This is a genomic window from Paenibacillus sp. Pae15 (assembly GCF_024519685.1).
GTDB lineage: Bacteria > Bacillota > Bacilli > Paenibacillales > NBRC-103111 > Paenibacillus_G > Paenibacillus_G naphthalenovorans.
In genome coordinates this window covers 57,672-115,342 of the sequence record NZ_JALJRM010000015.1, presented here as the reverse complement: position 1 = coordinate 115,342, position 57,671 = coordinate 57,672, and the positions used below count along the sequence as shown (strand labels likewise).

56 protein-coding genes (2 of these 56 cut by a window edge) are annotated in these 57,671 nt (G+C 49.4%); 10 read left to right on the top strand and 46 right to left on the bottom strand.

Going from position 1 to position 57,671, the window contains the following annotated elements:
* From NR121_RS14330 to NR121_RS14305, 6 genes are all read left to right on the top strand, one after another.
* Positions 1-1,722, top strand: the 3' portion of a protein-coding gene (locus NR121_RS14330) for a type I restriction endonuclease subunit R (protein WP_256831368.1). The gene continues 1,416 nt to the left of window position 1, outside the view; the window shows 1,722 of its 3,138 coding nt (coding positions 1,417-3,138); its start codon lies off the left edge, out of view; its stop codon occupies positions 1,720-1,722.
* A gap of 65 nt (positions 1,723-1,787) precedes the next feature.
* On the top strand, positions 1,788-2,795 hold the full coding sequence (locus tag NR121_RS14325) for a CBASS cGAMP-activated phospholipase (RefSeq protein ID WP_256831367.1): 1,008 nt from the start codon (positions 1,788-1,790) through the stop codon (positions 2,793-2,795).
* A complete protein-coding gene (locus tag NR121_RS14320) occupies positions 2,779-3,759 on the top strand; it encodes a CBASS cGAMP synthase (RefSeq protein ID WP_256831366.1) in 981 nt (326 codons plus the stop codon). The genes NR121_RS14325 and NR121_RS14320 overlap by 17 nt, the downstream gene beginning before the upstream one ends.
* Positions 3,743-5,527, top strand: a complete 1,785-nt coding sequence (locus tag NR121_RS14315) for a ThiF family adenylyltransferase (protein ID WP_230192084.1) — start codon at positions 3,743-3,745, stop codon at positions 5,525-5,527. The genes NR121_RS14320 and NR121_RS14315 overlap by 17 nt, the downstream gene beginning before the upstream one ends.
* Positions 5,528-6,001, top strand: a complete 474-nt coding sequence (locus NR121_RS14310; RefSeq protein ID WP_010274523.1) for a Mov34/MPN/PAD-1 family protein — start codon at positions 5,528-5,530, stop codon at positions 5,999-6,001.
* Positions 6,002-6,172: 171 nt separating this feature from the next.
* Positions 6,173-6,574, top strand: a complete 402-nt coding sequence (locus NR121_RS14305) for a nuclear transport factor 2 family protein (protein WP_010274525.1) — start codon at positions 6,173-6,175, stop codon at positions 6,572-6,574.
* A 281-nt stretch (positions 6,575-6,855) separates the two neighbouring features.
* Here NR121_RS14305 and NR121_RS14300 read toward each other — a convergent pair whose 3' ends face one another.
* From NR121_RS14300 to NR121_RS14265, 8 genes are all read right to left on the bottom strand, one after another.
* Positions 6,856-8,889, bottom strand: a complete 2,034-nt coding sequence (locus NR121_RS14300; protein WP_256831364.1) for a C40 family peptidase — start codon at positions 8,887-8,889, stop codon at positions 6,856-6,858.
* A gap of 25 nt (positions 8,890-8,914) precedes the next feature.
* Positions 8,915-9,322: a DUF6075 family protein gene (locus NR121_RS14295; protein ID WP_054819558.1), complete on the bottom strand. Its 408-nt coding sequence runs from the start codon at positions 9,320-9,322 to the stop codon at positions 8,915-8,917.
* Between the two features lie 123 nt (positions 9,323-9,445).
* The gene (locus NR121_RS14290; protein WP_054819557.1) at positions 9,446-9,865 is read right to left on the bottom strand and encodes an RNA polymerase sigma factor; all 420 of its coding nucleotides are present in this window, start codon (positions 9,863-9,865) and stop codon (positions 9,446-9,448) included.
* Positions 9,866-9,867: 2 nt separating this feature from the next.
* Positions 9,868-10,146 carry a hypothetical protein gene (locus NR121_RS14285; RefSeq protein ID WP_256831363.1) on the bottom strand — a complete coding sequence of 93 codons (279 nt, stop codon included), beginning with the start codon at positions 10,144-10,146 and terminating at the stop codon, positions 9,868-9,870.
* Between the two features lie 398 nt (positions 10,147-10,544).
* Positions 10,545-12,875 (bottom strand): VirB4-like conjugal transfer ATPase, CD1110 family, encoded by a 2,331-nt coding sequence (locus tag NR121_RS14280; RefSeq protein ID WP_256831361.1) that lies wholly within the window; start codon positions 12,873-12,875, stop codon positions 10,545-10,547.
* Positions 12,868-13,230: a PrgI family protein gene (locus NR121_RS14275; RefSeq protein ID WP_054819556.1), complete on the bottom strand. Its 363-nt coding sequence runs from the start codon at positions 13,228-13,230 to the stop codon at positions 12,868-12,870. The genes NR121_RS14280 and NR121_RS14275 overlap by 8 nt, the downstream gene beginning before the upstream one ends.
* A 29-nt stretch (positions 13,231-13,259) precedes the next feature.
* On the bottom strand, positions 13,260-13,601 hold the full coding sequence (locus NR121_RS14270; protein WP_054819555.1) for a hypothetical protein: 342 nt from the start codon (positions 13,599-13,601) through the stop codon (positions 13,260-13,262).
* Positions 13,602-13,625: 24 nt separating this feature from the next.
* Complete coding sequence (locus tag NR121_RS14265; protein WP_054819554.1) at positions 13,626-13,811, bottom strand: Spo0E family sporulation regulatory protein-aspartic acid phosphatase; 186 nt, start codon at positions 13,809-13,811, stop codon at positions 13,626-13,628.
* Positions 13,812-13,978: 167 nt separating this feature from the next.
* Between NR121_RS14265 and NR121_RS14260 the strand changes: the two genes are divergently transcribed.
* A complete protein-coding gene (locus tag NR121_RS14260; protein ID WP_244996823.1) occupies positions 13,979-14,314 on the top strand; it encodes a helix-turn-helix domain-containing protein in 336 nt (111 codons plus the stop codon).
* A 41-nt stretch (positions 14,315-14,355) separates the two neighbouring features.
* Here NR121_RS14260 and NR121_RS14255 read toward each other — a convergent pair whose 3' ends face one another.
* The 35 genes from NR121_RS14255 to NR121_RS14085 form a co-directional block, all read right to left on the bottom strand.
* Positions 14,356-15,195 carry a VirB6/TrbL-like conjugal transfer protein, CD1112 family gene (locus NR121_RS14255; protein ID WP_256831360.1) on the bottom strand — a complete coding sequence of 280 codons (840 nt, stop codon included), beginning with the start codon at positions 15,193-15,195 and terminating at the stop codon, positions 14,356-14,358.
* 66 nt (positions 15,196-15,261) lie between these two features.
* Positions 15,262-15,564 carry a glutamyl-tRNA amidotransferase gene (locus tag NR121_RS14250; protein WP_459980235.1) on the bottom strand — a complete coding sequence of 101 codons (303 nt, stop codon included), beginning with the start codon at positions 15,562-15,564 and terminating at the stop codon, positions 15,262-15,264.
* Entirely contained in the window at positions 15,561-17,330 is a 1,770-nt protein-coding gene (locus tag NR121_RS14245; RefSeq protein WP_216539109.1) for a VirD4-like conjugal transfer protein, CD1115 family, read from the bottom strand. The genes NR121_RS14250 and NR121_RS14245 overlap by 4 nt, the downstream gene beginning before the upstream one ends.
* Entirely contained in the window at positions 17,317-17,508 is a 192-nt protein-coding gene (locus NR121_RS14240; protein WP_216539110.1) for a hypothetical protein, read from the bottom strand. The genes NR121_RS14245 and NR121_RS14240 overlap by 14 nt, the downstream gene beginning before the upstream one ends.
* Before the next feature lie 21 nt (positions 17,509-17,529).
* The gene (locus tag NR121_RS14235; RefSeq protein ID WP_256831359.1) at positions 17,530-17,655 is read right to left on the bottom strand and encodes a hypothetical protein; all 126 of its coding nucleotides are present in this window, start codon (positions 17,653-17,655) and stop codon (positions 17,530-17,532) included.
* Positions 17,656-17,680: 25 nt separating this feature from the next.
* Entirely contained in the window at positions 17,681-18,439 is a 759-nt protein-coding gene (locus NR121_RS14230) for an ArdC-like ssDNA-binding domain-containing protein (RefSeq protein WP_256831358.1), read from the bottom strand.
* The gene (locus tag NR121_RS14225; RefSeq protein ID WP_054819553.1) at positions 18,436-19,311 is read right to left on the bottom strand and encodes a DUF3801 domain-containing protein; all 876 of its coding nucleotides are present in this window, start codon (positions 19,309-19,311) and stop codon (positions 18,436-18,438) included. Before NR121_RS14225 ends, NR121_RS14230 begins: the two co-directional genes overlap by 4 nt.
* On the bottom strand, positions 19,220-20,626 hold the full coding sequence (locus NR121_RS14220) for a relaxase/mobilization nuclease domain-containing protein (RefSeq protein WP_054819552.1): 1,407 nt from the start codon (positions 20,624-20,626) through the stop codon (positions 19,220-19,222). Before NR121_RS14220 ends, NR121_RS14225 begins: the two co-directional genes overlap by 92 nt.
* 15 nt (positions 20,627-20,641) lie before the next feature.
* Positions 20,642-20,998 (bottom strand): plasmid mobilization protein, encoded by a 357-nt coding sequence (locus NR121_RS14215; protein WP_036623498.1) that lies wholly within the window; start codon positions 20,996-20,998, stop codon positions 20,642-20,644.
* A 268-nt stretch (positions 20,999-21,266) separates the two neighbouring features.
* On the bottom strand, positions 21,267-21,584 hold the full coding sequence (locus NR121_RS14210) for a type II toxin-antitoxin system RelE/ParE family toxin (protein WP_007130979.1): 318 nt from the start codon (positions 21,582-21,584) through the stop codon (positions 21,267-21,269).
* Positions 21,562-21,852: a type II toxin-antitoxin system Phd/YefM family antitoxin gene (locus NR121_RS14205; RefSeq protein WP_007130980.1), complete on the bottom strand. Its 291-nt coding sequence runs from the start codon at positions 21,850-21,852 to the stop codon at positions 21,562-21,564. Before NR121_RS14205 ends, NR121_RS14210 begins: the two co-directional genes overlap by 23 nt.
* 164 nt (positions 21,853-22,016) lie before the next feature.
* Positions 22,017-22,967 carry a DUF3991 domain-containing protein gene (locus NR121_RS14200; RefSeq protein WP_256831357.1) on the bottom strand — a complete coding sequence of 317 codons (951 nt, stop codon included), beginning with the start codon at positions 22,965-22,967 and terminating at the stop codon, positions 22,017-22,019.
* Between the two features lie 49 nt (positions 22,968-23,016).
* The gene (locus NR121_RS14195; RefSeq protein WP_054819777.1) at positions 23,017-23,301 is read right to left on the bottom strand and encodes a hypothetical protein; all 285 of its coding nucleotides are present in this window, start codon (positions 23,299-23,301) and stop codon (positions 23,017-23,019) included.
* Between the two features lie 179 nt (positions 23,302-23,480).
* Positions 23,481-30,764 (bottom strand): DEAD/DEAH box helicase family protein, encoded by a 7,284-nt coding sequence (locus NR121_RS25480; protein WP_256831356.1) that lies wholly within the window; start codon positions 30,762-30,764, stop codon positions 23,481-23,483.
* A 16-nt stretch (positions 30,765-30,780) separates the two neighbouring features.
* Positions 30,781-31,047 carry a helix-turn-helix domain-containing protein gene (locus NR121_RS14185; protein ID WP_054819776.1) on the bottom strand — a complete coding sequence of 89 codons (267 nt, stop codon included), beginning with the start codon at positions 31,045-31,047 and terminating at the stop codon, positions 30,781-30,783.
* Positions 31,044-31,523, bottom strand: a complete 480-nt coding sequence (locus NR121_RS14180) for a hypothetical protein (RefSeq protein ID WP_054819775.1) — start codon at positions 31,521-31,523, stop codon at positions 31,044-31,046. The genes NR121_RS14185 and NR121_RS14180 overlap by 4 nt, the downstream gene beginning before the upstream one ends.
* A 20-nt stretch (positions 31,524-31,543) precedes the next feature.
* Entirely contained in the window at positions 31,544-32,017 is a 474-nt protein-coding gene (locus NR121_RS14175; RefSeq protein WP_054819774.1) for a hypothetical protein, read from the bottom strand.
* Positions 32,018-32,043: 26 nt separating this feature from the next.
* Positions 32,044-35,556: a DUF5704 domain-containing protein gene (locus NR121_RS14170; RefSeq protein ID WP_256831354.1), complete on the bottom strand. Its 3,513-nt coding sequence runs from the start codon at positions 35,554-35,556 to the stop codon at positions 32,044-32,046.
* Between the two features lie 3 nt (positions 35,557-35,559).
* Positions 35,560-36,666, bottom strand: a complete 1,107-nt coding sequence (locus tag NR121_RS14165) for a copper amine oxidase N-terminal domain-containing protein (protein ID WP_054819773.1) — start codon at positions 36,664-36,666, stop codon at positions 35,560-35,562.
* Positions 36,667-36,753: 87 nt separating this feature from the next.
* Positions 36,754-37,731: a hypothetical protein gene (locus NR121_RS14160; protein WP_256831353.1), complete on the bottom strand. Its 978-nt coding sequence runs from the start codon at positions 37,729-37,731 to the stop codon at positions 36,754-36,756.
* Positions 37,718-38,266: a hypothetical protein gene (locus NR121_RS14155; RefSeq protein ID WP_256831352.1), complete on the bottom strand. Its 549-nt coding sequence runs from the start codon at positions 38,264-38,266 to the stop codon at positions 37,718-37,720. The genes NR121_RS14160 and NR121_RS14155 overlap by 14 nt, the downstream gene beginning before the upstream one ends.
* A 10-nt stretch (positions 38,267-38,276) precedes the next feature.
* The gene (locus tag NR121_RS14150) at positions 38,277-38,666 is read right to left on the bottom strand and encodes a hypothetical protein (RefSeq protein ID WP_054819772.1); all 390 of its coding nucleotides are present in this window, start codon (positions 38,664-38,666) and stop codon (positions 38,277-38,279) included.
* 72 nt (positions 38,667-38,738) lie between these two features.
* Positions 38,739-39,218, bottom strand: a complete 480-nt coding sequence (locus tag NR121_RS14145; protein WP_054819771.1) for a hypothetical protein — start codon at positions 39,216-39,218, stop codon at positions 38,739-38,741.
* A 72-nt stretch (positions 39,219-39,290) separates the two neighbouring features.
* Entirely contained in the window at positions 39,291-41,354 is a 2,064-nt protein-coding gene (locus tag NR121_RS14140; RefSeq protein WP_054819770.1) for a hypothetical protein, read from the bottom strand.
* Positions 41,344-43,212 (bottom strand): CpaF/VirB11 family protein, encoded by a 1,869-nt coding sequence (locus tag NR121_RS14135; RefSeq protein ID WP_256831351.1) that lies wholly within the window; start codon positions 43,210-43,212, stop codon positions 41,344-41,346. Before NR121_RS14135 ends, NR121_RS14140 begins: the two co-directional genes overlap by 11 nt.
* The gene (locus tag NR121_RS14130) at positions 43,209-44,057 is read right to left on the bottom strand and encodes a CpaE/TadZ family protein (protein ID WP_095397607.1); all 849 of its coding nucleotides are present in this window, start codon (positions 44,055-44,057) and stop codon (positions 43,209-43,211) included. Before NR121_RS14130 ends, NR121_RS14135 begins: the two co-directional genes overlap by 4 nt.
* A 39-nt stretch (positions 44,058-44,096) precedes the next feature.
* Entirely contained in the window at positions 44,097-44,819 is a 723-nt protein-coding gene (locus NR121_RS14125) for a hypothetical protein (protein ID WP_054819767.1), read from the bottom strand.
* A 9-nt stretch (positions 44,820-44,828) separates the two neighbouring features.
* A complete protein-coding gene (locus NR121_RS14120; RefSeq protein WP_216539271.1) occupies positions 44,829-45,920 on the bottom strand; it encodes an SAF domain-containing protein in 1,092 nt (363 codons plus the stop codon).
* A gap of 30 nt (positions 45,921-45,950) precedes the next feature.
* Complete coding sequence (locus NR121_RS14115) at positions 45,951-46,121, bottom strand: hypothetical protein (RefSeq protein ID WP_213594294.1); 171 nt, start codon at positions 46,119-46,121, stop codon at positions 45,951-45,953.
* An 83-nt stretch (positions 46,122-46,204) separates the two neighbouring features.
* Positions 46,205-47,149: a ParB/RepB/Spo0J family partition protein gene (locus NR121_RS14110; protein ID WP_256831350.1), complete on the bottom strand. Its 945-nt coding sequence runs from the start codon at positions 47,147-47,149 to the stop codon at positions 46,205-46,207.
* The gene (locus tag NR121_RS14105) at positions 47,097-47,924 is read right to left on the bottom strand and encodes a ParA family protein (RefSeq protein ID WP_256831349.1); all 828 of its coding nucleotides are present in this window, start codon (positions 47,922-47,924) and stop codon (positions 47,097-47,099) included. Before NR121_RS14105 ends, NR121_RS14110 begins: the two co-directional genes overlap by 53 nt.
* A 272-nt stretch (positions 47,925-48,196) precedes the next feature.
* On the bottom strand, positions 48,197-49,750 hold the full coding sequence (gene rlmD / locus NR121_RS14100; protein ID WP_256831348.1) for a 23S rRNA (uracil(1939)-C(5))-methyltransferase RlmD: 1,554 nt from the start codon (positions 49,748-49,750) through the stop codon (positions 48,197-48,199).
* A gap of 247 nt (positions 49,751-49,997) precedes the next feature.
* Positions 49,998-50,357: a Lin0512 family protein gene (locus NR121_RS14095; protein ID WP_054818646.1), complete on the bottom strand. Its 360-nt coding sequence runs from the start codon at positions 50,355-50,357 to the stop codon at positions 49,998-50,000.
* 282 nt (positions 50,358-50,639) lie between these two features.
* Complete coding sequence (locus NR121_RS14090; protein WP_054818645.1) at positions 50,640-51,698, bottom strand: acyl-CoA dehydrogenase family protein; 1,059 nt, start codon at positions 51,696-51,698, stop codon at positions 50,640-50,642.
* Positions 51,699-51,725: 27 nt separating this feature from the next.
* Complete coding sequence (locus NR121_RS14085; RefSeq protein ID WP_074729434.1) at positions 51,726-52,265, bottom strand: DUF4242 domain-containing protein; 540 nt, start codon at positions 52,263-52,265, stop codon at positions 51,726-51,728.
* Between the two features lie 153 nt (positions 52,266-52,418).
* Here NR121_RS14085 and NR121_RS14080 point away from each other — a divergent pair, with 153 nt between their 5' ends.
* A complete protein-coding gene (locus tag NR121_RS14080) occupies positions 52,419-52,841 on the top strand; it encodes a winged helix-turn-helix transcriptional regulator (RefSeq protein ID WP_054818644.1) in 423 nt (140 codons plus the stop codon).
* A 4-nt stretch (positions 52,842-52,845) separates the two neighbouring features.
* On the opposite strand, the gene NR121_RS14075 is transcribed toward NR121_RS14080, so the two are convergent.
* From NR121_RS14075 to NR121_RS14065, 3 genes are read right to left on the bottom strand one after another with little or no spacing between them, the layout of a single operon-like run.
* On the bottom strand, positions 52,846-53,613 hold the full coding sequence (locus NR121_RS14075; protein ID WP_062410467.1) for an ABC transporter permease: 768 nt from the start codon (positions 53,611-53,613) through the stop codon (positions 52,846-52,848).
* Between the two features lies 1 nt (position 53,614).
* Positions 53,615-54,595 (bottom strand): ABC transporter substrate-binding protein, encoded by a 981-nt coding sequence (locus NR121_RS14070; protein WP_074729436.1) that lies wholly within the window; start codon positions 54,593-54,595, stop codon positions 53,615-53,617.
* A 16-nt stretch (positions 54,596-54,611) separates the two neighbouring features.
* Positions 54,612-55,391, bottom strand: coding sequence for an ABC transporter ATP-binding protein (locus NR121_RS14065; RefSeq protein ID WP_074729439.1), 780 nt, complete (start codon positions 55,389-55,391; stop codon positions 54,612-54,614).
* A 349-nt stretch (positions 55,392-55,740) separates the two neighbouring features.
* Here NR121_RS14065 and NR121_RS14060 point away from each other — a divergent pair, with 349 nt between their 5' ends.
* Both NR121_RS14060 and NR121_RS14055 read left to right on the top strand, forming a co-directional pair.
* Positions 55,741-57,201 carry a 4-hydroxyphenylacetate 3-hydroxylase family protein gene (locus NR121_RS14060; RefSeq protein ID WP_256831347.1) on the top strand — a complete coding sequence of 487 codons (1,461 nt, stop codon included), beginning with the start codon at positions 55,741-55,743 and terminating at the stop codon, positions 57,199-57,201.
* Positions 57,198-57,671 carry the 5' portion of a 4-hydroxyphenylacetate 3-hydroxylase N-terminal domain-containing protein gene (locus NR121_RS14055; RefSeq protein ID WP_256831346.1) on the top strand. Its footprint extends 978 nt past the window's final position, so 474 of the gene's 1,452 nt are visible here — the first part of the coding sequence; it begins with the start codon at positions 57,198-57,200; its stop codon lies beyond the right edge, outside the window. The genes NR121_RS14060 and NR121_RS14055 overlap by 4 nt, the downstream gene beginning before the upstream one ends.

Genomic DNA, 57,671 nt, shown 5'->3' with positions numbered 1-57,671 from the left:
GATATTTACGATATGACCCGAGCCGTAGAAGACGGAACCACGGTCAGAATTTATTATGAAAGCCGCATTGCCCGCCTGGAGTTGTCGGAGGCGGAGCGCCCGGTCATTGACAGCGAGTATGAGGATATTACGGAGTACCAGGAGTACACGCAGCGGGAGCGTCTGAAGTCGCGTTGGGCCAGGCTTGAAGCGTTGGCCGGTGCAGAGAAACGGGTCAGGAAAGTCGCGCAGGATGTCGTCGAACATTTCGAGCAGCGGCAGAAAGCCGGCTTCGGCAAAGCGATGATTGTTGTGATGTCGCGGCGGATCGCCATCGATATGTACAGAGCGATTGTTGCACTCCGGCCGGATTGGCACAGCGATGATGATAACGAAGGCAAAATCAAAATCGTCATGACCGGAAGTTCCAGCGATCCGGAGGAGTGGCAACCGTTTATCGGCAACAAGCGGCGACGCGAACATCTCGCGAAGCGGATGAAAGATGTGAACGATCCGCTTCAGATCGTCATTGTCCGTGATATGTGGCTGACCGGTTTTGACGTGCCGAGCATGAATACGATGTACATCGACAAGCCGATGAAAGGCCATAATCTGATGCAGGCGATCGCCCGCGTGAATCGGGTATTCCGCGACAAGCCGGGCGGTCTGATCGTCGATTATATCGGAATTGCGGACTTGCTGAAATCGGCGCTTCAACAATATACGGAAAATGACCGAAAAACTGCTGGTATCGATACAGACCAAGCCGTTGACTTTATGCTGGAAAGGCTGCAGCTCATCCGCGAATTGCTTCATGGGTATGACTACAGTAAATTCGCTTCGGAGAAAGCAGCCGAACGGATGAAGGCCATTGTTGAGACGGTCGATTACGTACTTGGATTAGGTGAAGAGAGCAAGCGGAACTTCCTGAATTGGACGACGGAATTGGCAAGAGCCTTCTCGCTCTGCGCGACGACTCCCGCCGCGGAGGAAGTCAATGTCGAAATCAGTTTCTTCAAAGCGGTTAAATCTGGTATAATTAAGCTGATAACAGACGAAAACAAGAGAAAAACGACGAAAGAACTCGATGCCGAGTTGAATCAGCTCATTTCGAAATCGGTCGTATCCGATGAAGTCGTCGATATTCTGGAAGCCGTAGGCTTGCAGAAACCGAACATCGCGATACTATCGGACGAGTTTCTGGAACATGTGCGCGGGTTGAAGCAGAAAAATCTGGCTGTGGAACTTCTCCGCAGGCTGCTTCAGGGGAAAGTGAAGGCCGTTTCCCGAACCAGTATTGTGCAATCGAAGAAATTTTCCGAGATGCTGGAGGAAGCCATTCGGAAATACAACAATCGTACCATCGAAACGACACAGGTTATCGAAGAACTGATCCAGATGGCCAAAGAAATGAACGCAGCCGTCAAGCGCGGCGAAGATCTCGGTCTGATCAAGGAAGAGCTGGCTTTCTATGATGCGCTCGCTTCGAATGAATCGGCCAAGGAACTGATGGGCGATCTCATGCTGAAGCAGATTGCACATGAGCTGACCCAAGCGATCAAGAGCAACATTAAGGTCGACTGGACGCTTCGTGAGAATGTACGTGCTCAGATGCGAATTACCGTCAAGCGGCTGTTGAAGAAATACGGTTACCCGCCGGATCTGGAAAAGATGGCCATTGATCTGGTGCTTCAGCAAGCTGAATTGATGGCACAGGCGGAGACGGAAGAGTTTAAATATTAACGGACATCAAAGGCGTAGGACATCAAGTTTGACTGTTTCTACGCCATTTTTTGAGAGGTGAGAATGTGCCGGGATGTTATCGGATATTAGCTATAGACGGCGGAGGTATTAAAGGTCTTTATTCTGCTGTAATTCTAGAAGAGATTGAAAAAGTATACGGACCTGTGTATCAGAATTTCAATCTCATATGCGGCACATCAACTGGGGGAATTATTGCACTTGCATTGGCATCTGGCATGCCAGCGTCAGACATTGTGAGATTCTATAAAGAAAAAGGACCTTCTATATTTCCATATCAAAATCCATTCTATCGAAAGATTCATTATTTTAAACAAATATTGATCAAATCAAAGTATTCGAGCAATCAACTAAAATTGGCGCTCGAAGAAGTATTCCAGGATAAAAAAATAGAAGATTGCAAGACAAGTGTATTAATTCCAACAGTTAATGTTACCACAGGGTCACCTTATGTATTTAAATCAGACCACCAACCAACTTTAACAAGGGATAGTAAACGTCTCTTATCCGAAGTCGCACTTGCAACTACTGCTGCTCCCACTTACTTTCCGATTGTAGAGCTGCAAACAAAAGAGGGTCCGCAACAATTTGTTGATGGTGGACTCTGGGCCAATAACCCATCTTTATTGGGGATGCAAGAATATTTTACATACTACCTTAACAAGGGGTTTGATTCCTACTGTCTATTATCAATTTCATCTTTAAATGAGCACGCGAGATTTCCAGAGCCGCATAAGGTGTGGAAATCGAAATCGTTCAGTAGTTGGGGGAATAAGTTAATTTCCACTATGATCGATACACAGAGTTTCGCTGTCGACAATCACATGAAATTTATAACAAAATACTTACCGGGTCACTATGTTCGAATAACTAGTACAGAATTATCGGATCAAGAAAAAAAGTATATTGAGTTAGACCGTGCTTGTCCTACCGCAATCAGCATTATGCTTGATAAAGGTGTTCAAGCGAGTAAAAAATGGCTGTTTGAAGATTCGGTCAGAAAAATCTTTGAATATCATATTCAGGAGGGCGAGAAGTATGTCAAATTGTCATGACTTGTTCATTAAATTTCATGATGATGAAATCTATCTTAAATCTGACAAAAAAGAAAGTTTACGAACATCCAGGAATGCGTTGCGGGATAAAATTAAGAAGTATTTTTCTGAAGAATTAGATGTGAAAAAGCCCAAGTTTTATGGCCAGGGCTCATACATGATGAATACTACGGTAACTCCTATTGATGGTGAATATGATATTGATGACGGTATATATTTGGAACACTTAAAGGACACGGATGAGGGCGATTGGCCTACCCCATCAACTGTTCATAGCTGGATTGTTAAGGCCACAAAAGGCCATACCAGTGAGGATCCTGTAGATAAAAATACGTGTGTCAGGGTTATATATAAAGCAAATTACCACGTCGATTTACCGATTTACATCAAAAAAGACGACCAAAGTCCAAAACTCGCGCACAAATCTAAAGGATGGATAACCAGTGACCCCAAGGCATTAACCGATTGGTTTAAGGGGGAAGTTCAAACAAAAGGGGACCAATTAAAGAGACTGGTTCGGTATCTAAAAGCATGGAAGGATTATAAGGAGAACGATACCAAGTTTCCAAGTGGAATGATTCTGACAATACTTGCAGCCAATCATTTTGTAAGCGATTATCCGGATGAAGATGATGCAGCATTGGTAGCAACAGCAAAGGAAATTCATAATACACTTTCTGAATCATTTTCATTGGTTAGACCAGTAGTACCTGGCGAGGAACTCTTTGATAACTGGTCAGAAACGAGAAGAACAAATTTCCTGAACAAGCTTGAAGATCTTGTTAAAAAAGGTGGGGAAGCTTTAGAAAATCAGGATAAAACCGAGGCTTCAAAGAAGTGGAGAAAAATTTTCGGTTCACGATTCCCTGAATATCAACCACCCAAAGATGAGAATAAAGGGAGTAATTCTGCCATTCAAACCAATTCGGCAGCAGTTTTAGGTAACCATGGAAGATCTGCGTAAACTTGAGGAATATTATGATGGAGTGTTACAGCTAGTAACACTCCATCTTATAAATTCATACGGCGCTGTAGAAGAAACCGACAAGGAATTTAATGATCGAAATTATCCTAAAGCATTTAGGATTAAATTGAATGAAGAAAGTATAGAAATAATAATCGCGATCCCATATAATTATCCAGACTCTTTTCCGAAAGTAGTTATTCCCGAACCGTATTTCTCAGAGCTTTACCCAATTCCGCATTTAGATGCGGAACAAGTCCTATGCACATTTGATTCCGATCAAGCTCATCCAAATGCGGTTGACCCAATAGGTGTGATAAAAGAAATTATTCAAAAGGCTCAACAACTCATCTATACCGGGAAGAACAAACTAAATATTACGGAATACATGGATGAATTCGAAAGTTATTGGGGACAGGAATCGACTAATCAATATTTGTCACTTATTAAATTGACTGATGACCCCAAAATCATTGAAGCCATAAGCTTCCACCATCCTTCTTGGGGTAATCAACTATTGTTCGCCGATTCAAGAGTCGATGGGCAAAGATGGATACTGCAAGTTGGCGGGAAAATATATGATAAGCGGAAAAAGGCTCTCTACCTTCCATTACAATCTATTGGAATTCCACCATTTCCAAGGAACAACCGCGAACTATTGCAGAGACTCAGAAGCTTTTCTCGTGATTCGCTAAAGACACTCTTGAAATTCTTGGATAGAGATAATAGGCCTAGTACAATTGTTTTTTCCATCCCTTATGGTAGCAGCAAAGTTATTGGAGTATGGGAACATGGGGAGAATATTTTAATTTCTACCTCAGCATTTAAAGGCAAGAAGAAAAAGAAGACAGGATTGAAGGGGTTCAGGCCTGGCAGAAAAAATGCACTACTTGAATTGACGAGGGATTTCGGAGATCTTAAGTTATTGAAGCATACCATTAAAAGAGTTGATAAAGATTATTTATTTATTCGTGGCGGAGACGGAAATGTCGAGAGTGGGTTAAGAGTCGGAATAGTCGGATGTGGGTCAGTTGGAAGTCATATTGCACGTTCTTTAGCGGATATTGGTGTTGAAGAGTTTCTTTTTGTTGATAAGGATATATTAACTTTTGACAATATAGCTCGACATGTTTGCGGAGCAAGTGATGTTGGAAAGAAAAAAGTTGACGCTCTGCAAAAGATGATTACGTCACATTTTCCAAATTGTGAAGTCGCTTGCTACCCGGAAGATATATTAAAATTGCTTGTCAGTTATGAATCCATACTGAACAATTGTGATTTTTCAGTTGTCGCGGTAGGACATCTCCCCACAGAGTTTCGCATTAATAAACTAATTCAAGAGCGAATAATTGAAAAGCCTATATTATTCGTTTGGGTTGAACCTTATCTGGCGGGGGCGCATGCAGTTTGGGTCGACCCAACTAAAAATGGCTGTTTTCAATGTTTGTTTGATGAACAACACCGTTTCATTCAAAGCGTACTCTTTAATCCAGGTGAATTTACAAAAAGAGAAGCTGGTTGCCAAAGCACATTCGTTCCGTATGGCGCACTAGAATTAAAAAGATTCATTAACGATTTAATGCTTTTTCTTCGAGATGCTTTGTCTGGTAAAGTGCAGGAGAATACTATATTTACCTGGCTAGGTAACTTAAAGGAACAAAGACTAAACAAGAGAAAAATATCTTCAATGTGGGTTGCTGCGGACAGCTATTCCGTTCGCATTCGTACAATCAGGGAACGAACAAATTGCAAAGGTTGCTCGAACTAAATGGAATATATATTTGGAGATAAATTGGTAAAGTTTACGGATGAGGTTGTTGACATACTCAATTCGTATAGACAAGTCAAGAAAAAGCAACACGAAGCAGGCGGTATCCTTCTGGGCCGAATATTTGACGATCAAATTATTATACAACAAATTACGACTCCGGGTCCTGGTGATAAATCAGGACGGTATTTTTTTGAACGGAATGTAAAAAGAGCCCAGTGGTTCGTAGATTTAGCGTGGAGATCTTCTAATGGAGAGGTAATATACTTAGGCGAATGGCATACCCACCCTGAGCCTGTACCTAGACCATCTTCAGTTGATCGAAAATTAATAACTAACATGCTACGTGATTCCAAGATGAGCATAGATTTCCTCTTTTTGGTTATAGTAGGGACAGAAGAAAAGTATGTTGCTGTGCAATTTGTTGGAAGTGATACTTCGCTAAAACAACTAGAACAACGCATCTCAGTCTAATGCTTTATTTTCATCGAGCACCTGACCCATCAAGCCCCGCAGCCAAAACCGAAATTTGGGTGCCGATTAAATAGTCAAAAATAGCCCGTTATCATTGATTTCACAATGAATATTCCAATAAGATGCGCGATAATGACCCTGATTATATGTCGGGGTCATTAGGAGGTAACGATGAATACTCATTCTGAAAACTTAAGAGTAGAATGCGCCGAAAATTGTGGGAATGCGCCGAAAAAAGAACTTCTTAGAGATCTCAGCATCGCTTTTGCCAAACTTGAAGTAGACTTTTGTATGGCATGGGTGACGGATGATATCGTTTGGGAAGTCATCGGAGATCACATCAAGCGAGGAAAAGCCGATTTTGAAAAAGCACTGAATCACATGAATAATCGAAAAGTTCAACAATTACACATCCACAACATCATCACCCACGGAAACGCGGGTTCAGTAAATGGAATTTTAGCATTCCATGATCAGCAAAGGTTTGCTTTTTGTGATGTATATAATTTCAGAGGTTTTGGGAGAAATGCAAAAATAAAGACGATTACATCGTATTTCATTCAAATTTCTTAAACCGAAATAATGCTATAGTCATGTTGTCTATTATATGATGACGATTGAAATCAGAATATGTAACAGAAGAGATCAAACTTATGATGTCACTACCTGCTCTGATTCTTAGCTTTTTCCGGAAGCGATTTACAGAACAAACATTTAGCAATTCATGATTTGAACTAACATTTAGAAAAAGACAAGCGTAGCGATTTAGCAAATAATCGTTTAGAATGGAGTCATAATCCGAAAGCATCGGTCAAAGTAACCTCGGGAGAGTTTTCCCCGGGGTTACTTTGTTTTTAGCTATAAACATTTTGTACGTTCATTTGAAACGGCCGCCCATACAGCACCTGCTGATCGGCGTCAAACAAATTCCGGTAAACCACTTGTCCGCGAGTGGATGAAGCATCGACGACCTTGCCGTTTCCGGCATAGATGCCAACATGGGTAATGTCCATAAACCGACCATTGCTGGCATAGCTCCAAAAGACCAAATCGCCCGGAGCCAAATCTTCAAAACGGATTGTCCACCCGTTATCGACACAATGTCTGGCTTGTTCAGCCGCCGTCCGCGGCAACTGAATGCTCAACTGCCGGTACACCCATTGAACAAGATAACTGCAATCTGTATAGCGGTCTTGCCCGGCCAAAACTTGACTGTATGGATCGCCCAAGCGAGTCAATGCCAAGCGGACAGCTTCACCGCCCCATTCCCCTTTCGGCAGATCGTGATAAACGATTTCAAGCTGCTCAGTCGTTAACCCAACATCCATATCTTTACCGAGAAGCGCGAACATGAGCGGGCGGAACTCCGCCGACAACATTTCATGCATGATCTCTCTTTGTTCGATTGTAAAGTCGTAGATGTCGGCCTGCTGCCCAGCAGTATGACTGGCAACTGTAATGTGCAATACCGATTCATACCAGGTTATCGTTTCCTTACTCGTGCTCCCATCTTCATGTTCCACCGTAATCGTTTCCCTGTGTTCAATCGTTTCCACGTAAGAGTCCAGTTGATTCATGTCCCAAAAGACGGAGCGAATCACATCCACCCGAGTGGCGTCCAGTGTGGCTACGTCCATGCCGTTTTCGCTGTCCATTACGGTACGAACCGCAAAGACCGCGATGACGTCCATCCAGTTATCGATGCGAGTATTATCAGCGCTTCCGAGATAATGGATTTCTACACGATCCACTGAGCCTGCATCCCGACGTATGTCCTCCAGTCGGACAGCAAATTCGTTGTCCATGTCTTGTACGATGTCAGAAAGCGGTAATACATCGCTATCCGTATTATCACTGGAGACAAAGATGCCAAAAGGAGATGATACAACCGCAGCAACAGCCATCATGATGCATAGCAAGATGATCACCGTACCGCTAACACCTAAAAGAGCGATCATGCCTTTGGCGAGTACCGCAGTCATTTTGGCCGCTACACGAATCATGCGAATGTTCCATCTGGCAACCGCTCGCAGCCGTTGCTTTGAACGGTGCGTGGTCATCAATCGAAAGGCTGCTTTTTGCGCTTCCCTGGCTTTATGTTTCATCCTATCTGTTGGATTATGGACCTGTCCTTTTTCTTGGTTAGACTGATGAATCGGCTTTACTGAATGGGAAAGCACCTTGATGACTTTGCCGCCCGTTTTGACACGCCCGGATACACCTGCATGCGGCTTCACCAGCTTATGAGCGGAAGAACGAACGGGGGCGGGATTTCGTTTCCTCCCGATTGTCATTTCACCGGGTTGTAGACTCGAACGTTTGTCACGAGAACGCACAGTAGTCTTGAAAAGGTTGTTCGTGGTCGTGACACGCTTCTCGACAGGTTTTGACATCGGGTTTAACTGTAATGGACGCTTGGTTTTGGAAAATGAATGTACAGCCTGACGATTATCTCTCCCTTGTATGGCACCTGTTGAATGGGCGGACAGCGCTTGTTGTTTATCGGAAACAAGCGAACGTTTGCTTGCTTGAATGCCGCTTTGCTTACCTGAACGCCGACCGCTTGACGTTTCCCCCGATTGCTGAGGCATGGTTACTTTCTCCTTCTCCGTCCCTATCAAGCGCTCCCGTTTTTTCCGAAGAAGACGAATTGCTCCTTTGCTCACACCTGAACTGATGCGCATCCCGTTGCGCAGCGTGGTCTTTGCCGCCCTCACGGATTGGTTTTGCGCGTGTACCACAGAGGAACCTGTAGATTCCGATTCATGACGATTAGATGACTTATGTTTGGAACGCACATCGACAGGCTTTGCTTTTTCCATCAAGTTGGAGAATCGATCCAGCTTCTTAATATTCTTCACCCGTGTTCTTGTCTTGATGTCCTTCATCAAGGTTGCCCTCCTGGCATTGCCATTAACGGGTTGGACCGTTCATGCGTTGGGGAACCCGGTCGTGGCTCCTGCAATATTCCGGATAACGCAAGCGAATCGCCTCAAAGAAATAAGGCGCATAACGACAATCAAACAACTCGTGCGGCGTGGAATCCCGTTCCTGCTGTTCTTCTGCCCATCCGTTCCACAGATTAAAGGCCAAGCGGCTTGCTCGAAGGGAAGTACCTGTTTGCCAGGAGGCCTTTAAACCTTTCGGTCGGATGCTGTCGTTTGAAAAGTCAAACAGGTCCTGAATATGCGTCCTCGTTTCTCGCGTCAAGCCTAACGTGTAAAACAACGCACGATGATAGGCATCTTGGCGATGAAAACGGCTCAGCATATCACCGTAAAACTTTTCGTGTTCCACATCACAAAACATACCGGGAAACATAACTCTAGCACTCCTTTCATAGTAGGCGACGATTAGTCATAATAGCCGCCAATCGTCGCCTTGAACATCATCCTCTACCAGCCCTTTCATTTTTGGGACAAAATCGGACCCTATGATTCAAAATCACTTATTCCCGAGAAATTGCTTCAACTTCTTCAGCCCGCTTTCGATGGACTTGCGCACGGCCTTTTCATCCACCTGCTCTACACGAGCGATAGCGACCTTACTCATTCCTAGGAAATAATGTGCGTAAATACGTCGAAACGACTTTTTCGGCAATCGACACATCGCTGCGTAAAGCTCTCTTCGAAAGGCCATTTCTTCATACTCCGTTTCAGTAGAACGAGAAGGAAACAGAATATCGTTTTCGATGCCATCGTTTCGATCCAGAGAGTAATATGCCCGATGGCGATAAGCGCGCAATTTATAAGCGCTTTCAAGCAACTCGAAACGTCGCATCTCCTGTACGATCTCCTCATCCACCTCGATCCAGACATCCGTTTGATAGAAAGGATACATATCGCGAAGATTGATTTTTTTCATTCTCATCCCTCTCCCTTGCTTTGATTGCCAAGCAAGCCAAAACAAGGAGGAGGTGAACGGCAGCCTGTGCCGCCTTTAAACTTGATGCGTAATAAAGAAAAACAAAAAAGACCCTTCGAAAGTACACACAAAGGGTCCGAACTTTGATCCACTGAACGTGTAACACCATTCTGCAAGCATGGCAAACGCGTCAGCGGCACATCTTCAATGAGCCTGATAGCGAATTCAGTTAGGGCCTGTTCTCTGGCAGCACGAGCTGCACGCGACTTGATATTAACCAACAATATCAACTCCCGCTCTCATGGCAACACCATGATGAGAAGCAAGCCCTGTTGTTCAGTTATGTATGCAGATTAGGTGCTACCATCCGTATTTTGAAAGACCGATAATGAAACAACTCCTCTCAATGGGAAACAGACTAACCCGACAGTCGTAGGACTAGAGTAATTTAAATAGTCTTGTAGTCGTGCGCTAGCGATAGAATAGTAAAATATACCTTTACTCTTCATATTAAGCCCTGGTCAATTTTTTTTCTGCACGCCGGAATGACTTCCATCTCCAATTAACCATCACTCAATTAGCCAGCAAGTACCACTTGTCTCAGACGGCTGTAACCAGCCGAATCTACATACATTGGCAAGCAGCTGATGAAGCATCTCATCAGCCGCTTGCCGAGGGTTTACAGCGATTCTCCCGGTTTCGTGGTCATCAAACGGTAAAGTTTTGTATGCCGTGGAAAGCTATCTGTAAATGGCACGAGAGAACTGCCGACCTTTAACAGCCCATTCCCGGCATCGACGTTTGTAATATAAGAAAGCTGGAGATCCGAAATATTAAGCAGTTCCGCCAACTCCTTGCGATCCGTACTGGCCTGATTCAGCATCACGATAAATTCGCTATTGGCCAGCATCGTTCGGGCCGTATGACTTTGCAACAAATCATCCACGTTTTGCGTAATCCCCGTACAAAAAGCGCCATACTTTCGGACACGTTTCCATAACGTGAACAAAAAGTTGGCGCTGTACTCGTGTTGGAAAAGCAGATAAATTTCATCGATGAAGATAAACGTGTTTTTCCCCTTGGCGCGATTTTGTGTAATTCGATTCAGAATGCTGTCCAATACAACCAGCATGCCAATCGGCAACAGTTGCTTGCCCAAATCCAAAATATCATAGCAGATCAGCCGGTTATGAACGTTGACGTTAGTCGGCTGGGCGAACGTATTCAAGCTGCCAGCGGTAAACAGTTCAATCGCCAGCGCGATGTCCTGCGCCTCCGGCTCGGATTGCTTGAGCAGTTCCGCTCGAAAATCCTGTAAGGTAGGCGGTTGCCCTTTGTAATTGCTTTGCAGATATTTTCGATACACACTGGCCGTGCAACGGTCAATAATCGACTTTTCCTTCGCTCCCAACTGAAAACCGCCGATCAGTTGCTCGCATAACGAAAGAACAAATTCGGATTTTAAAATGATCGGATTTGCTCCGTCACCGTATTGCCGGTTTATATCCATCGCATTGATATGATTAGGTGACGTGGCCGAGATATGAATGGTCTCTCCGCCTAGCGCTTCTACTAGGGCGGAATATTCACGTTCCGGGTCAATCAGAATAATGTCATCGCCGCTGGCCAGTATTTGATTGACGATTTCTCTTTTTGCCGTAAAGCTTTTTCCGGAGCCCGATACCCCCAAAATAAAGCTGTTTCCATTGAGCAACTGCTTGCGATTGGCAATGAGCATATTTTTACTGATGACGTTTTGTCCGTAGTAAATACCGCCTTCATGCATGATTTCCTGCGCCCGAAACGGGATAAACACCGCTGTGCTTTCTGTCGTCAACGTTCTCAAAGCATGTACTTTCCGTAAACCATAAGGCAACACGGTATTTAGACCGTCCATCTGCTGGTACATAAGAGGCGAGAATTGACACAGATGTTTGCGGGCCGTCGTCAATATCGCTTCGGTATCGTTGTCGAGTTGCTCCTTGCTTTCGGCCACATGCACCATCGTCAATAAGCCAAACATCATGCGTTGGTCGCGAGTCGTCAGGTCATCCAGAAATTCCTTGCTCTCTTTTCGCTGCTGCTCCATGTCATACGGGATAACAGCGGAGAAGTTGTTGTTATTGTTTTGCCGCCGCTGCCAGTTCGTAATGTTCGTTTCCACGCCCAACAAACGGTTTTCGATTTCGCGAACCGCCTCATCCGTTGGTATCGGAATGATGTCAAGGGACAGAAATAGGTTGCGGTGCAGGTCGCAAAGCTCGGATACCATACTGTCCTTGATATAGCTGGCATACTCACGCAGGAAGATGACCCGGCCATAAAGCTTCCCCATCCGAAAATGATCCTTTTCAAACTCAAACGTATCCGGACAAATATAATCTTTGAAATCATGTCCTTTGCGCATCGTTTCCGACAAGTCGAAACGAAAGTCCGTTTCCTCTCCCTGGCGGAAGAAATGGTGAAAAATACGCAGCCGCTCAGTGGCGTTCAGTTCCGTACATTTGGAGCCGAGACGAGAAAAATGGGCGATCAGGTCGGTCCCAACTCGAGAAAAGTAATGCCGGGCTTCTTCGATATTGGGTTTGGCAATGGATATCGTAATATACTTCTCTTGAATCGTACCGTTGGCCCCAACGGACTTTTCCAGCAGCATCTGATTATACTCTTGTCGATATTCGTCCAGTTCATCTTGCTGCAGCGGAATGAAGACCGAACTTTCAAAATCCGCTCGATTCAACCTCCGGTTATGGATGGTGATTTTCGTTGTCGCCCCGCTGTCAAAGGAATTGAGCAATTCGGAATACGACAGGAACATCGCTTCCTTATCTTCGCGGGAGGCGACGGAATAATTGATGTCCTCGAAGCGATACGTCTTGGTAAACTTGTTGCCAACTAAAAAAATCCCGTCCGCCCAAATAGAGCGAATCGGGATCACTTGTTGTACGCCTTTCGGTATGACAAACCGTTCCTTATCCTGCTTGATGATACGACTTAACGTCTTAATCATGGCGCTTCATTCCTTTTTCATACTGCTCTATGGTCTTGCTTAACGCCGCCGCATACGTGTTCGTCGAGTGGAAGACCAAGCGCCGCGGCATTAAAAATTCCGATTTGATATACGCCCATAGCAATTGCTCGGCATTCATACCATGGTACCGGATAAAGCCCAGGGCGGCGAAGGGAGCCGCACCCAAGACGCATACCCAACTGAGTGTCTCGATGCCGAAACGACTGCGCAGCATAAAATACAGCGCAATCGCCATACCTACGGCCAAAACAGAAAAAAAGAACTGTCGCAAGGACAGTCCAAAAAAGATGCTTTCCGTATACTCCCGGATCTCCCGGTTGATTTTCACTTCCACATGTCATCCCTCCCGATAGATACCTGATCTTACGGCTTCGTCTTTGCTTGGCCCTTTTCGTGACCAAATGTAACCGGCGTTTCATGTGGCGTTGAGTCGGAATGATTCAGTAAAGCAGAGGCAAGTTGTATGCCATCTGTCAATCCCTGCATGTACAGCCGTTCATTCATCATGGCTTGCTTGAGAATATACTTGTCCTCCCAGTCTTCAAACTCAGGTGTTTGAGCCATGATCAGCCCCGCAAATATAGTGTGAAACGCCTCATCTTCTTCATCTCTAATTTTTTTCAGCTCCGGATGATGTTCGATTTGTGCCGAAACCTCATCCAATCGCCTTTGAATGGCTCCCCGGAACCACGTTGGAAATCCCATGACCTTGCCCCTTCCATCCCTCTTTTACCATATCGGTTGCCTATCCTTGGCCTTCATTCGTTGATATTGCACCATCAACTCGTCTACCCTCCTACTCTGTTCCTGAACCTCTTGATTGTCGGATAAAGGAATCGATTGCATCAACGACTTTTCGCCAAGCTCGTTTAATTTTTGCCTCTCTTTCTCCAGTTTTCTTACTAGATCATCCACTCATTTGCACTCCTCTTCCTCATTCTGTTTGCAACTCTATCATGAAGCATTAGCATGTTGTCATTAGAAAAACTACCCTGATAGTACTTTTTAAACTCATTTTAGTCAATTATATGCTCCTCCATAATAGGAGTTATAAACTGAATTCGATTATAAAGGGGTGCAAAATGATGAGCGTGTACGATAGAAAGAAGGTAGGACAGCGCATTCGGAAACAGCGAGAAGCTTTGGATATCTCGCGAGAACAAATGGCCGAGTATATTGGGAGAGTCCCCAGATTCTGCGCCGATATTGAACGCGGACAAGCCGGGATGTCCATTGAAACTATGCTTCGTATTTGTACCCTGCTGAAACTATCCCCGAATGAGTTGTTGCTGGAGCAAGAGACAAATAGCAAAAGCAATGATACCGAACTGATTTTAGCTGCGCTAAATCAATGTACTGAAAAGCAACGAAACGATGCACTGGCGCTTTTGAGGCTCTTTTTGGCAGCCATCCGTTAATCCTCCCCGAACTGCCTTCCCTCCCGGCAGCATGCCCTCGATTACAGCCCCATCATCTCCCGCACGATCCGATCCGCCATTTTCACCATGCCGACGAGAACCAGCATGTTGAAAATCAGTTCGCCAATGTACGTCCAGACCATGGTCACCGCCTGTGCGCCTTCGTTCACGACCGATGGCGCGGTAGCAAATGCCGAAAAAACAATGCAAGCCAGCACAATGATCGCCCCTTCTAAACAAACGGCGGCATATCCCTTTAAAAAGGACCTGCCGATGGATTGGGTCGGCTCCCCAGCAAACGATGAGAGGGGGACAGGAGCAATGGCTGTGTAAATATAGAGACGAAAAAAACGGCCGTAAACAGAGAGAATCATAATAAACGATAAAACGGTGATGAACAGGCTGCCAAGCAGCGTTACCACCCACAGCGGAATGCTTTGCCAGAAGCCCACATCTTGAATCGCTTGGGCAATCGTATCCGGCAATGTCATCATGTCCGATGAACCAAATCCCGAACGGCCAATCATGGTGGCAATGATGCCCTGTACAATCGAAAATAGCGCCATCATCAATTCCAGACCATACGTGACCGCCGCCTTGGCCAAAATAAATCGAACAAATAACTTCACGGCAACCTCCGGTCGTTTAATTTCCGCAAAGTTACCGGTCGTTTTCATCACGCCAATCACAAAAAACAATACCAGCAAGGCCAATCCCGTAGCTTGCAACGCACCGTGAATATCTAAGATGACGCGCCATATACCACCGCCTTTGAAATCCGCCGGCGACTCGGTGACCAACTCCCAAATCTCCGACATTTTATCGTTCCAGATCTCTAATGCATTTTCGAGATTGTCGATGATCCAACTGTTCTTAGACACATTCACCCTCCCCCCAGATTCGGGGAACAAACCGCTGGCTTATTCCCCGAATGCGAATACCCGTACTTATCCGGCAATCAGGTTGAGAATTTCCTTCGTAAAGGTAATGACAACGCCACCGGCGAGTGTTAAGAACCCGTTAGCTCTTTGGGTAGGGTCGTGAGACTTGAAAGACAAACCAATCTGCACAATGCCAAAACCCAAGATAATCATGCCCACAGCCCGGATCAGGCCAAAAATAAAATCAGACAAATTGTTCACGGTAGTCATCGGATCGCTCGCGTATGTAGGTGTAGCAAAGCTCCCCATCAGTACGCAAACCATGTACAGCGTCATCCATCGTTTCCATCGATGCTTCACGTCTATCATTCCTTTCCTAAAAATAATGACTCCACTTCATCCTCTGCCAACAGCTCGTAATCTCCGTCTTCATGAAGCTGCACCGATAACCAGTCGATGGCATAATCCGTACCTCCATGCTGGAACGGCGAAGCCTGACCATCCGTTGTAAGCTCGATGTTCGGATGCCGCAGCAGATCATACTTGTCATCCTGTATCGGACGTTCCCCACGGATAAAGAGCAGGGCATAGCGGTTATCCAACATCCGCACTTCGTCCGGGGTCAACAATTCTCTTCCCGAATGCTGGTAATTGATCGAATAATTACCGCTGCGCCCCTTGCTCTCACCGTAGGTGTTGGTGTCAATCGTTTCCTTGCCGAGCAGTTCCGACACATATTTGTGTGTGGATTGTTCATTGCCTCCCAAGTACAAAAACACATCGCAGTTGCCGACAATCGATTCCCAGGCATCCTTGTACAACGCTTTAAGTTGCGCCAGGTTTTGAAGGATAATCGACACCGAGATTTCCCGGCTCCGCATGGTCGACAGTAGCTTGTCAAATTCATCTGGCAACGCCACATTGGCAAACTCGTCCATTACAAAATGAACATGCGTTGGCAGCCTCCCACCATGCCGGTAATCCGCTTCATACATGAGCGATTGAAAAAGCTGCGTGTACAGCATGCCGACGATGAAGTTAAAGCTGCTGTCGTTGTCAGGGATGACGGCAAACAAGGCAGTTTTTTTCGTACCCATGCGGGGCAAGTCCAATTCATCCACCGTACTCATGCCGGCGATGCTGGTCAGATTGAATTTCTCCAGCCGTACGCCAAGCCCGATCAAAATGGATTTGGCCGTTTTTCCGGCAGCCAATTTGAAAATGTTGTACTGTTTGACCGCCAAATGCTCCGGGTCGCGCATCTCCAACCGCTCGAACAACTCGTCCAGCGGACTCTGATACGTCTCATCTTCCTCCCGCACTTCCGCCGCGGCGATCATTTCCATAATCATCGGAAAGTTCTGTTCCTCCGGCGGCGCTTCATAAAGCAAGTACAACATAAGCGCCTCCAGCAGCGCTGTTTCCGAACGCTCCCAGAAGGGATCGTTCGTGTTGCTGTTTTTGGGTGTCGTATTGCGAATCAGGTTGGTCACCAATTTCAAGACGTCCTTGTCGTCCTGCAAATAGACAAACGGGTTATAGCCATGCGAACGATGCGGGTGAATCAGGTCCAGCACTTTGATGTCATAGCCTTTGGCTTTAAGCAGATGACCGGTGTCCCGCAAAATCTCCCCCTTTGGGTCCAGAACGACGTAAGAGGTCGAGGCTTGCATCACATTCGGCTTAGCATAGAACCGTGTTTTGCCCGCGCCGGAGCCGCCGACAACCAACACGTTCAGGTTCCGGCGATGCTTGCGGCCATCTAGACCGATTTTGACCCGCTGCGTCAAAATTTTGTTTTGTTCCGGCCGTCTGTCTCGATACTTGGCATTGACGGTTTTCGCTCGGCCCCAGCGGGCGCTGCCGTGCTCTTCCCGTCGGCGATAGTTGCGCGGAGTCGCGAAATATGCCCCAGCGCAAAGACCATAAGTCAGCGAAAAGATCAACAAGCAACGTGGCGTCTCGTCCACCCACTCAATGTCAAACGGACGGCGAATCGCCGTGCTGAGATGGGCCAGTATGTCCGGCAACCCTTCTGCCCATGCGGGGGCGACCAACATCGCCGACCAGATGACGGGAATAAAAAAAACCGCAAAGAGTATTAGATTACTCCTTGCGGTTTCATCGCGCCTCATGGCGCCTCCGGCGTTTATGGGTTTGATATGGGGCATCAATCATTTTTAACAATAAATCATCCACGGCATCCGTCGGTCGTTTCTCACCGATTAAGTCATTTCGTAACGCATTCAGCGCATGGACGACTATCCCATGCTCATAATGATTCAAAGACAAGATTCGTTCCTGTTTTTTCATAGCACTCCCTCCAGACAAAACTTAGCGAACCGGATCGGATCGTTTAGGCTGGCGCTGTTGTGATAGGTTCCGGTTCATTCTCTGGGTTGTTTGTTGAAAAGCTTCCTTCATGAGCGTCAACTCGGCACGGACTTGCTGCGGTTCCATCCCGTTCAACCTCTCCGGCGCTCGATCAAAACGGAAGGTATCGGTTGCAACGCCAAATTGCCTGCATAACACACACATAAGAAGCGGAGTAGGCAAAAAACTCGTTATCCGAGCGGTTGTACCGTCCATCGCCGCTATCCAGTTCAGCATGTGTCAGTTCTTGGGCAAGCGCTCGAAAAATATCGCTGGCCTCAAGCCCGCGACGAATGGTAATGTTTTTTGGTTCTGGCTGATAGAGCGCATGCTTTTCCGATGGCAACGAATCACCAATGCCAATCGGAACGGGGGCGCGGTCAATTAATGCTTTAATACGGGCGCGATCATCCGGGAATACCGGTTCTTCCCGTTTCAACACGGCGGTCGTTTGAGCAATATCAAACATCTTTTTCGGATTGTAGCTGATACCGGTGCTGCCATCCTGCTTTTGATAGGTTTCGCCCGGTTCCAGAATGTAAAACCCTGTTTCCTTTCGACGAACGAATACCCCTTGTTCCTTCCATGTGTCAAAATCGGCAATGCGAGTCGCGTTTGGCCGCTGCGCCAGAAGCAGCAGCGCATTGGCCACGCTATAGCGGTCAAAGCGGCTCTGGACATCCAAATATTGCTGGAACGCCTCACCGTTCTGCATCACCGACAAGGTGGTGGCATCAATCGTATCATATGTCCATTGCCGCAGCTCCTGTTTCTTTTGCACCCATGCTTCTTTATCGAAGGATGGTTCGGTTGTACGGAAAGAAGAGGAAGCCGCAGCATCCTGTCGGAATAAATCATCCAGTTCGCTCATTTGGCTTTCCCTCGCTTTCGACCTTTTGCTTTGTTCGCTTGTTGTTTATCGGCGGCTATCCGCTCCTTTCGAGACGGCAACGGCTCCGCTTGTTCCCGCGGCTGTCTGTCTTTCTCCCATTTCCTTTGCTGGCGGTTCTCTTCGCGTATTTCCCGCAATAATTGACGGACGGACACTCGCTCCGGCTCTTGACGAGAAGGTGGATCAGTATCCCTTGCGGTAACCTCGTTGCGCTCGAAGGTATTCTCGGACGGATGGGACGTTTCCGCCGGTTCCTTCTCCGCTGTTGAATGGTCGTCCTCCGATGGAGTCGGCTCCGGCAGTTCGGACTTTCCCATCAATTCATCCAACAAGTCGTCTGTATTCCTTTCTTCTGCGATTTCCTTCGGCAGCTCTTGTTCCTGAACTTGCTCGTGACCTGGTTCATGTCCTTGTTCCACAGCAGGCGCTTCGGACATTCCACTGGATTTTTCAATTTCACTCTTAATTTTGGCGGTATCCACAGTGGCCAAGTGGAAACGCTCCACGATCCGATTGATTTTGGACGCATCCTCCGCCCGGACCATCACATCGCACATCCCGTCCACGTTCTTTTTGTCGCGCAAAGCACAGTACAACACGCCATACCGCTTGGCTTCCTTGCAGAAGGTTGCCAGGTCTTCGTTCTTGACCGCAAATACCTTTAATTCTTTCCCGCTGCGCAGCAAACTCTCCAAGCGGATGCTGCCCTTTGTTCGTTTCTGTCCTTGCAAGGCCGCAAACAAATATACCGCCAAATGCTTAGCGCCTTCGCCGGAAATCTTGGCCATGACTTCGATGCTTTTCAAGCTCATGTTGACGACCTGATTGGCGGCTTCCGTTTCGGTACTCATCGAAAATTTCCTCCTTTCGATCCTGTGCGCCACTTCTGTTTAACGTCTCTCGTAATTCTCCTGATCGCTCCAAAATGCCTTGAACCAGCTTCACCTCCTTTCGAAGCGAGGCAAGCCGTTTAGAACAAACAGCAATTTGCGTTTTGTATTGTTCTCGCTGGCCAGCATCCTTGCAGCGGCGAATTCGGTTGTACAACGACTTGCGCTTCTGGTGCAGAGATTGGATTTGTTCCTCCAACCCGTCACGGAAAGCGAGAAGCTCCTCTTGATGGGTGAGGCGGTACTTGCATAGCAGCTTGGTTTGCTCCATCAATACCGACAAGTATCTCAAATCCTCCCGAAGCCTGAAGGATGGCTTTTTGACAGGCTTTCGTTTTCCAGGAAGCACACCCATTTCAAACAAGTAGCGGATATATAAAGCTTGCAAGCCGCGCAATTTGCGACCAGACCGAACATGGCTCTTACACATGGCACGTCGTCTGCGGACATGGGATGGCCTTTCCCGTTCAGGTATTCGGTTTCGCAATATTCGCTGCTTGATCGCTTCCTCGGTATAGCCATCGCCTAGACTGCGCAAACGGACAAAGCGTGTCTTTCCAGGCGGCCGTATCGCCATATGTTTAACCGCCGTTTTTAGCTCATAACCTTGCTTTTGTAAATGGGCAAAAAACTGTGTCATCGTCATGGAAGATGCAATAGCCTGATCGATGTCCTGCCGGATTAGCCCTCTCCATGTTGGCTTTCGCTCACGTTCCGCTTTCCATTCTCCATAATGCTTGGCTTTGCTCGGTTCGGGATGCTCAATCACCGATAGCGCATGTTCCTGGCAAAGCCGGTCGGATGTCTGCCTCAGCAGAGCATAGGAAGCTTTGTTGTCGTAATACCGTTTCCCATCCACAAGGGAAACCGAGTTTAACACAAAGTGATTGTGCACATGCAGTTTATCCAAATGGGTCGATACGACGACTTCAAAGCGCTCCCCCCACAACTCCTGCGCTAACTTAACACCGATGGTATGAGCGATTTGCGGCGTTGTCTCCCCCGGCGCAAACGCTTGATAGGCGTGAAAGGCCAAAATGCCGTCCGTCTTAAAAAACCGCCGCTTCGTCCGCTGCATCTGCTCATAAGCCGTTAACGGATCGCAGTTGACACCGCTGACATATAGTTGCTTCTCCGTTTTGGCATCCGCCTGTGTATAAGCGAGTACCTGCTCCAAACCACCTTCGCTACGTTCTGCTGTCTTGTCAGGATTTGCGGCGTAATCCAGCACCCGCTTAAGCCTGTCGGTCACCCCCCAGATTGCGGTCGTTGCCACGTGAAATTCCCCCCCTTACGGCGGATGCACATTTGGATGCACTGGTGGTCTTCGTTCCGGTTCGGTTACAGCCTGTTGAATCTGCTGGACTGCGTGACGTAAGCGGTCGGCTTCCACCTGAAATGCAGCCCGTTCCAGATGTCCAGTCGTATGGGCCTTCACAGTGAGTTGATTCAGGTTATTCCCAATAGCGTTCAGTTCACGCATCATCGCGTAATAATCCAGGGGCGGTAGCGGTTTGGGAATATACCCATTGATCAATGCCCGAATGTACGCTTCCCGAGAAAGTCCCGTTTTTTTCACTTCTGTCATAAGGCGAGCATGCTCGCTTTCATTTAAGCGAACCAGAAAAGAGATTGGTCGTTTCCTCATTTGCATCACCCCTTTCCGAACATGAGCTTCCGACAGAAAATCTCATCGCCGCGGGAAAATTCGAGCATCGAGACAATAGCATCGTGTAAACGGGGTCTTAGGGGTTGTACCCCTAACAAACGAATTTGGATATCCAAATTCAGTGCTTGCTGCAACACGAGACATTCGTCTCGCGTTGCCTTCAAGGCACCTGCCGGGAAAAAGAGAGGGACCCAAAAAACACAAAAAAGACGCCGATTCGCTCAGCGCCTTCCTTCGAACTTTTTTGTTATCTCACCAACCAGCGATAATCCTGACGGCAGTCTACAATGTAATCGACATACACGATTTCATCCTGAATTTGATATAACACCAGATACCATTTTTCCACGAACATCTTGTGATACTTGTTTGACGGGATAAATTCCGCTTCCAGAAAAGGATAGCGCTCCGGCATTCGCGCCAAGGAACGTATCGCTTGCAGTAATTCGTTTTTCGTTTTTCGCGCCGCATCCGGACTTTTCTCCGCAAGAAATCGCACATGAGTCGCCAGCATTTGGCGGGCGCGATCGGAGACGATGATCTTATAACGGGGCATCTTTTCCATGCTGCACCTCGTCAATAATGCCCTCCAGGTAAGCGTCCAGTTCATCCGGCGTCACGCCAACACGGCCCGCCAAACGATCTTCTTGCACAGCGAGCAGTTCTTCACGCAGCTTTAACATCTTCTCGCGACGGGAAAACGTATCAATGTCCATTACGACAAGATCGCCTTCACCGTTCTTGGTCAGATAAACCGGTTCCCCGGATGTTTTGCATAGATCGGCGATTTCATTATAGTTTTGCCGGATACTGGCGGAAGGTTTGATAATCATCTTGGTCACTCCTTGCATAGCTGTATATTGATTTTATTATACCTATTACATGCTATACAATCAATGCGGCTGCACTTATCCCCATCTATTCACATCTTATCCACATGCTGTGATAAATTTCATTAGCCCAGAAAGAAAAGACGCCAACCGTTCAGCGTCTACCGCTATCGGGATGGTTCACCGCGTCTTCTTCGGAATTCCATCAAATCGTTGTTTACATCCTTTCCGAACTTAGGCGGCTCATCGGATATGAGAAGGGCGGGGGAGAGGAGCCTCTGTATCGTGGCTGCCGCCAATCGCCCCGGCTCATCATTGTCCAGGTGCAGGACAAGTCGATTCACCTGGGGAAAGCACTGCAAGTAATGCGTTAGGGCAGACGGGGGAGTAGAGTCCTTCCCATTTGTCCTGGGCCTGTATATTCCGGCCAGCGACAGCTTATGCGCCTGCCGCCAATCCCGGCCAGCGAGATGTTCCAGCGTACAGTAGGATAAGAGATCAATAGCGCTCTCAAACAGATGCAGTTCCGTACAGTTTCCCGAGGCCGGAATGGAAAACGAATACCGCTTGTCGCTGCCAGCGGCTTCCCCCATATAACGAGTGCTTGTCGTACCGCGTATCGCCGCATAGCGCGGCGTTCCTTGCTGATCGAAACCGACGAATACCGCGTTGTGATAGCGGCGGCTTTCATACAAACGCCCCGTTTCGAGACAGTAGTCGATCAACGTGCGATGGATACCACGTTTGCTGAGATAGGCCATGACGCGATGCGATGTATGATTCGGTTCGGGAAGCTCAAACCGCGCTGGAGATGAGCGTTGTTGCAAAGATTGCGAAAATGCAGGTGCGCTGCCTGGATGAACGCCTTCCATTTGCAGCACCGCATCGGGAAAAGACATGCCCCGCACTTTGATCAAATAGTCCAGCGCCGAGCGCCCGCCGATCCCCCTTGACCACCAGTACCATTTGCCGTTGGAAATTTTCAAGCTGTCGTGTGTCCGGGTGGTGTAGACATTGCGGGAGCATCGGACCAGTTCTGCCGGCTCGTACATTTGCAAATATGTGAGCAGGTCCAGTCTTTTGGCACGTTCGATCTGTTCCTTGTTTACATAGCTCATTGCCGCAGCTCCTTTTGGAAATCCAGGCAGCGTCCGATGGGGTTATGGTTCATCGTGCCTTCCCCCTCTTTTTGGGGTACGTATAAGCTCTGCCTTCCTTCAACTTCGTAACGCCTTTCTTTTTCATGAATGCGTCTAAATCGCCTTCATGAACTTGACTGGTCACCCCGTTTGAGTCGCGGATGTAATCATACGTGTCGCCAAATCCGTTTTTCTCTTTGGATATCAACTCCAACGATGGCACGGTTTCTCCCTCCTCGATCAAGCTGGTTCCGTAACCAAAAGGCGGCAAAATCGGACAAAAGCATCCGCCGCTTGGGCCGGCATACAACATGTTCATTCCTCCGGAAACGAGAAAAGGACCCCAAAACCGGAGTCCCATTCGTCATGAAATTGATAACTTTAACAAGTGTGCGATCTTCGACCTGTGAAATGCTCGCACCGATACCATGTTCTTCTCCGTAATGGTCAGCATGAAGTTCCCTTTCAGGGGGGAACAACGGTGTCAGGCCGTTATCGCCCACGGCCCACCACTCGCCGTTCGGGCGCTTCCGGTTCTTCGTCCGGAACGCTGTCCACGGCTTCATTCTCCCGCTTATCCATATTTAGCAGGGCATTCAGTTCCGCGAGTCGCGCCGATTTCGTTAGCAGCTCCTGTTCTTTCTCGAAAGGAGCTTCGACTTGTTCCTTCGCTGTTTCCATCTGCTGGAGCAGCGTGGAGAGTTGCTGGCGGCTATGTTCCAGTTTGGCTGGCAAATCCGCCAACATATTGTTCAACCGGGTGATGTTGCCGCCTGCATCCATCCCTAGCGAGACGGTATGGCCCAATGCGCCGCGCAGGGTCGCCTTGTATTCTTTATGGAAGCTGTCAAAGGATAACCATAGGGAAAAACCGAGATAACTGCCCGCCTCCTGCGGCTCGGATGAAGTCATTCCCTTGCACGCCTCCAGCAAGGCCGCGCCTGCTGCCGCTCTCTCCGTGTAGGTAAAATCCTTAATGACCATACCTGGGAACTTGGATTCATCCGTTCCCTCCAGCATAGCCGATTTGGAACGCAGATATAGAGCGACATCCTGTTCATACCCGGCAATTCGATCTTCTGTAGATTTGACTTGTTGCGGCAATACTTTCAGCAACCGATCCTCCAATGCGTAGCGTTGGCTCAAGTGATTAGCCTTGAGCAGCTTAAGCTTGGAAACCTGGATATCCAGGTCCATCTTCTCTTTGATATACGGATTACCGGTTGCCAGCGCCTTGACTTCGGCATAAGAAAGGGCTGCTTCATCGATATCCTCAGCAGAACGTACCGGCGATTTACTGGTCATGATTTGCGAGATAAAGCGCTGCTTATTCTCCAGCGTCTGATAAAGGTAAGCGTCGAACGTGTTCTCCGTCACATACCGAAAAATGTGTACCTCGCTATTCTCATTGCCTTGCCGGATAATGCGTCCGCTTCGCTGCTCCAGGTCGCGCGGGCGCCAAGGGCAATCGAGATCATGAAGCGCAATCAGCTTCGTTTGCACATTGGTGCCCGCCCCCATTTTAAATGTCGATCCAAGCAGTATACGAATCTGGCCAGTCCGCACCTTGGCGAACAGTTCCTTTTTCTTCACCTCGGTGTTGGCATCGTGAATGTACGCAATCTCCTCGGTAGGCACCCCTTTCTCTGTCAGCTTGCGTCGCAGTTCGTCATACACATTGAACGTTCCGTCTTGCTTTGGGATGGATAGATCGCAAAACACCAGTTGGGCTAGCCGCTTTTCCTCGTGTTCCTTCCATAGCCGAAACACATTGTCCGCACAAACGCTCACTTTACTGCCTTCGTCATCGGGCAACATCGGATTGGCCAGCCGTTGATCCAGTGCCAGCTTACGCCCATCATTCGTAATCTTGAGCATATTGTCTTCGTGCGGCTCTACTTCCTTGGCTCGCACCCGCTCAGCACGGTGGGCGAGATCCGCGACCATTTCCCGCTGGAAGTCGCTTGGCGGCACGGCAACATTGTGGAAATGGGCTTTCGGTACGGGAAGCTGGAGCATGTCCGCCGTCTGGATGTCAGCCACTTCCTTGAACATATTCATCAGTTCCGGCAAATTGTAAAAACGGGCAAACCGGGTTTTCGCCCGATAGCCCGTTCCTTCCGGTGCCAGTTCAATCGCCGTGACCGTCTCGCCAAACGTCGAAGCCCAGGAATCAAAATGTTGCAATCCTTGCTTTCGCAGCCGCTCATATTGCAAGTAGCGCTGCATCGTATACATTTCCGTAATGGAATTGGAGATCGGCGTACCCGTCGCAAAGATGATACCCCGGCCTCCGGTCAGTTCGTCCAGATAGCGGCATTTGGCAAACATGTCCGACGACTTCTGCGCTTCGGTTTGCGACAGTCCGGCCACATTGCGCATTTTCGTGTAAAGAAACAGGTTTTTGTATGAATCGGCCTCGTCCACGAATAGCCGATCCACTCCCAGCTCCTCGAAGGTGACCACATCATCCTTGCGGCTGGTATCGTTCAGCTTTGCCAGCTTGGTTTGCAGCGTCTTCCTCGTCTTCTCCAGTTGCTTGATCGCGTACCGTTCGCCCTTGGCCTCCTTCAGCTCGCGAATGCCGCTTGTGATCTCGTAAATTTGTTCCTCCAGTTGTTGACGTTGGCGCTCCATCGATATGGGAATTTTCTCAAACTGCGAATGTCCGATGATGATCGCGTCATAGTCGCCGGTGGCAATCCGCGCGCAAAACTTCTTCCGGTTCTTTGTTTCAAAGTCCTTCTTGGTCGCTACCAGAATATTGGCCGATGGATAGAGCTGCAAAAACTCCGCTGCCCACTGCTCCGTCAAATGATTAGGAACAACGAACATGCTTTTGCTGCATAAGCCAAGATGCTTGCTTTCCATGGCCGCAGCGGTCATGGCAAACGTTTTGCCTGCGCCTACACAATGAGCAAAAAGGGAATTGCCTCCATACAGCGCCCGGGCAACCGCATTGACTTGATGTTGGCGCAGCCGGATTTCCGGATTCATTCCCGTAAACCGAATATGACTGCCATCGTACTCGCGCGGGCGGATCGCATTGAAACGATCATTGTACAAACGCGTTAATCGTTCCCGCCTCTGCGGGTCTTTCCAAATCCAATCGCGGAACGCTTCTTTCAGCATCTCCTGCTTTTGTTGGGCAATTGCGGTCTCTTGCTTGTTCAAAACGCGCTTTTCCACGCCATTCTCCAGCACGGTATCGAAAATGCGCACATCTCGCAAATTTAAGGTATCTTCCAAAATCTTATACGCATTCACACGATTCGTTCCGAAGGTCACGTTGGCTTTAATGTTGTTGCTGCGGTCATTGCTTTTCCCTCGGACATTCCAGGCAGCTGTATATTCGGAATACAAGACGTCGATAGACTGCCGGAACATGTATGGCGTGTCCACCAGTTCGAATATAAACTCCCGGATCACTTCCGGAGGAAGCCACGTCGCTCCTAACCGCACATCAATCTCGGAAGCATCCAAATCTTTCGGCTGCACCGCTTCTAATGCTTTGACATTTTCGCCATACCGCTCTGCATCCACTTCGGCGGCACGCCGTGCAATCAGAAGTTTGTCACGAACGTTGCCAGACAAATAAGCGTCCGCCGTTTCAAAAACCGGCTGTCCTTTCTCATCCAGTCTTTCCGGGTTGGGGAAGATCACGCCGCGCAACTCCTGAACAAGCTGTTCCGTTGTCATGCCGGTCAATTCTTGCATATAGGGGAGATCGACACGTGCTTTTTCTCCAATGGAGACGCCCAGCGCTTCCTCTGCCGTTTCCACATGCCGAACGGTCGTGCGCTGCCGAATCGTACGCTTCGTGAACATATCGGCTTTGCGTAGCAGCTTCCCTTCCTCGTCGAGCACTTCCAATGAACAAAGTAAAAAATAGGCGCTATCGTCGGCGAATGCCAGGCTGTTGGCGCGGCTGTTGATCAGACCGTATTGGGCGGTAAAACGATCATACTGCGCATTCAATTTCCGCTGCTGTTCCCGGATCTCTTCGTCGCTATAATCTTCCGTCTGGTATTCGATCAGTTCGCGCACCGTATCCCGCAATCGGATCATACCTTTGATTCGCCCGGCGGCCGTGGCCGACGTGTCCACTCGGTGCATCCGGCTGTTTTCGCGGTAATACAGTTGGCCGTCCACAAGGGTATAACTGAAATTGCGCACGGTCGGATCGGCCGGGAGGGACGTGTCTTCTTCATCCGGCATTACTTCCCTCTCAAACTCCACCCAATCGGCATGGATATTGGTCAGTGCTTCTCCCAGCAGTTCGCTTAAATTAGCATCCGGGTACGGGTTGCAAGTCGTCTCCTGTCTATTGCCATACATCCGGTCATCAAACGCCATCGTCCCAAGCACCATGTCAGGATGCGCAGCAAAGTACGCATTGATCGGCACGCCTTCGGCTGTCTCTGCCAAGCCAATCCATTCCACACTTTGTTCGGTGACAGTCACCATTCGGTCGCGCTTCTGCAGAAACAAAATATCCGCCGTCACTTCCGTTCCGGCGTTGGACTGAAAAGCGTTGTTCGGCAAACGAACCGCGCCCAACAATTCTGCCCGTTCCGCAATATACTTGCGGACAGCCGGGTTCTGTTTATCCATCGTTCCTTTGGACGTAATAAAGGCAATAATGCCGCCCAGACGCACTTTGTCCAATGTTTTCGCAAAGAAATAATCGTGAATGAGAAACTTGTGCTTGTCATAGCGTGTATCCGCCACACCATACCCGCCGAAAGGAACATTCCCTATGGCCAAATCAAAAAAACTGTCCGGCAAAGCGGTTTCCTCATACCCGCTGATCGCAATCGTCGCCTGCGGGTAAAGCTGCTTGGCGATGCGACCTGTGATGCTGTCCAGTTCTACACCAAATAGCTGCGAGTCTTGAAACGACTCCGGAACTAACCCGAAGAAATTGCCGATCCCGCAGGACGGCTCTAAAATATTGCCGTTGCGAAAGCCCATCCTTTCCAGACAACCATAGATTGCTTTAATGACAACTGGAGACGTATAGTGAGCGTTCAGCGTTGATGCGCGAGCGGACGCATACTCATCCGGTTCCAGCAACGATTGCAGTTCGGCATATTCGGCCGTCCATTGCGCGTTCGCTTCGTCAAATACTTGTGGGATTCCGCCCCATCCGACATAGCGGGCGAGAACGACCTGTTCATCCGCAGTTGCCTGGCGGCCTTCTAGCTCCAATTGTTTGAGCAAGCGAATCGCGGCTACATTAAAACCATACTTAACCTTGGATCCGCCATGCCCTAACTGGTCATCGGTGATACGGTAATTCACCGCAGTCGTTTGCGGTGCAACAGACCGTACATCCTCGACAGCGGAAGGAGCAGAGGGTGCTTCCTCATTATGCGCCTCATCCGATACTTGTTCGGTTAACTGAAGGGATGCCGAGGCAGACTTCGGCTCATCTCCATCCGAAAGCTCCGGCTCTATTTCTTTTCCGGCATGTTCCTCCGCTTCGGTTTCCACTCCTTGTTCATCAGTTAGCAGATGATCATTAAGCGGATTTTCACGCAGGATGCGTTCAAAATCTCGGCGTTCCAGTTCCTTGGTAAAAAGCGGAAAATGAACATCCCGCAACATCACGTTACCGTTTTCCACCAGCAAAATCTCATATTCGTCCGCGCCAAAAAAGACCGTATCGCCGGGCGAATAGGCATAACGCGCCTGCTTCCGCTCCATCGTCTCCGACTGCTGTGAGGAGGACGGCTGTTCTTGTTCCAACCGTTCGCGAGCAGACGCTTCTTCGGCCATCTGCCTGCGGCGCTCCTCCTGTTGCTCGGCAAATGCAGGAAGTCGTTCCGTTTCCAAACGATTCAGATAACGTCCCGCCGCCAGCAACTCGCCGATCCGCTTCTGTACCTTCATCCAAGGCAACACTAGCTTTTGCGCTTGATCCGTCATTGAACGTCGGGTCAACGTGATGCCTTTGCTATCATGGTGCTCATAAATATCCGTGCCGATCAGTACAGGGGCGCGCCCGCCCGTGCCATATTCCCGTTTCAAAAATTCGGCGTTTTCTTTCTCCGATAACGATTGCTGAAAATGGAGAGCAATGCGATATTTACTGTTGGCAAAGCCGCTTCCTTGTTGGAGAATCGCATCGATCACCGCCTGCGGCCAGACAAAAGCGGAGGCTGTATCCGCCTCCGCCTGTTCCATAAATAAGGTTTGCTGCTGAACCGATGGCTCCGTCTTTCGTGCCGGGTCAAATTCGTTAAGTACTATCATACTGTTGATATGGCCGACGATCACTTCCCAATCATAAAAACTTTGTGCGGTTGGTTCGGTTGCCGGACCCGTCCAAAGATGGAGCACATTGCGATACGGTTCATACCCGATGAGAAGGTCTTCGTCCAGCGTAAGCTCGGACTGACCCGGCGCAAACAGGCTACGCACATACAACGCCCGCTCCCCTTCATTTTCATGTGCGGCGAAGAAAGCCTCGATTTCCGACTTGCTTTTCAGTAAAGGAGCGGTGCGCAGTAGATCGTTGATGGCATGATGGTCATGAAAAAACGGAAGACTCCGATCTTCCGTTTTTCGATCATACCATTTTAGTTGTAAATCAGTTCCGTCAGAATGGTCTCCTCCACCTGTTGCTTCAGGCTGTTCATGTAACCCGTCCAGCCCAGCGGATCGCTCGCTTTGTCCGGGGCCGGGTGCAGACGGAGCAGTTCGTTCATCGACTGTTCGAGCTGCGTCCGCGCCGACCGATCGATTTCCGTCAGATGCTGGTGCAGTTCGCCCGAGAGCAGCAGGCTGGCGTATGTGCCTTTCTTCTCGGTTTTCAGGTAGTTTTTGCGCAACATCCCATACTTGCCGATCAGTTGATGATCCTCGGTCAGTGTCAGGTCGGGCAGCAGATAGTCCCCTTGACGGGTGTAAGTCACTTCCATGTTCATCCGTCCTTTCTGGCAATCGTTTAGCTTCATTTTGTGTCAAGGCCGTTTCTCTTGCAACGGTGCGAACGTCTCTAGCCTGTGAAGTCTGACGTTCTACACGCCGCTGCACCCGTATCGTCGATTCGATTTCCCGCAGCATCATCTCCGCGATATCGCTGATCGCTGCTCCAAGCTGCGAAAGAGCGGGCAGTGTATTGAAATTCCCGATGCCTGAAAGGTCCTCCCGTCCAATATAGTGAGAGGCGTTCATACCACAGCGGGTTAGTGCCATATAGGCAACGGAATGATACGCAATCTGACGGAATAGCACTTCCACAGGTTGGCGTTCCAGTTCTTCAAGCAGACTGCCCTCAAGCTCTCGAACAAGCAAATCCACATAATCCGAACTGTTGTCATCCACCGCGTTCCGGGCTGCGCTCAGCAGCGCATTCGGCCATGCCGCATCCGGTTCCTGCTCGCCAAACGCATTGTTCAACGTTTCCGTAACGACCGCTATATCGCCCGGCTCCATGCGCCAAAGCGAGACCGGTCGAGGATCTCGGCTTTGCGTGTCCGAGATATCAAACACATGCCGTAACCCAAAATGGTTGCCCCGGTCTTCGATAAGTGCGATACCTTTCGCCCCGCGTTTGACCCAACGGTTGAGCCGCTTATTCCAGACGTCGATGGATGCGCAAGCAGTAGCATCGGGCCGCTGTGCATAGATCAATAACTGATCTTGAAACGGATACTTGTAGTTCCACGCCGCTGTCGACAAAAAATCCGCCCAATGGTCGGGATGTTCCACAACCATGCGGGCGGCATGAACGGACAAATCAACGATATGCTGTATTTTCGCGGTCAACGGTACCTTTCTCCTTTCATAAGATCGTAATCTGATTGGCCAGTTGAATCCCCTCCTCCGAATAGCGGGCGATGATCCGAATCAAACCCTTACTCTGCAAACGGTGCAAGTTTCTACGAACCGTCGAAGGAGAAAAACCTACGTCGATTGCCATTTTTGTACTGGACAGGTAGACCGACTTGTGTCTCCCGCCCGTACTATCCAGCAAATAGCCGTACAACAGCTTTGCAGCAGGCGGTACGGCTGCTGCCGCGATCAGCTTGTAGCGTGCCAGATCATTCATGATATATCCTCCTTGACACGGCTTACCGTGCCGTTCTGGTTCTGCTGAACAGATCGGCCAAGCAAGTGATTCTTGCGGTAGCAGTAGATATAGAAGCTGTAATCGCCAAGATGAGGGAAGCAGCGAATATAATAGCGATAGTGAGTGGTTTGTAAACAGAAACCACAAACATCGGAATGCCATGCGCCGGGGATACGTGCTTCCGGGTGCCGCCTGCAATAGGCTCGCATCTCATTCAAATTGAGCAAAAGTCCTTGCCATTGCAAATGTTGCACAAGTGCCGCCAGTTCCTGGCGAAAGGCAAGCGTCCTCCGTTCCCCGGCATGATCCGACCATGACATCCAAAACTGATCGTCATCAGTGCCGAAATCTCCTCGCAAATGACCGATATAGCTGAGTTCCTTGCTTTGAGTCGCGATCGCTGAATAGAAGTAAGGTGTCTCTTCCGATGCTAACGGTTGAAGTTCGCCAAACATCGCCCGAACCTCCGTTTCCACTAACGTTGCTGTTCCGTTTTTTTCTTCTGCACGGCTGACGCTTGCCGCTGCTGCTCCGTCACGCGCTCCGGCCGGGCGTAGCAGTATAAGTAAAAGTTGTAATCCCCGGCAAAAGGAAAGCAGCGCAAATAGTAGCGGTGATCCTGCGTCTCCATGCGGAACCCGTACACATCCGTACTCCAAGCGCCGCCGATCCGTGCTTCCGGATGCTGGCTGCAGAACCGAAGCATATGCCGACGGCTTTTCAGCACGCCCTGATCGCCGATCACTTGAAACACCTTGCCCAATTCTTCTTGAAATGCAGGCGTTTCAAAAGGTGAGTTCCGGGGAAACCAGGTCACCCAGAACTCTTCGCCCGACCGTCCAAAATCTCCGCGCAGATGACCGATGCATCCGCGCGCAATGCCCTCCTCAGCAGACGAGGAATAAAAATAAGCCGCCTCCTCCGGTGCGGCACTTTGTAACCTTTCCATTTGATCTATCCTCCCGGCTGGTGAATTTAATGGGTACCTCCTGTTCCAAAGTCATCATAAGAAGACAGGTCGGCATGATAGAACACCACATCGCCGTCCTGCAAACTAAACGTTGCTCCATACGGGTCGACAAAGCGATGCTGAAACCCTTCTCGTCGCCATTGATTGCTGAGCGGTGCGTGGATATACTGCAAATGTGGTTGATTCACCTGCTGATTGCGAATCGTTTCAATATTGAAATTGACAATGATGTACCCGTCCCGCAAAAAAATAGGCGACTTATCGTCCAGCCGATTGGTGCGTCCGTACTCGGCCAAGTTGAATCCTTTGGGGACGACATACGGTGCGGCAGGTAGACTGTATTCGCCGACCCAGCGCTGCACTGACGCATGAGCACGCGAAACGTCGATGCCGGAAGGAACTTCCATACTGCCGATAAATGTCCGAAGCCGTGGCGGGAGCAACATGACATCATATCCACCCACGTAAACGGGCTGCTGTGCATCTTTCAAAAACTGCTGAATAAACGTTTGCTGGTTGCCAGACGCACCGTTCAGCGACCAAAGGGAAGATGCCGTGTTCGTCAGTTCCTGTTGGGACATATTGCGCAAGCGGGTGTCCAGCGTCACATGACGTCGCTCCACATCTGCACTGGAGCCGATGCGAATAAACCGTTTATTCCCCGAATGATAGTACAAGTCCACCTCTTGCCGGTTCTTACCCTTGCTGTCGACAAAATAGAAGGTTGGCGTAATCTTGATCCCGTCGCCCGAACCAAACATATTGCCCATACTCTTCAATTCAAATTTAATATGGTAGCCCGTTTTGACAGCCACGTTTTTCTTACCGGCATCCGGATGGCTCCCCGGTCGAATCGGTAACACGTAAGGAGGCTGATTACCCCGTGCTGCGCCGTCGATGCCCTTCGTCCCCACCCAATAAGCGTTGCCAGTCGGCGTTGCACTTCCTCGTTCTCTGCGAAATACGGTCTCCCAATTAAAGTCGGCAATGTCTGTGATGCGGAAATCATAGACACGGCCGATCACTTCAACCGGCACAACCTGTGTGGCCACATGGTGCGTCAAGTCTAAGTTGGCGTTCATTTGTGACGTAAAGGAGGGAGGACTGTTTTCAGCAATGGTTCGGAATAGTACATCGTAATTGCCCTCGTCCACCCAAACAGGTAAATAAAACGTTGTCTGCACCTGACCGACCGGGATCGACGTCCATGTTTCTTTCGGGATCAGCGTTTTCCGATCCGCTTTGTACACGTCAAACGGAAACCATACTTGCTTGTCGCGCATATACTTGCCATAGTCGCGATTGCCGTAACCCTTTATATCCCGATGCGCTCCACTGGTTGGGATGGCGACCGTAAATGGACGATCCAGAATAAGCGCGGCTCTCCCTGCGGTCGGCTGCGTTTTTTGATTATGCGCCTGATCGTCAGATACAGAAGCCTGATTGACGACCGGCGTATGCACCGTCACCGGATTAATGCCATCAATGGGATAGCTTTGGTTCTGACCGCCCCCAATTCCTTCGATGAGCGTAAAGAAGATCGTGCCGGAGCTTGGTTGATCGGCCTTGTTGGGTTTGCTGGCATCGATCATCAAACCGCTGCTATACAGAACTTTTTGTCCGATCTCGGGCGGAGTCGGTATCTCCCTTGGGGTCGGGGCGGTTTCTTCCGTGATCCGGTTGTCCATGATCGTTTGTCCGTTAAAGATCAGCGAATCGTTTTTCACTTTGATTTTTCCGATAGCCTGTTCCGCTGCGTTGGTCCAATCCTCATTCGGCACAGATGGACGGCTGGAACCTCCTTGAATCGTTTGCCCAGGCAACGACACATTTTGATAGACCGGATCGATAATATGAGCCTGATGGGTGGCGTCGTGAGAAACCGAGACCCTCGGCGGGGTGTAGCTATTCGGCTGCAAGGCAACTTGTCCGCTAGGCAATGCGTAGTTGGAAACCTCTGCTTTTTGCAAGCCGTATACCTCCAGACGGTCAATGAGCCAGTAGCTGTACTTGCGCTCCACGGTATAGCTTTTCGTTACGGTTTGCGTATCCGAGCGTGAAACAGGCACTCTGGTCGGATTGCCTTCGCTGTCAGGGGGACCGGAAACGTATTCCGTCCAGCGCAGCGTGTATGTTCGGCTAACGGTAATCGGGTACGTCTTCGTCCCTTTGATTTCCGTAAATTTGTTTCGGTACAGATATGCTTTGGCATTCGCTTGAACATAGAGACTCTCCGATGTTGGGATGCCTTGAAGCACGTCGAAGCGTTCCGCACCGCGAGTATCCGCCCGGATCACAGCCGAAGCATCGGGATTCATCACTTCGTTTTCCTTGACAGCTCCAGGCTCTGTTTCGTCATCCGTATCGCCATTTCCCCCTTTGTATATGCCGATAAAATTGGAGCCTCCAGAACCGACAAAGATGGACCGATCCAGCATCTTGCTATCTCCTTTTTCCTGAATAAATAATTTTTCGTCGGGCTTGTTATTGTTCGTGATATAAGACCGGATGATTTCATACGTCTGCCCGTCTTTGGTGAGCGTGGCTTCAAACGTATGATTCACTTCATCTCCGGTCGCATGTTCGCCTTTATCCACCTCTTTCAGGACTTGGCCGCCTTCTGTCATATAAATCGCCTTCACCGTATTTTTCTCAGAGTATTCGGCGATTAGATTCGTTCCGCCAAGCGCGACCGTAAAGCTGCGAATGCGCACTTTTTCGTTCGTTTCCGGGTTTTCCTGCACCCATGTTTTTCGTGACGGGTCTTGCTTCGGTGATATATAGGAGCGAACGATGGTATACGTTTTTCCATTGTCTTCGATCACCGCCGGAAATTCATGATTGATCGTTTCCCCGATCTCGAACTTTCCTTTTTCAAATGTCACATCCGGTCGGTCAATCACCCGTCCGTCTACTGTCTTAGCGATAACGTCCACTGGGAATTCTGCACTGCGGTAAGGAATATGCAAACCAAAGTAGTCATCCAGATCGTCTGGAAATCTCCAGCCCTCCGCTTGTTTGATCCCGGACAGTGTATAAAACGGACCTTTCCGCACCGAGCCGTCCGCATTGACCGATACCATCACAGCATAAAAGTAAAGATCGTCATTGTTCTGAATGCCCTCCATCCCTGCTTGCCAGAGACGCTGCGTCACGATTTCTTCGGGGATTTCGTAGTATGATGTCAACGGTTGCCCCGGGATAGGAGGATCGGGATGCTGCCCGATTTGTCGTACTTCCTGATTCATAAATAGCGCATGCGGCCTGCTGCGCGGGTCAGCGCATTGTTTGGGTGATGTTGTGCTGCAAACTTGCTCCCGGGTCACCACCCAGCCCACCGTCCGATAGCGAATCGAAGTGCTCGCCGCCGTACTGGTGATTTCAAATTGAATCTTGCCGTCACGGATAATCACTTGAGGCGGTCCAGCCTTCGCTTCCTGAACTGCAAATATAGGCATAAAAAAAATGCATGCCAGCAGCATGCACAGTACACGTTGATAAAGTTTTCTATTGTCCACCGATCATTCCACCTTTGAAATCGTGTGGTTGAAAAACAAGCTGGCCGTTGGCGAGACTTTCAACGTGCTTCCCCAATTGCCGCCGACATTGGTGACCATTTTGATGTCGGCGTACCCTTCATACCACACATTCTTCTCAAAATCTGCTTCCTGCGGAAACCAGTTATCATAAATCAACCGTTCATGATGTTTAAACGAGAGGAATTGAACCCGAAACTTGACGCGAATATAATCCGCTCCAAACCCGTCATAAAAAATCATGGACGGCTCCGGTTCCAGGTAGCCCATAATATGAATTTGATTTTCTTTCACCCAATCCACATATTCACGAATGTATCTCAATTCCGCATTGGAGTTTTGCATCTTCGTTGCAAACATGGCCTGCGCCCACGTATCATCAATCGTGCGGTAATCTACATTTAACAACAAAGCGCCAAACGTTTTTAAGTGTCCCATCCAGATGTCCACGTTCTGCTTGTTGTATTCGGGGATGGTCGCGTACAGTTCGGAAGACACTTTGCTTTCTGAAGGACGGGAGTGGGGGTACGCCATCTCGTACATCTCATTGGGAACATCGGCCAAAATGTAGGGATAGTCCGCCGTATTTTTCGGAAGATCCGTCGTGCGGAGCAAGCGGCCCCATTTATCCGTGTCGCTCTCAGAGATGTCCTTCGTGTGAATTGTCACCGTTGACGTACTGCCGTCCCATTCCACCTCTGCGCCCAGCACCTCGCTGACAAAGCGCAACGGCACATACGTCCGGCCGTCCTTGGTTACCACTTGCGTATCTAAAGCGACCTCTTGTCCATTGACAAGCGCAATATTTGAACCGATTTGCAGTCGAATCTGCTGGCCGTCCCGTTCAATCGGCACCGATTGGCTCTGAGCTTCCCAGCCAACCTTGGCACCGAGCGACTCTGCGACAAAGCGAACCGGCACTAATGTCCGCTGGTTCTCATCAACATAAGCTTGGGCATCGGGAAACCATATTTTCTTGCCGTCCAGCACCACGCTTACAAACGTAGGAGGAAGACTGGCAGCACTTGCCGTAGCCCCGAACAAGCTGATAACCAGGACGGCAATCGTCATGGCCATAAACCATTTCTTCACTCATTTCACCTCTTATTCAAGTAATCCTGACTGGACTGGTTGTACTGTTACTACTAGCATAATGTGCATGAGTCAGACTGTCCACCCTTAGAAAGAGGAACAAGAAAGCGGCATATATCCCTGTTGCGCCGCCGTTTTTTCGCTTGCGAACGTTTCTTCTATCGGATAGGAGTACGGACAGCTTCTGCGATAATATACTTTCATATTGTCTTTCATCGCTCCTACAATCTCCGTTTGCTTCATCACGCGACTGCCGCCCAGTGCGTAGTTGTTATATACCTTGCGTCCCATCGGAATGCCCTGCATAAAAGCCACAACGCCTACATCGGCAATCGTGTTGTGCCATTCCTCTAGCGGGATGGACGGCAGTATAAACGTATAGGAAAGACCATTTCGCAGGGCGACCTCGTTATGCTTGTTGATCCGATAGGACAGCTCATCCTGTATTGCGCCCACGATGGTGCTGAGCCGCACTTCATGAAATAACGCCGCATCTCGTAACAACGGAATGTTGGCCTCCGCCTGAATGTCCCTACGAAAACCCTCATGCCAACTGCGAGTTGCCGCAGCATACACCAGCACTTGTTCATCCAACGTAAAGGAATAGCTGTTGCCGCTTGAATCGGTATACGCATACGGCCGTTTGGTTCCCCAAGCCGGTGCCATGACCGTTTGGCCGTTACGATCTGTCCATTCATCCTCGGCATAAACATAAAACCCATCGTATCCAATGACAACAATCACCGGAATGTAACGGTTCAAAACCCCTTGCGCAACCGGATCGCCGGATATGCCGAAATTGGTGTACAACGTCCGGTAAAACGCCGTGAGCGCTTCCTCCGTGTTGACCGCCACTCGCTTGACCGACTCGTAGCGTGACTCATGCTGCTGATCTGCATTGATGATGAGTGCTTGTGCCGCCGCATCCACCGCTGCATCCATGGCAGCGTCATAACGCAGTTCGAGCAGCATCGTTTGACGCATCAGTTCTACGTCAATCTGATTGATTGTGGCAAACGGGAAAAAGATCAGCACACCAACGACAGCCCATTCAATCCACTTCATTGCGTACCCCCCCGCCATAAGGAATGAATATTTTATCGTTCGGGCTGACGGTGCTGTTCAGAAAATCAAACAAGACCGTGCCGGGCGTACGGCTCACATTTTTGACCGTGACGGTGAACGTATCGCCCACCCGCAGTTTGTACCTTCTTGACGGGTCGTCTCTGGGGGCAGAGCTACCGGGAAACAGCACCGGCAAGATCTGAGCGTTGTAAAACGCATCGTAATGCACTTCATACGTACCCTGGAACGTTTCTGGCCTGGTCGGATCGTCATATACCGGCACATATTTCTTGCTTTCATGTTCCATCTGCACATCGAAATCAAGGCCCGTCGCCTCAATAGTTTGTCTGAAATCGGTATACATGGTCGGTGAAATATATCCTTTGTCACGTACCGCATCCACAAACGCCGTTGTCGCCCGCAGGACGACTAATTCTGAAATATCATCCTGCTGCTGGAACGCTGTGTAAATCGGGTAGATGTAAAGCAGCAGTACGGCAAGCAGTATCGCAAACACCTTGATATAACTGTTCATGGCATTCTCCTCAACGTGTGACGACTACCAGGCGCAATAGCCGCCCGTCCGTGTCACGTTCGTGCAAGACGCTGTATCGGCCATGGAGTTGGATTCTGTCTGAAAACCATTGCTCCCGGTTCACCGGTGATGCGTATCGGACGCCATCCACCACGATTTCCGCATCTCCTTCTTCCAACCGCGCGATGGCCTGAAACACTTCGGTTCCCGACATCCTGCCATCACCGGACAAGGGAGACAACGTTTGCCGGATGGTCCGGTCCTGCGTCATACCGGCGAGATAGGCCGAATCGGCAAGCGTCGCGCCGTTTTGAAACAGCCATAGCCCGTTAACCACGGCGATCAAAAACAGGAGACAGGATGCACTCATCTCCAACATCGTTCGCGTCGCGTAATCCAATGGCTTCCTCCTTTCAGCAAACGGGGGCGCCAGCTAGACGGCCCCCCCTTGGCTTCATTTCGTTTTCGTGCCTTATTGTTGGCGGAACACGATCCCGCGAATGACGTTGCTGCGATCCAGCACCAATTTCGCCTGAAACTTTCCGCTTGGATTGACATAGTTCACATTGGCTTCATCGACGGTATGCTCCAGACGTCCAGGTGCATCGCCAACGACCGATCCATATGTGATGCTGTCCATTGGAACGCCAATGTTGATGACTTTGCCATACCACTGTCCGGTCGGGTTTTTCCCGGTGATAATTTGAATGCCAAACTGCTCCTGATCCGAAAACTTGCGCAGAGCATTGACGACTTGGCTGCCCGAAAGTGTGGTGTTGTCATACACCGTAAAGGCCGTCTGAGATAATTCCGTTTGGATATTGCTAAAATTGCTTTGAGCTGCTTTTGTTGAATCTTGTGCGGAAATAAACAACACGACGGCGAGGGTAATGAGCGCAATTGCGAGGAAAATGCCCGCCGCCATTACCAGCGCCTTTTGTGCATTGGACATGGTCGATCTCTCCTTTAAATGTAGAAATAAAAAACGGTCCTTTCCAACATGGAAAGCACCACTAAAGATGAATCATTGAATGCGTTGCAATTGCTCGTAGTACACCGACATTTGGTTCAAGCTAACAACAATGAGCGGAATGACCAGATAACCGAAAATAAGCGCCATCATTGGTGCGAACCCGATCATTCTGCCCCAGCCCGCCTTGTGCTCAATCAATCGTTCGTACTCCTGCTTGCGTTCTTCCTGTGCATACACGTACTCGGACTCCAAATCATCGAACGCTTTTCGAATCGGCAGCGTGCTTGCCGCCAGTTCCAGCTTTTCCACCATGCGCACGAATGGCTTAAAAGGCGCATCCTCCTTGAGCTGCGCCAGCGCCTGTTCAGCGCCTTGATCAAAATGGAGCAGGCATGTTTGCAGCGGCTCTTCGAACACGCGGGCGAACTGCTCCATCCAGATTAGCAAATGCTCTACCGACATGCGGTCCATATCGGCCAGCATCGCAATGACCGCCTGCAATTGATCCACTTCATGCTTCATTTCCATTTGCCGCATCTTGCGCTGGAACAGGCGAATGCCGACCGGCGCCCAGTAGCCGACCCAGCCCGCCAAAACGGTCAATAGCACTTGCCACCATTTGACGTATTGCCTGTCGAGTTTCTCCAACTTGCCCATAATGCGCTGTGTATCCGCGCGAAGCGCTTCATCCGAACGTTCTCCTCCGGTCTCCTTTCGCAACAGCTCCAAGAGCGACTCCTCTGTAGGCCTCACCCCCTTTACTTTATCGATGATTCTCCGATCCAGCACGGCTGCTTCAAGCGCTTTTTCCTGCTCCTCAGGCGTCGCTTGACCAAACAGCGTATCAGCATACACCGGCGCGTACAGCACTTGATGCCGATCCGCATAATGCAAAGCTATGAATAGTCCCATTGCTGCAAGAAAAGCCATGCTTCCCGCCACGATTCGCTGGACATAAAACCATTCCAACCGCAAAGGAGAAGCCGTTTCTTTCAGTAGCTTCACCATCCGTTCCGCTTCCCTTGAGCCAGGAGCAGGACCCAAACGGTGAACGAGCCAACGCATCCAGCCCCGGCCGTGCACCCATTTTTCCCATCTCTTTCGGCTGGTGATTTTCGGTGAGGTCTCCAAGTTCTGAATATGACGAAGCAGAACATAGGAGAGCCAAACGCCCCCCATCAAGCCGAGCTTTATGCTCCAACCCATCACACTGCTGTAAAAGGCGTCCATCGCCGAAAAATAATAGCTGGCCCATGCTTCAATCGGACGGGTAAACAAGAGCGGAAGCAGGGCAATAACGGACAGCCCATGCAACAAAAAACCAAGGCGTTCCCGGCGCAACAGTTCAAAGTTTAATTCACCGGCCAATTTTCCCAATGCCTTCAAATACAATGATCCGCTATCCGTTTGTTTGTCTCCGTATTCCTTCACCAGATACGACAATCCGGCCAAACCTTTCAAATAACGGTTCGGAGCCGCTTCCAAGTATTGTTCCAGTCGTTCTTCCGCGTGGCTGTCGGTCAACACTTCAACGATTTCCTGGCCGTGCAAAGTCATTTCATACGGCGCTTCATCCGTCGCTTCGTAAATCGCTTCTTCTACCATTCCGTGTCGGTGATAATGATGACGGACATCCCCGAAAAACTGGCGTAGCTGACGCAACAATCGCATTTCCAACCGTTGTACGAATACGTCTGTTAACATGCCGTGGCAAACCCAACCGCCAATCATCAGCATAACAAGTGTAAATACATCGCGCACCCAAAGCGTGATCGGCACAGCCGCTGCAAGCAACATGCCCCAGAGCCAAAGCGCCGTCCGCATCGTCTCCAGACGCAGCTTCCACTCATCGCTCAGGTGGAGAATAACCAAACGACGACGAATGAAGTGTAAGTAGGTACGCAAGAGCGGTACACGAGAGCAGAGGGTATAGAGTTGTTGCATGCCGTTGTGCAATGCCTGCTTGTTGCTCGTTTTAGCAGGTTGGCGCAAGGCTTCATACTTTCGTGCTGCCCCGGCTTCCCCATAGCGGGACAAAAATTGAAACGCTAAGACCGCCCCAAGAAACAACAGCGTCGCTCCGCCAAGCAGCAGGGAAAGCCACTCAAGATTCATCGCCATCCCCCCAATTACACAAAAACGCCTCGAAAGCTGCCTGGTCCGGACCGGCAAGCCGCTCGGCAATCTCTTTGCGGCTTTGTTCGGACAACGGATGAACCGCAACATAACGGCCGTCCCGATATTCAATGACATTTCGCGCTTCATACAGTTTCCGATCCGTGGAGCGATGGAAGTAGTCCGTCACCGTCTCCATAAACGCATCCATCTTCTCATCCAGCGTCTTTTTCTCGCGAAAGTCTGTCCGGTAAGGCATTTCCTGTGCAAGCGGTACGCATTCCGTGATGCGCTCGATATAGCGGCGACCGTCCGCATCCCGTTTTAAATGAATATCAAAGTTGATGACGCTGACCACTTGCTGTTCTGCCACCTGTTCATTGGTAAACACGCCGGTTTTGAGCAATGAATTGCGCAAGGACAACACCAAATCGCGAAACGTTTTGGCGTGGTGGGTAAACAACGTAAAAAGTGAAGCCACTTGCGCCATTTGAATCATCCAGGCCGCTACCGGGTCGGTCGCCACCTCACCCAAAATGTTGACCGAGCCGTCCGTTTTTTTCTGTATATCCAGCCCGGCCTGACCGGAGATCGTTTCCGTTTCCCGAAGGCTGAGAATATTACGATTCGGATAAATTTTGCGCAGTTGCAGTTCAAAGCTCATCTCTTGAACGCGAATCGGGAGCAGGGCGGATATATGACGCACCATGGCCATAAGCAGCGTCGTTTTCCCGCTGCCTTGCGCGCCAGTTATCGCCGTAATGCGCTCTCCCATCACAAGATAGCGAATCAGAGCAATCGGCAGTTCCGCATGTTCATCGCGAATCAGCTGTTCCAAAGTGGCATTTTGCACATCAAATTTGCGCACAAAAAAAGCCCACGACTCGGCAAATCGGGGGCGCAGCACCACGACACGAGAACCGTCGGCCATTTCATTCACCTTGTATCCGGTCGTTTCGGACAACTGGCCGGGAAAATTATGCTTGTAGATGTTTTGGCATACGCGCCGCAGTTCCAGTTCCGATCCAAAGGAGAGGAAACTAAGGTGGATGGATTTCCCCTCATAAAAAACCCACACACTATCATGCGCCCGCGGCACCTCACCGAGTTGAACATCCCCGTCCCAATCCCATGTTTCTTCCCATACGGAAGGCGGCAAACCGGACACTCCGCCGGACACGCCGTCAATGCGCATATCGCGCAGTTCGTCCACGACACTAAAGCCTTTGTAGTGCTGGTAAATGCGCTGCACCACGATTTGAAGTTTATCCTCTTCCGATAGCTGGACGTCCTCTTGTTCATAAATCTCGCCGATCTCCTCAGACGTAATACGGTAAGACAGCTCCTGTTCTTCATGGGCATCCGGCTTGGGCCGATCCAGATCATAGCGGCGTATGAGTTCACTAAGCGCATGATAGCCGTGACGTTTTTTGTATACATGAAGCAAGATGTCAAACTGATCCTGATGCGACAACGATTCAGGGCGATCAAACGGGATCAACCGGTTCAGATGTTCATGATCCAACGTATAGTGCTGTGCAAGCAAATCGGTTATATATTGCTTGACATACATTTTGTCACGCAGATCACCAGACGTGCATCCGCGCAGCGCTTTTTTCATCTCGGCCCGCTTGTTTTTCCGTCGCCGATACTCTTCTTCTGATAGACCGTAATCCGTCAGATTGGCGCTTATCACGTCATGCAGTGCTCCTTTGACGTATTCTTCCATCGCCTTCAACGTGTACACCGGCGCTTCCTGCTGGCGTTCCGGCAAGGTTCGGCTCATGCGCAAATACAAGAACAATACGCCAATTAAGACAATGCCTCCGATTAACAGACCATGTAACACGCCCATCATATCGGGGTCTCCTTCCCGCCGAAAAAGGCATTGTGCAAGCCCGTTTGTTCAATCAACGCCTGTGCCAACGCTCGCACGTCTCGCATGAACAGATAGTTTTCATGTTCCCGCTGCACTTGCCGATTGCGATACATGTAAGAAATCGCCTGCCCGTTTTGTCCATCATCCAACCACCGTGTATTGTAACTGACCGAACATGTTTGTAAACGCCGTCCATAAGGACGCAACAAATTTTTATGGGTCAAAGATGAGTACCGATCATATTTTCCGAATACGAGCACATGCTTTTTAGTTGCGAGCATCGCTTGAAGTTCATCCATCCGAAAAAAACGATGGACAGCCAACCGATTTTGCGGGAGGCACACCACCAGCACATCCGCCAGCCGCAGTAAACTGTTGGTCCATTCCGATGAATTTCCGCTGCCGCCATCCACAAACACAAGATCATACATCCGTTTCGCCATGCTTAGCAGCGATTCCATCCAAGGCGTGGCCATGTCAATAAAACGATCATCCGGCTTGCTTGAACCCGGCAGCAAGTCGAGCCTGTCCTTTAACAAAGGCAGCGTGTAATCCCGAATCATGTTGGGTTGCAATTTTCGGTTTTGCAGCAGTCGCAATAACGCATCTACCCCCATATTGACTGAGACATCCATGTCCATCTCCCGAGAGGCATGCGTTTGATAAAAGCATTGCTTCAAGGCGATATCGTGACTTTCACAATGACCCAGCAGCAACATATGTGCCGAATACTCCAGTCCCATGACCGAGGCAGTCGCTGCCAGATTGCTCGTTGTCCCGGTTCCCGATACCGGACTCCAAAACACGATTGTATGTCCCGTCACCGTGTCCCCTCCTTTTCTCAATCATTTTGATCAGCTTGATTAGCGACGGAAGGCAGCGCGTTCTTGGCGAAGTCGCTTCCATGCCCTGCGAACGGTTTTGTCGTCCCAATCAAACAACTGTTGTGCCATCTCCCATATCGTGCGGCGGTACGTTCCCGATAGTCCCTTCACATCGATGCGGCCATGATGCTGGTTTTCCAGCTCGGCGGATACATCACGCTCATCCAGCGGAAAACGAAAAACCGCTTCCTCCCAGCGAATGGTCTGCTGAGCAAAGGCGGAATCGAGATACGCCTCAGTGACAGTCAGAGGAACAACGGATAGCATCATCTTGTAAAACGATACCGGTTGATTCTGTGCTTCATGCAAGCATAACCGCTGCATCAATTCGACATTTCGCTGCATGGTCAATCGGTTGAAATTGCTGCACCAGATCCGCTTGTCGTAATGGGGTAACTCCCACCCTTTGACCATTTCGGTATGGTCGGTGTCCATCAGCATCACATCGTAATCCATGCCATTTGCTTTTTGATACAAGTATCGTTCCAACTGCGAAAACAAGATAAAACCACAGGCCACGTCTATGCCTTCAAACTCGTAGAGCGGAGCGCGTAATTCTTCCTGCGGCAAATATCCCTGTGTCGTTTGCGCGAGAGTAGAGTCCACCACCAGCACCTTGTAATCCATTGCGGCCAGGAGTTTGCCTAGCAATAACAGCACATGGCTTTTATCCGGCGCTCCTAAAAACACAATCTTTTTCATGGTTCCTCCTTATTGATTGAAGATTTCTGAATAATCCGGGTCCGTTTCTGACTCTGGCTCGGACGCTGGCGGTGGATCGGGCAACGTCGCTTCGGGCGATTCTTCTTCTACCACGACCGGAAGGGAAGAAGGCGGCTGTTCATCTTCTCCTTGCACCGACTCTTGGTCATCCTGCTCCGGGAAACTAGGGGGCTGTGGCATTTGCTGAGCGGCATTGCTTTGCTGTGTTGCGGCCCGTTCATTCATGAGTTGTTGCTGAACGGTGACATTGCCGTACATCACCCGCATCTTGTCCGCTTCACTCATTTCATTTAAGTTACTTTCCAACCTTTCGCGTTGCTGACGAGCCAGTTCAGTAGAAACCTGCTCAACTAGGTTCGGGTTTTGCTCCAATAAATCCAACACCATCGGATTGGCCGGATAAGTCGCCGTCGCTGCCTCTTGCAGTCCCGGTTCGATATAGGGCACTGCGTATAATCTTGCGCCTTGCAAATAGGCATCGATGATCGCGCTTGATGTGAGCAGCAGGTCGGTTTCATTCATCTCCAGCCAAATGACGGTTCCCTCGCGATCAAGCACCTGCTTTTTGGCAAGCACAACGAAATCTTCGCCAGTCGGGAAGTTGATCCTCACATCGATATACTGTGATTTTCCGAGATGCGACGGAAGCTGGATGATTTGAAACTCTTGTGTCCGCACATCCTTGGCAATTGGGTTGCCCTCATACAACACAGAAGCAAGAAGCGGCATTCCCGGGCGAAGTTCAACTTTGGCATGTTTACCGACCGCCTCTTCTTCCTTAACGATCATTTCGGGCGAAACCAATGCGGTCGGCAGGGTCATTGCTGTGACGTCTTCAGGTTCGATCTGGTCACCGGCCGGAATGGTTCGAGCCACGGTCCATACCGTTTGCAGCGATTCTTCTTTAATCGCTGTTAACTGTTCTATTTGCCTCTCATAATGGGCGATCACTTCCTGATGTTCCTGCTGTTGTTCAGCTTGTCTCATCAAGTGAAAAATGGCAGCCGACACGAGCAAAAGAATGCCGATCAAAATGGCAGCGATCACCAACATCTTGCGATGACGATAGGTCCAAGACATGCTCACGACTCCTTTCTATACCAATGAATTTCAACTTCCTTCGTTCTTATTGCTTTTCCGCTTGTCTCGCCTTCGTTTTCTCCGTTCCCCTTTAGCTGTGTTGGAACGTTCCGATTCATCTTCCGGTTCTCTGCGGTCGAAGCCGGGCCTTTCTTTCATTAACCGTTCGTATTTCCGCCATTTCCCTTCCGTAAAGAGCATCTCAGTCACCTCCTCGTAGGCACAAAAAAACTCCCCGGCTATGGAGAGGAAGGAATGGCTATTTTTGTGCATGTTGCTTAAGATTATCGTTCATGTTCGCGCTGCCGCTTGCGATGCCAGCTTTCAAGCAATTGGACAATAAGGTCCTCCTTTTGTTTTTCAGTAAAATTCTTAGGAAAAAAGTGATCAATGCGCTCCCGCTGAATGTGCATTTTTCCCCTCTGATTGGGCTTTTCCTCCGTCAAAATCGAGAAGATAACATCCATATTGAGCCGTCCGCCCTGACTCAGTTTCTTCATACGCAGCGCTTGTGACAAAGAAGGCGTACAGTCTTCGGACTGCATCGTTTCATAAAGGTCTTGCTGCTCTTTTTCGGCCAAGTAAGACAACTCGACAGCCGGATTAAACGCGATCCGTTTTTCATCTACCATTTCAAGAATGGAAGGGATCAAATGAGTCAAGCGAATGTATCTAAATATTTGATTTTTGCTTTCTCCCATTTGTTCTGCTAATATCTCGCTTGATTTCTTTCCTTCAAACTTGTTCCCAAATTGGGAACAAGTTAAGTCAGTACGTTGCCCCTGACGATTCATCGCCTCCAGCTTCATCTTATAAGCAAACGCCTTCTCGCTAGGCGCTATATGCTCCCTTTGCAGGTTGCTGTCCACCATAATAATGGTCGCTTGATCGTCGTCCAGTTCGCGGACGATGCAAGGCATCGTTTCCATACCCGCCAGCTCGCTCGCCTTTTTCCGCCGATGTCCGGCGACCATCTCATAACCGCCCTCTGTCTTCGGACGTACTAATCCAGGAACCAATACGCCGTATTGCTTCACACTATCTGCCATTTCCAGCATCGCTTCATCCGCTTTTACTTTGAATGGATGATCGGGGAAATCGCTGATCTCTGACAACGGGATGTCCATCACTTTTTCCCGCTGTGCATCGGCGCGGCTCTCATCGGTCGAAAACAAATCATCGACTGTGGTCAGCTTGATGCTGGCGCGTCTGTCGTCTTTCTTTGCCAATACCCTTCACCTCCTTTGTAAATGCCGCATACGCTTCGGCTACTTGTCCGTTCGGATCATGCTTATAAATGCTCTTCCCCTTGGCGCTCGTTTCCGCCGCACGGATGGAAAGCGGAATTTCCGTTTGAAACACACGCAGCTTGTCTCCATAATCACGCCGAAGAACAAAGGAAATTTCCTTGGCAAAGTTGGTCCGGTTGTCCACCATCGTCAGCAGCACGCCATCTACCAGCAACTTCGGGTTGATTTGGCGTCGGACACGGGAAACGGTTTGCAAAAGCTGCGTCATTCCTTTCGCCGGTAAATAATGCGCCTGAACCGGAATGATGACGCTATCAGCGGCCGCCAGTGCATTGATGGTCAACATGCCCAAGCTGGGCATACAGTCAATAAGGACATAATCATAGTCCTTTTTCACCTTGTCTATATAGGAGCGCAAGATCGTTTCCCTGCTCATTGTATTGACAAGCGAGACTTCAACAGCAGACAATTCGATGTTACCGGGCATTAGGTCAATCCCTTCGGGATGGTGCAAAATGCCTTTTTGGGGCGGATACGATTCTTCCAACATATTTTTAACGAGCAGTGTAGCCAAAGAAATTGACAAATTATCCGGTTCGCGGTAACCCAACGCATCTGTCAAATAGCCTTGTGCATCCGCATCCACTAGAAGAACCTTTTTACCTTCAGTCGCCAAGCCAATACCCAAATTAACAGCCGTAGTCGTTTTGCCGACACCGCCTTTCTGATTGGCAAGAGCAATCACCTTCGTCATTCGCTGTTCCTCCTTTCATGCAAAAAGCCGGCTGCCTGAGAGATTCAGGACAACTGGCTCTTTGAAGAAATATCTATATAAAAAGAGAACGCCCGATAAGGACGCTCTCTTGGATATTCTTGTTTTCAATTAAAAATCACTAGGTGTATCTATCCATTCCAAGTCGATAACAATAGAAACCTCGATTTTATCGTTTAACACCTTATTCCTGTAGTCCTTTCCATTAGTCGTAAACGAAGCATACTTTGCAGAATACTGATAATTCAGTACTTCTACGTATCGTCTCGACATATTCCTATTACGCACTCCACATGTGCGGTATGCGGGAACATATCCACCGGCTGCACCCACTCAAGGCGGTAGCCGCCGCTGAGCAGCACCTGGCAATCCTTGGCCAAGGTGGCAGGGTTGCACGATACGTACACCAGCCGCGCCGGCCGGGCTTGCAAAAGGGCTTGCAGCAGCGGGCGCTCGCAGCCGGTGCGCGGCGGGTCGACGACGACGACGTCGGGTCTGATGCCGCGCTTGACCCACTCGGGCAGCAGCTGCTCGGCGCGGCCCTCGAAGAAGCGCGCGTTCTCGATACCGCTCGCGCGCGCATTGTCCCGTGCGTCCTGCACCGCCTCGGGGATAATCTCGATGCCCCGAACCTCCCGGGCATAGGGGGCCAGCCACAGGCCGATCGTGCCTGTACCGCAGTAGGCATCGACGACCAGCTCCGAACCGCTGAGCGAGGCCGCCTCCTGCACGGCGTTATACAGCTTCACCGTCTGCTCCGGGTTGAGTTGGAAGAACGCGCGCGGGGATAAAGAGAAGCGGACGTCGCCGAGCGTTTCCTCGAGCCGTTCCTGTCCCCAAAGCACGACGGTCTTCTCCCCGAATACTAGCGGCGACTTGCCCTTATGGATATTCTGGGCAATCGTGGTGACCATGGGCAGCGTCTCGCGGATGCGCTGCACAAGCCGCCTGGAATCCGGCAGGCGGTCGGTGGCGGTAATCAGCGTCAGCTGTACATTCCCGGAGGCTTGACCGACCCGGGCGACAACGGTTCGGACCGCCCCCTCGCGAGTACGCTCATCATAGATAGGGATCTGAAGCTCCGATAAGATCGCCTTCACCTGATCGATGACTTGATTAACTAAAGGGTGGTGTACAGCACACCCGCTGATATCGACCAAGCGGTGCGATCCTGCCGCATAAAGACCCGTAATCATCTTTTCACCTTCACGCCCTGTCTGCAATTGGGCTTTGTTGCGGTAGCCCCACGGGTCGCTCATCCCCAGAATCGGCCGCATCGGCAGCTCGTGAAGACCGGCATAGCGCTGGAACGATTCCCGCACCAGTTCTTCTTTCGCCCTCAGCTGCGCCTCATAGGTCATATGCTGCAGCTGGCAGCCTCCGCAGGCTTCATAAACGGGACAGGGCGGCTTCCGGCGGTCGGGGGACCGTTTCTCCAGTTCGATAATGTCCGCGTTCAGATAACCGGGCTCCACCTTGGTAATTTTCGCCTTGACGACTTCATCGGGCAGAGCTCCCTTGACAAATACGGCCTTGCGTCTGTAATAACCGACACCTTCACCGTTGATTCCAATCCGTTTGATCGTGACAATAATCCGGTCCCCCACTCGCACATCCTCCGCCGAGGAGGGTCCTCCAAATGAACCGGACGGCTTTTGCCCCTTGTTTCCCGGCCGATGGGCCGCTTGCGGTTTACTTCGTTGGGCAGGTTTAGTCTCCACCGTTGGGGCTGCCGTAGTGTAACGCTTGTCCGGCGCGCTGTTTGGCTTACGCTTTCGCTGCTGCGGCTTATTCACATCCTGCATCATGCTGTGTTCGCTCCGTTTCCGCTTTTGTTTCTTCCACTATACCACAGAGGCATCCTTTTCCCAACGGACAACCGGTTGCGATATGCGCAGAAAAAAATGGCACTCCGGAACATGATCATGAAGTTCCAGACTGCCGCGCCGGATTGGACGATCGTTGAACCTGTCTATCTTTATCTTCGCCCGGCTTATGATCATGCAAATGAAAGACCTGCGGCGGCAGGTCCGAAGGCAGGCCCTATCAGAATCATTAATAACCAACTTCAACAGAGGCGATAACCACATAGACAAGGTCGTTTTTATCTTCTTTATCTGCAAGAACAACACCGCTGGATGTAAGCATGCCTCCATCGGTCACTTCGAAGGTTACCTCGCCGTAAGGCAGTTCTGCTCTAACGACATCCAGGTTCAGCTTCTCCTTGTCCGCAGGAACAGCCAGTCTTACATTTACCTTCATGTTGTGGATGTCGTGATCCGGAAGCACAGACCGAAGACCGGGCATGGAGTTATGATGGATGGCATTTTGAACGGCCCTGACGGCTGCCTTGGTCACGTTTTGCCCATGCAGATCAATCCCCATACCGATTTCAATAAACATGACTTTATCCATTTCCCTATACACTCCTTTTTACTATGCGGAACTATGCGGCTCGATGCGAAGCCCAAAGCCCGGGTTCGAACCGCATGAAACATGACGCTGCGGTATTCAATTATTATTATACCTCACTGCATGTGGGCTGTCCTAAAGTTTCCGTCGTACACGGCAATTGGACCTTGGACAAAAAAACAGAGGTTTACATGCGCATGCCGCTGGACACACGCATCTAAACCTCATCCTGCCAGGAGGCTCCCAAGACTTCAGCCGCCTTCCTTGGATCCCGAGCCTCGCCTTTCACATTTGTTGCAGCAATTTCTCCAGATGCCTCACCGTGGGAGTCAAATTCGCCAAAAAGTAAGCCTCACGCAGTCTTCTGGAGGGGTCGCTGGCCTGTAAGTACGCCGATCCTCCTTGATGCAGCATGTCGGCCTGAACGGCTCTCAAGGTCAAGGAGACCACCTCTAATCGTAATTGCAATAATAGCTTCCATTGTTCCGCTACATTCGGGGATGTGCAGATGCGGTGCAATCGCTCCTTCAATCGATTCAGCTCATCCCTGATTTCTATCGATTGAATGGGCAAATACCGGTTGCAGCCCCCCTGTCTGTCCGCCGCTTTTTCTATAGATTCCGCCGCCGCGGCCGTGACTCCGAATCCTAACGGAATTTGGTAGAGCACAAAGACAGGCCGAATTTGGCTTACATAGTCGTCCGCCTGTTCGGATATTATCCATTCGTCAGGAATGAATACATCATGGAAGGAGCAGGAATAGGTGGCGCTCCCATTCAGGGCCAAATAACCGATTTTCTCTTTCATCGCCAGATTCTCGTTTTGGCAGGGCACAAACGCCATAATCCGCTGACTTTCCCCCACGGAGGCGATGATTGCGAACCAATGGTCCGTCCCCAGGTTCGATACCATCGGCAATTGCCCCGAAACCGAATATCCTCCCGGCACCCGCCTTGCTTTCAAATGCAATTTTTCGAGACCCGCGTAATATTTCATCGGATTCGACAACCCGGTTCCCCCGCGCAAACGGCCATCCTCAAGCAGGGGAAGTACGCTTTCCCTGAGATACGGGTTGCCGCTTCGGCGTAAATAAGTGGCAGCCGCCAGGTGGCACCATAGATTAAACCCGGTTGTCATGCAAGTTTTTGACGTTGCCTCTATGAGACCGGTATCCCGCAATAAGGTTTCGGACTGCGGAAGGCGTGATTGAAATACGCCCGCGTTGCCCAATGCCTTAATAAATTCCAGCGGGTAGAAAGCCTCCGAATCGATCTTTCTTACGACCGGCTTTAGTTTCTCTTGGATGCAGCTTTCAATAACATGTTTCCTTTCCGTCGTCCCCATTCGAGTCAACTTCCTTCCAGGCATGTTCTAATCTTTGGCTTTGGGCAGAATTTCCGTAATACTGTCAACAGGAGCTTTCACGGCCTCTCTTGCCCTCTTTACGGCGTCTTCATCCGGAGCATCATAGAAGCAGAGGCATTTGGTCATATCCTCGCAAACATAAGTTCTGGAAAAAGATACTTCCGGCACTTCCGCATAATGAACCGAGTTGTTTTTCTTACGCTCCAAATACTGATCCATCGTGATTCCTTCGGGAAGATTCCACTCGACCAAATAATTGATGGCATCCGATTTCCGCTTAACGCTCTCCACTTCCTGCCCTACCAGGCGAACGGGCTTGATTAACGTAACGGGGAATCCGAGCTCGCGCAATCCTTCGTTCACTTCTTGCCGGCTCCCGCTTTCAAAAATGAGAAAGGCTCTGGAAAAGTCCCGGGAGACCTGAACTTCAATAAGCCCAATGTTTTTTGGATCCAAGTGCTGCTGAATACCCGTAATCGTTTGCTCAAATTGCTCCTGATCTTTGACCGTTCCATTCAATACCGATTCTACCAAATACAATGCCATATCCATCTTCTCTCCTCAATCTGTGATTTTGCATAGGAATCCATACCCAAGAGGCATTCCAATACCTGATGATATAGATTATAATATTAACTTAGTATCCTTTATTAACCTAGTGAAAACCGTTGAAAAAACGTCTTCCGGAGGAATTGAACCATGAAAGAACGCTACGATTTACCGTGCAATATTGCGCAAACCCTGAATATCATCGGCGACCGCTGGACTCTTCTGATCATTCATGACATCTTGGTGGGACGAACGACATTTAACGAAATCAAGAAGTCGCTGTCCGGCATTTCCTCGAAAATGTTGTCCGAGCGGTTGAAATATCTGGAGGATACCGGGCTTATCGTCTCCAGCCTTTATTCGGATCACCCGCCCCGGTACAAGTACACGCTAACCGATAGCGGAAAGGACTTGGAGCACGTATTTAATTCGTTGATCCTTTGGGGCCGGCAGCACCTTGTGAAATGCTACAAAAAGTTGGTCCATCGAGCCTGCAGCCATGAAATCGAACCGGCCTATTACTGTCCTCATTGTCAAAAGAACGTGGAAGATATCGATGTGGTGGAAATTTAGCGCATCAGGATTCTCTGATGATCCCCCATTGCTTGTCCATCCACCTTTCCAGCAAACGAATGATTCGATCCAGGAGAAGGCCGCAAAGACCTATAAAAATAATTCCCGCTAATACGAAGTCCAGCCGCAGCTGATTTCTGGCGTCCACAATCATGAAACCCAAGCCGGACTGGGCCCCGACCATCTCTCCTGATACCAGAAATATCCACGATGTGCCTACTGCGATATGCAGGCCATTGGCGATAAACGGAAAAATAGCGGGCAATATAATTTTACTGAACAGATGGTACCGGCCGATCTCCAAATTTTGAGCCACTTTCAAATACGTCACATCCATTTTCCTTACGGCTGTCACCGTAGAAAGCAGTACCGGGAAAAAAGCCGCCAGGAAGATGATAACAATAGCCGGTGCGTTCCCGATCCCAAACCAAAGCACGATAAACGGAGACCATGCGATCGGGGAAACCGGTCTGATCACTTGCACGATAGGGTCGACAAACCCCCACAGAACAGGCAGCCTGCCCAGCAGAAGCCCCAGCACGATGGCCGTAATGGAGGCGGAAAAATAACCCGCCGCGAATCGGAGCAAGCTCACTTGCAAATGGGTCCATAACGTTCCATCCAAAAGCAGCTTCAACACCGCTTTTCCTACGGATAAAGGAGCAGGCAGCAGGGAGTCGTTATAGCCTCCAATTAGAACGATAGCCTGCCATATCACGATAAGAAGGACCATGCTGACCAAAACGTTTGTAAGAGTCCTGAAGCTTTTCATACTATCCCTTCACCTGGTCGATGAATGAATTATCTACGAAATCTTGAAAGGATGGCGGGTTATTGGATAGGCCCATTTCGATCATGTATTGTCTTAACTGTTCATAGGCTTCCTCCGTAAGTTTTAGATCCCCGTAGGAAATCCACTGCAGAGACAAATCTAATACGTCTTTTTCTATATTCATGTATTTGCGCAAAATCTGTTTGGCCTCTTCATCCTTAAGCTCCGCTTTCTCCCCCGCTTTCAAATATTCGGTGATAAATTCCCGCGACGCTTCTTTGTGGTTATTAAGAATTTCGCCCCGCATCACCAGAGCGCAGTCCACGGAATCTTTCCAGATTTCTTCAGATTGGAATAAAGCCTTGCCTTTTTTGATCACGACCGACTTCGCGCCGAACGGTTCGGCGACAACGTAACCGGAAATTCTGCCTTCCGCCAGCGCAGCCGGCATTTCCGCCGGGGCCAATTCAACGACATCGACATCACTGTACTGGAGACCGGCTTTTTTCAGCATTTCATAGAGCAAAACATGATGTGTCGAGAATTTGTGGGGAATCGCAAACTTCTTCCCTTTGAGGTCGGCCACTTGATGGATATCGTTGGAGGCCACAATCACATTGCCGTCTTTATGCCCCAACGCAACGGCCTTCAAGTCAATGCCCTGCTCCTTCGCTTTCATGGCCAGTTCAACCAATACGGAAGCGCCGTCGATTCTGCCCGTATTCAAAGCATCCATCAAATCAGGCCAGGACCCGAATTTCACCAGCTCCAATTTAAAATGCTTGAAATGTTGTTTGCCGAGTTCCTCTTCAATGTACAGGGGAGCCGCATGGGTGATAGGCAAATATCCGATTTTAATCGTCTTCAGATCCGAATCTGCGGACGAATGGCCGGAATCCCCCTCCGTTTTCCCGCAAGCTGCAAGATGGATGAGCATGACCACAAGTAAAATTAAAATGACGGCTTTATTGCGGATGTTCATGAATATGCCTCCTGTTTTAAATACTATATTCTTCATTCGCCTGCGGGCCCGTCAATCGGAATTCGTCCAAAATCAACTTCCGGTAGTGCTGAAAATCCGAATGCCCCCTATCCCTCGGCCGGCTGGAATGAATGGGTATTTCCTTGCGAATTTGTCCGGGGCCGGCACTCATAATCAATATCCGGTCCGACAAAAATACCGCTTCATCAATGTCGTGAGTGACTAAAAGGATGGTCGTTTTTTCATTGGCATGAATATTCAAAAGCTCATTTTGCAAGTAATATCTGGTAAAGGTATCCAACGCTGCGAAGGGCTCGTCCATTAAAATAATTTGCGGCCGGATCGCCAATGCGCGCGCCAATGCAGCTCTTTGCTGCATCCCCCCCGACAATTGATGCGGGAAGTGATCGGCCCGGTCCTCCAACCCTACGAGCTTAAGATAAGCAAGCGCTCTGCTCCTTCTTTCGGCTTCCGTTAAATCCAGCAATCCCAGCTCGACATTCTTCAAAACCGACCGCCACGGCAATAAACCATAATTTTGAAAAAGCATCACACAACGCTTAGCAGGTTCTTTCACTTCGATACCCGCGGTATAGATCGTTCCTCTATCGGGCGTGTCAAAACCGGCTATCAGATTGAGAAGCGTGCTTTTCCCGCAGCCGCTTTGGCCAAGAATAGAGATGATTTCCCCTTCTTTAACCTGAAGCGAGATGCCGCTCAATATTTGTTCGTTTTTACCTGCGGCCTTATATGCTTTACTCACCTCGGATACCTCTACCAAAACCCCGGCTCCCAATTTTGGTTTCACCTCCTTGCCTAACCATTGCCTATAATTCCAATTAATATAGTTGGTATTCGTGTAAGGTTATTTTAGTATACTTTGTTTATTTTTACAACCTACTTTTTAGATAAAACCAAAATGAATAAATCTCATTCCGGCAGTTTACTAATACATGCAGGATAGGCCGGCCGATCAACAATCTATTTACTATTGACAGAATGAAAAATGAAATGATAGAATGCCTAGTAAATATATTGGAATACTGTTCTACCGGACCGCCGGAGACACTCTGTCATTGACCATCATTGACAAGGGTGTCTTTTTTTATGTCCATTGGCAATGAAGGAAGATGGAGGCCAAGAGAATGACGACAACCAGGGGAAAGCATTTCATTCAAAGTTTAAAAGATGGGCGGAGCGTTTGGCTGAATGGTGAGAAAATTGAAGATATAACGACTCATCCCGCATTTACCGGAACGTTACGGACGCTTGAAAAGCTGTTTAATATGCTCGACGAACCCGGTATGCGGGAGAAAATCGGATTTCGCAGTCCCAAGACCGGCGAATATGTGCATAATGCCTTCCTGATTCCAACGGCGCCGGAGCATTTAAAGCAGCGAAAAGAAGCTTTCAAGATATGGGCGGATGCCACCTTTGGCGTGATGAGCAGATTGTCTGAATTCGGACGCACTCTGATTACCAGCTGGCATGCCACAAGCGAGATGTTTCGCCAGTACGACGAGCGGTATCCGGAGAAAATTCGCCGGTTTTACGAGATAGCAAGAGATGAGGATCGCTTCGTGATTCAAGCGTTCGGCAATCCGCAAATCGACCGTTCGAAGGATGCCGCAGGGACAAGCGATCCTGACGCTCATCTCAGAATTGTGCGCGAGACCAGTGAAGGCATCTATATTAAGGGCGCAAAAACCGTTGCCACTGGCGCGCCTTACGCCCACGATTTGATCATTGCCCCGAACTATCGGGTAAAGGATACGCATCCTGAATATGCTCATGCGCTGATCGTCCCGTTAAATGCTCAGGGCATTCATATCATATGCCGGGAATCGTACGCATCAACCGACATAGATGAACACCCCCTAAGCGCCCAATTCGACGAAATGGACGCCGTCATCGTTTTCGATAATGTATTCATTCCATGGGACAGGGTTTTGCTGCACGGCAATCCGGAGGCCGTTTGGAAGTTCTATAATACGCTGAAAAGCAACGCGCTGACCTTCCATCAAACCGTCGTCCGCCTGGTGTCCAAACTGGAGTTTATTACCGGTCTCGGCATCGCTTTGGCCGAATCGATCGGCGTAGATTCCTTTTTGAACGTGCAGGAAAAATTGGGAGAATTAATTGTCCAGGTCGAAAGCATCAAGGGGCTGCTGCACGCATCGGAAATTGTAACGCAAAAAGATCAATTCGGCATGCTGACCCCCTCTCCCATTCCATTGCAAACCGCGCGAAACCTTGGGATGAGATACTATCCGAGAGCGATTGAAATATTGCAGCAAATCGGAGCCGGAGGCTATACGCAAACCCCTTCGACAACGGTTGAAAACAGCGGGGAGATTAGAGCATATTTGGAAACCTATTATCGGGGAGCCACCGTTTCCGCATCCCAAAAAATAAAGCTCTTCAAAGTAGCGTGGGATATTGTGGGCAGCCCGCTCGGCTCCCGCCACGAACTGTACGAAAGATTGTATGCCGGGGAAGCTTCGCGAATGTATGCCTTACAATACCTTGCATCCGATAAAACCGCTTTGGAGAAACGGCTGGAGCGGTTTTGGACCATTACGGAAGAAAGGAGAAATGAACCATGAGCTTGGGCAAACAGTATATGGAACGTATAAATGACGGCCGCAAGGTATGGCTGGGAAACCAGGCGGTCGGCAATGTGGCGCATCATCCTGCATTCGCGGCAACCGTGCATAACATCGCCTTACTGCTGGATAAGCAGAATGAACCCGATACGCGCGATCAATTGACTTATCGCGGGGACAAATCCCGTGCCAATATAGCCTTTCTGGTGCCGAGATCGAAAGAAGATCTGCTCCGCCGGCACAGCGCCCTCAAGTTTTATGCGGATGCGACCTTCGGTATGATGGACGGACTTTCACAGTATGCCCGATCCTTGCTTACCGGGCATTACGCCAATCGTCATTATTCCGGCATCGGCCATGCCTATGCGAATAAAATCGAGTCGTATTACAAGTTTATCAAAGAGAATGATCTATTGTGTACCGGAGCTGCGCACGATCCGCTAAGGAACGATTCGCAACCCCCGTCCAGG

Excerpts from the sequence above, each read along its gene's own strand:
- NR121_RS14320 (WP_256831366.1), top strand. The coding sequence starts at position 2,779 with ATGTCAAATTGTCATGACTTGTTCATTAAATTTCATGATGATGAAATC.
- NR121_RS14315 (WP_230192084.1), top strand. The coding sequence starts at position 3,743 with ATGGAAGATCTGCGTAAACTTGAGGAATATTATGATGGAGTGTTACAG.
- NR121_RS14310 (WP_010274523.1), top strand. The coding sequence starts at position 5,528 with ATGGAATATATATTTGGAGATAAATTGGTAAAGTTTACGGATGAGGTT.
- NR121_RS14305 (WP_010274525.1), top strand. The coding sequence starts at position 6,173 with ATGAATACTCATTCTGAAAACTTAAGAGTAGAATGCGCCGAAAATTGT.
- NR121_RS14300 (WP_256831364.1), bottom strand. The coding sequence starts at position 8,889 with ATGAAGGACATCAAGACAAGAACACGGGTGAAGAATATTAAGAAGCTG.
- NR121_RS14295 (WP_054819558.1), bottom strand. The coding sequence starts at position 9,322 with ATGTTTCCCGGTATGTTTTGTGATGTGGAACACGAAAAGTTTTACGGT.
- NR121_RS14290 (WP_054819557.1), bottom strand. The coding sequence starts at position 9,865 with ATGAAAAAAATCAATCTTCGCGATATGTATCCTTTCTATCAAACGGAT.
- NR121_RS14280 (WP_256831361.1), bottom strand. The coding sequence starts at position 12,875 with ATGATTAAGACGTTAAGTCGTATCATCAAGCAGGATAAGGAACGGTTT.
- NR121_RS14270 (WP_054819555.1), bottom strand. The coding sequence starts at position 13,601 with ATGGGATTTCCAACGTGGTTCCGGGGAGCCATTCAAAGGCGATTGGAT.
- NR121_RS14260 (WP_244996823.1), top strand. The coding sequence starts at position 13,979 with ATGATGAGCGTGTACGATAGAAAGAAGGTAGGACAGCGCATTCGGAAA.
- NR121_RS14250 (WP_459980235.1), bottom strand. The coding sequence starts at position 15,564 with ATGATAGACGTGAAGCATCGATGGAAACGATGGATGACGCTGTACATG.
- NR121_RS14245 (WP_216539109.1), bottom strand. The coding sequence starts at position 17,330 with ATGAGGCGCGATGAAACCGCAAGGAGTAATCTAATACTCTTTGCGGTT.
- NR121_RS14240 (WP_216539110.1), bottom strand. The coding sequence starts at position 17,508 with ATGAAAAAACAGGAACGAATCTTGTCTTTGAATCATTATGAGCATGGG.
- NR121_RS14235 (WP_256831359.1), bottom strand. The coding sequence starts at position 17,655 with ATGGAACCGCAGCAAGTCCGTGCCGAGTTGACGCTCATGAAGGAAGCT.
- NR121_RS14230 (WP_256831358.1), bottom strand. The coding sequence starts at position 18,439 with ATGAGCGAACTGGATGATTTATTCCGACAGGATGCTGCGGCTTCCTCT.
- NR121_RS14225 (WP_054819553.1), bottom strand. The coding sequence starts at position 19,311 with ATGAGTACCGAAACGGAAGCCGCCAATCAGGTCGTCAACATGAGCTTG.
- NR121_RS14215 (WP_036623498.1), bottom strand. The coding sequence starts at position 20,998 with ATGAGGAAACGACCAATCTCTTTTCTGGTTCGCTTAAATGAAAGCGAG.
- NR121_RS14210 (WP_007130979.1), bottom strand. The coding sequence starts at position 21,584 with ATGGAAAAGATGCCCCGTTATAAGATCATCGTCTCCGATCGCGCCCGC.
- NR121_RS14205 (WP_007130980.1), bottom strand. The coding sequence starts at position 21,852 with ATGATTATCAAACCTTCCGCCAGTATCCGGCAAAACTATAATGAAATC.
- NR121_RS14200 (WP_256831357.1), bottom strand. The coding sequence starts at position 22,967 with ATGAGCTATGTAAACAAGGAACAGATCGAACGTGCCAAAAGACTGGAC.
- NR121_RS14195 (WP_054819777.1), bottom strand. The coding sequence starts at position 23,301 with ATGTTGTATGCCGGCCCAAGCGGCGGATGCTTTTGTCCGATTTTGCCG.
- NR121_RS14185 (WP_054819776.1), bottom strand. The coding sequence starts at position 31,047 with ATGAATGATCTGGCACGCTACAAGCTGATCGCGGCAGCAGCCGTACCG.
- NR121_RS14180 (WP_054819775.1), bottom strand. The coding sequence starts at position 31,523 with ATGTTTGGCGAACTTCAACCGTTAGCATCGGAAGAGACACCTTACTTC.
- NR121_RS14175 (WP_054819774.1), bottom strand. The coding sequence starts at position 32,017 with ATGGAAAGGTTACAAAGTGCCGCACCGGAGGAGGCGGCTTATTTTTAT.
- NR121_RS14160 (WP_256831353.1), bottom strand. The coding sequence starts at position 37,731 with ATGAAGTGGATTGAATGGGCTGTCGTTGGTGTGCTGATCTTTTTCCCG.
- NR121_RS14155 (WP_256831352.1), bottom strand. The coding sequence starts at position 38,266 with ATGAACAGTTATATCAAGGTGTTTGCGATACTGCTTGCCGTACTGCTG.
- NR121_RS14145 (WP_054819771.1), bottom strand. The coding sequence starts at position 39,218 with ATGTCCAATGCACAAAAGGCGCTGGTAATGGCGGCGGGCATTTTCCTC.
- NR121_RS14140 (WP_054819770.1), bottom strand. The coding sequence starts at position 41,354 with ATGAATCTTGAGTGGCTTTCCCTGCTGCTTGGCGGAGCGACGCTGTTG.
- NR121_RS14135 (WP_256831351.1), bottom strand. The coding sequence starts at position 43,212 with ATGATGGGCGTGTTACATGGTCTGTTAATCGGAGGCATTGTCTTAATT.
- NR121_RS14125 (WP_054819767.1), bottom strand. The coding sequence starts at position 44,819 with ATGAAAAAGATTGTGTTTTTAGGAGCGCCGGATAAAAGCCATGTGCTG.
- NR121_RS14120 (WP_216539271.1), bottom strand. The coding sequence starts at position 45,920 with ATGTCTTGGACCTATCGTCATCGCAAGATGTTGGTGATCGCTGCCATT.
- NR121_RS14115 (WP_213594294.1), bottom strand. The coding sequence starts at position 46,121 with ATGCTCTTTACGGAAGGGAAATGGCGGAAATACGAACGGTTAATGAAA.
- NR121_RS14105 (WP_256831349.1), bottom strand. The coding sequence starts at position 47,924 with ATGACGAAGGTGATTGCTCTTGCCAATCAGAAAGGCGGTGTCGGCAAA.
- rlmD (WP_256831348.1), bottom strand. The coding sequence starts at position 49,750 with ATGATGCAGGATGTGAATAAGCCGCAGCAGCGAAAGCGTAAGCCAAAC.
- NR121_RS14095 (WP_054818646.1), bottom strand. The coding sequence starts at position 50,357 with ATGGATAAAGTCATGTTTATTGAAATCGGTATGGGGATTGATCTGCAT.
- NR121_RS14090 (WP_054818645.1), bottom strand. The coding sequence starts at position 51,698 with ATGGGGACGACGGAAAGGAAACATGTTATTGAAAGCTGCATCCAAGAG.
- NR121_RS14085 (WP_074729434.1), bottom strand. The coding sequence starts at position 52,265 with ATGGCATTGTATTTGGTAGAATCGGTATTGAATGGAACGGTCAAAGAT.
- NR121_RS14080 (WP_054818644.1), top strand. The coding sequence starts at position 52,419 with ATGAAAGAACGCTACGATTTACCGTGCAATATTGCGCAAACCCTGAAT.
- NR121_RS14075 (WP_062410467.1), bottom strand. The coding sequence starts at position 53,613 with ATGAAAAGCTTCAGGACTCTTACAAACGTTTTGGTCAGCATGGTCCTT.
- NR121_RS14070 (WP_074729436.1), bottom strand. The coding sequence starts at position 54,595 with ATGAACATCCGCAATAAAGCCGTCATTTTAATTTTACTTGTGGTCATG.
- NR121_RS14060 (WP_256831347.1), top strand. The coding sequence starts at position 55,741 with ATGACGACAACCAGGGGAAAGCATTTCATTCAAAGTTTAAAAGATGGG.